At 59.9% G+C, this 54796-nt stretch carries 58 protein-coding genes and 1 rRNA gene (2 of these 59 cut by a window edge); 32 read left to right on the forward strand and 27 right to left on the reverse strand.

Annotated features, from left to right (window positions below; all coding sequences use genetic code 11):
* A 16S ribosomal RNA gene (locus PBDP_RS20425) occupies positions 1 to 692 on the reverse strand (it extends 845 nt beyond the left edge of the window).
* Between the two features lie 683 nt (positions 693 to 1375).
* Between PBDP_RS20425 and rhtA the strand changes: the two genes are divergently transcribed.
* Both rhtA and PBDP_RS20435 read left to right on the forward strand, forming a co-directional pair.
* Positions 1376 to 2266 (forward strand): threonine/homoserine exporter RhtA, encoded by an 891-nt coding sequence (gene rhtA, locus PBDP_RS20430; protein ID WP_109756516.1) that lies wholly within the window; start codon positions 1376 to 1378, stop codon positions 2264 to 2266.
* A gap of 168 nt (positions 2267 to 2434) precedes the next feature.
* Positions 2435 to 2716: a hypothetical protein gene (locus tag PBDP_RS20435; protein WP_109756515.1), complete on the forward strand. Its 282-nt coding sequence runs from the start codon at positions 2435 to 2437 to the stop codon at positions 2714 to 2716.
* A gap of 6 nt (positions 2717 to 2722) precedes the next feature.
* On the opposite strand, the gene PBDP_RS20440 is transcribed toward PBDP_RS20435, so the two are convergent.
* Entirely contained in the window at positions 2723 to 3292 is a 570-nt protein-coding gene (locus tag PBDP_RS20440) for a TetR/AcrR family transcriptional regulator (RefSeq protein ID WP_109756514.1), read from the reverse strand.
* Between the two features lie 90 nt (positions 3293 to 3382).
* Here PBDP_RS20440 and PBDP_RS20445 point away from each other — a divergent pair, with 90 nt between their 5' ends.
* Both PBDP_RS20445 and PBDP_RS20450 read left to right on the forward strand, forming a co-directional pair.
* Positions 3383 to 4111 (forward strand): SDR family oxidoreductase, encoded by a 729-nt coding sequence (locus tag PBDP_RS20445; protein ID WP_116833089.1) that lies wholly within the window; start codon positions 3383 to 3385, stop codon positions 4109 to 4111.
* Between the two features lie 35 nt (positions 4112 to 4146).
* The gene (locus tag PBDP_RS20450; protein WP_116833090.1) at positions 4147 to 4737 is read left to right on the forward strand and encodes a 2-hydroxychromene-2-carboxylate isomerase; all 591 of its coding nucleotides are present in this window, start codon (positions 4147 to 4149) and stop codon (positions 4735 to 4737) included.
* 9 nt (positions 4738 to 4746) lie between these two features.
* Here the strand turns inward: PBDP_RS20450 and PBDP_RS20455 are convergent, their stop codons facing one another.
* The 5 genes from PBDP_RS20455 to PBDP_RS20475 form a co-directional block, all read right to left on the reverse strand.
* Positions 4747 to 6555 (reverse strand): aminopeptidase P family protein, encoded by a 1809-nt coding sequence (locus PBDP_RS20455; RefSeq protein ID WP_116833091.1) that lies wholly within the window; start codon positions 6553 to 6555, stop codon positions 4747 to 4749.
* 45 nt (positions 6556 to 6600) lie between these two features.
* On the reverse strand, positions 6601 to 7767 hold the full coding sequence (locus tag PBDP_RS20460; RefSeq protein WP_212801245.1) for a cysteine desulfurase family protein: 1167 nt from the start codon (positions 7765 to 7767) through the stop codon (positions 6601 to 6603).
* A gap of 159 nt (positions 7768 to 7926) precedes the next feature.
* Complete coding sequence (locus PBDP_RS20465) at positions 7927 to 8541, reverse strand: LysE family translocator (RefSeq protein ID WP_014337373.1); 615 nt, start codon at positions 8539 to 8541, stop codon at positions 7927 to 7929.
* 101 nt (positions 8542 to 8642) lie between these two features.
* Positions 8643 to 8909 (reverse strand): hypothetical protein, encoded by a 267-nt coding sequence (locus tag PBDP_RS20470; RefSeq protein WP_053123631.1) that lies wholly within the window; start codon positions 8907 to 8909, stop codon positions 8643 to 8645.
* Between the two features lie 116 nt (positions 8910 to 9025).
* On the reverse strand, positions 9026 to 9391 hold the full coding sequence (locus PBDP_RS20475; RefSeq protein WP_109756508.1) for an antibiotic biosynthesis monooxygenase: 366 nt from the start codon (positions 9389 to 9391) through the stop codon (positions 9026 to 9028).
* Positions 9392 to 9487: 96 nt separating this feature from the next.
* Between PBDP_RS20475 and soxR the strand changes: the two genes are divergently transcribed.
* The 10 genes from soxR to PBDP_RS20525 all read left to right on the forward strand — a co-directional run bounded on the left by soxR (position 9488) and on the right by PBDP_RS20525 (position 16876).
* Positions 9488 to 9940: a redox-sensitive transcriptional activator SoxR gene (soxR, locus tag PBDP_RS20480; RefSeq protein WP_109756507.1), complete on the forward strand. Its 453-nt coding sequence runs from the start codon at positions 9488 to 9490 to the stop codon at positions 9938 to 9940.
* A 103-nt stretch (positions 9941 to 10043) separates the two neighbouring features.
* On the forward strand, positions 10044 to 10502 hold the full coding sequence (locus PBDP_RS20485; protein WP_109756506.1) for a VOC family protein: 459 nt from the start codon (positions 10044 to 10046) through the stop codon (positions 10500 to 10502).
* A 218-nt stretch (positions 10503 to 10720) separates the two neighbouring features.
* Complete coding sequence (locus PBDP_RS20490; protein ID WP_109756505.1) at positions 10721 to 11935, forward strand: PepSY-associated TM helix domain-containing protein; 1215 nt, start codon at positions 10721 to 10723, stop codon at positions 11933 to 11935.
* A complete protein-coding gene (locus PBDP_RS20495; protein WP_370873827.1) occupies positions 11914 to 12474 on the forward strand; it encodes a PA2404 family protein in 561 nt (186 codons plus the stop codon). The genes PBDP_RS20490 and PBDP_RS20495 overlap by 22 nt, the downstream gene beginning before the upstream one ends.
* Positions 12471 to 12797 (forward strand): hypothetical protein, encoded by a 327-nt coding sequence (locus PBDP_RS20500; RefSeq protein WP_109756503.1) that lies wholly within the window; start codon positions 12471 to 12473, stop codon positions 12795 to 12797. The genes PBDP_RS20495 and PBDP_RS20500 overlap by 4 nt, the downstream gene beginning before the upstream one ends.
* Positions 12794 to 13369, forward strand: a complete 576-nt coding sequence (locus tag PBDP_RS20505; protein ID WP_212801246.1) for a DUF6162 family protein — start codon at positions 12794 to 12796, stop codon at positions 13367 to 13369. Before PBDP_RS20500 ends, PBDP_RS20505 begins: the two co-directional genes overlap by 4 nt.
* 35 nt (positions 13370 to 13404) lie before the next feature.
* Complete coding sequence (locus PBDP_RS20510) at positions 13405 to 14334, forward strand: metal ABC transporter substrate-binding protein (protein WP_212801247.1); 930 nt, start codon at positions 13405 to 13407, stop codon at positions 14332 to 14334.
* Entirely contained in the window at positions 14331 to 15083 is a 753-nt protein-coding gene (locus tag PBDP_RS20515) for a metal ABC transporter ATP-binding protein (RefSeq protein ID WP_163857576.1), read from the forward strand. Before PBDP_RS20510 ends, PBDP_RS20515 begins: the two co-directional genes overlap by 4 nt.
* On the forward strand, positions 15083 to 15982 hold the full coding sequence (locus PBDP_RS20520; protein WP_163857573.1) for a metal ABC transporter permease: 900 nt from the start codon (positions 15083 to 15085) through the stop codon (positions 15980 to 15982). Before PBDP_RS20515 ends, PBDP_RS20520 begins: the two co-directional genes overlap by 1 nt.
* Positions 15983 to 16876 (forward strand): metal ABC transporter solute-binding protein, Zn/Mn family, encoded by an 894-nt coding sequence (locus PBDP_RS20525; RefSeq protein WP_212801248.1) that lies wholly within the window; start codon positions 15983 to 15985, stop codon positions 16874 to 16876.
* Positions 16877 to 17131: 255 nt separating this feature from the next.
* On the opposite strand, the gene prpF is transcribed toward PBDP_RS20525, so the two are convergent.
* From prpF to PBDP_RS20550, 5 genes are all read right to left on the reverse strand, one after another.
* Positions 17132 to 18325 carry a 2-methylaconitate cis-trans isomerase PrpF gene (gene prpF, locus PBDP_RS20530; protein ID WP_212801249.1) on the reverse strand — a complete coding sequence of 398 codons (1194 nt, stop codon included), beginning with the start codon at positions 18323 to 18325 and terminating at the stop codon, positions 17132 to 17134.
* A gap of 42 nt (positions 18326 to 18367) precedes the next feature.
* A complete protein-coding gene (acnD, locus tag PBDP_RS20535) occupies positions 18368 to 20959 on the reverse strand; it encodes a Fe/S-dependent 2-methylisocitrate dehydratase AcnD (protein ID WP_116833098.1) in 2592 nt (863 codons plus the stop codon).
* Positions 20960 to 21156: 197 nt separating this feature from the next.
* A complete protein-coding gene (prpC, locus tag PBDP_RS20540; protein WP_109756494.1) occupies positions 21157 to 22284 on the reverse strand; it encodes a bifunctional 2-methylcitrate synthase/citrate synthase in 1128 nt (375 codons plus the stop codon).
* Between the two features lie 42 nt (positions 22285 to 22326).
* Positions 22327 to 23217: a methylisocitrate lyase gene (gene prpB / locus PBDP_RS20545; protein ID WP_109756493.1), complete on the reverse strand. Its 891-nt coding sequence runs from the start codon at positions 23215 to 23217 to the stop codon at positions 22327 to 22329.
* A complete protein-coding gene (locus PBDP_RS20550) occupies positions 23214 to 23927 on the reverse strand; it encodes a GntR family transcriptional regulator (protein WP_003204063.1) in 714 nt (237 codons plus the stop codon). The genes prpB and PBDP_RS20550 overlap by 4 nt, the downstream gene beginning before the upstream one ends.
* 282 nt (positions 23928 to 24209) lie before the next feature.
* Here PBDP_RS20550 and rloA point away from each other — a divergent pair, with 282 nt between their 5' ends.
* The 4 genes from rloA to pabB all read left to right on the forward strand — a co-directional run bounded on the left by rloA (position 24210) and on the right by pabB (position 28775).
* Positions 24210 to 24746 carry a retropepsin-like aspartic peptidase RloA gene (gene rloA, locus PBDP_RS20555; RefSeq protein ID WP_003179569.1) on the forward strand — a complete coding sequence of 179 codons (537 nt, stop codon included), beginning with the start codon at positions 24210 to 24212 and terminating at the stop codon, positions 24744 to 24746.
* Between the two features lie 5 nt (positions 24747 to 24751).
* A complete protein-coding gene (gene rloB, locus PBDP_RS20560; protein ID WP_109756492.1) occupies positions 24752 to 26284 on the forward strand; it encodes an osmotic stress tolerance membrane protein RloB in 1533 nt (510 codons plus the stop codon).
* On the forward strand, positions 26284 to 27270 hold the full coding sequence (locus PBDP_RS20565) for an alpha-L-glutamate ligase-like protein (RefSeq protein ID WP_109756491.1): 987 nt from the start codon (positions 26284 to 26286) through the stop codon (positions 27268 to 27270). Before rloB ends, PBDP_RS20565 begins: the two co-directional genes overlap by 1 nt.
* A gap of 161 nt (positions 27271 to 27431) precedes the next feature.
* Positions 27432 to 28775 (forward strand): aminodeoxychorismate synthase component I, encoded by a 1344-nt coding sequence (gene pabB / locus PBDP_RS20570; RefSeq protein WP_109756490.1) that lies wholly within the window; start codon positions 27432 to 27434, stop codon positions 28773 to 28775.
* A gap of 258 nt (positions 28776 to 29033) precedes the next feature.
* Here pabB and thrH read toward each other — a convergent pair whose 3' ends face one another.
* Positions 29034 to 29651: a bifunctional phosphoserine phosphatase/homoserine phosphotransferase ThrH gene (gene thrH, locus PBDP_RS20575; RefSeq protein WP_163857562.1), complete on the reverse strand. Its 618-nt coding sequence runs from the start codon at positions 29649 to 29651 to the stop codon at positions 29034 to 29036.
* Between the two features lie 174 nt (positions 29652 to 29825).
* Between thrH and PBDP_RS20580 the strand changes: the two genes are divergently transcribed.
* From PBDP_RS20580 to PBDP_RS20590, 3 genes are all read left to right on the forward strand, one after another.
* Complete coding sequence (locus PBDP_RS20580; RefSeq protein WP_013693959.1) at positions 29826 to 30569, forward strand: phosphoadenylyl-sulfate reductase; 744 nt, start codon at positions 29826 to 29828, stop codon at positions 30567 to 30569.
* Between the two features lie 448 nt (positions 30570 to 31017).
* Positions 31018 to 32547 carry an NCS1 family nucleobase:cation symporter-1 gene (locus tag PBDP_RS20585; RefSeq protein ID WP_109756518.1) on the forward strand — a complete coding sequence of 510 codons (1530 nt, stop codon included), beginning with the start codon at positions 31018 to 31020 and terminating at the stop codon, positions 32545 to 32547.
* Between the two features lie 61 nt (positions 32548 to 32608).
* Positions 32609 to 33337, forward strand: coding sequence for an aspartate/glutamate racemase family protein (locus PBDP_RS20590; protein ID WP_212801250.1), 729 nt, complete (start codon positions 32609 to 32611; stop codon positions 33335 to 33337).
* Positions 33338 to 33483: 146 nt separating this feature from the next.
* Here PBDP_RS20590 and PBDP_RS20595 read toward each other — a convergent pair whose 3' ends face one another.
* Positions 33484 to 34407: a LysR family transcriptional regulator gene (locus PBDP_RS20595; protein ID WP_109756487.1), complete on the reverse strand. Its 924-nt coding sequence runs from the start codon at positions 34405 to 34407 to the stop codon at positions 33484 to 33486.
* Positions 34408 to 34532: 125 nt separating this feature from the next.
* Here PBDP_RS20595 and PBDP_RS20600 point away from each other — a divergent pair, with 125 nt between their 5' ends.
* The gene (locus tag PBDP_RS20600) at positions 34533 to 35279 is read left to right on the forward strand and encodes a 3-oxoacyl-ACP reductase family protein (RefSeq protein ID WP_109756486.1); all 747 of its coding nucleotides are present in this window, start codon (positions 34533 to 34535) and stop codon (positions 35277 to 35279) included.
* Positions 35280 to 35343: 64 nt separating this feature from the next.
* On the opposite strand, the gene PBDP_RS20605 is transcribed toward PBDP_RS20600, so the two are convergent.
* The 7 genes from PBDP_RS20605 to PBDP_RS20635 form a co-directional block, all read right to left on the reverse strand.
* Positions 35344 to 36039, reverse strand: coding sequence for an HAD-IA family hydrolase (locus PBDP_RS20605; RefSeq protein WP_163857556.1), 696 nt, complete (start codon positions 36037 to 36039; stop codon positions 35344 to 35346).
* Positions 36040 to 36310: 271 nt separating this feature from the next.
* A complete protein-coding gene (locus tag PBDP_RS20610) occupies positions 36311 to 36685 on the reverse strand; it encodes a hypothetical protein (RefSeq protein WP_212801251.1) in 375 nt (124 codons plus the stop codon).
* A gap of 88 nt (positions 36686 to 36773) precedes the next feature.
* A complete protein-coding gene (locus PBDP_RS20615; RefSeq protein ID WP_212802526.1) occupies positions 36774 to 36974 on the reverse strand; it encodes a hypothetical protein in 201 nt (66 codons plus the stop codon).
* A gap of 79 nt (positions 36975 to 37053) precedes the next feature.
* Positions 37054 to 37227 (reverse strand): hypothetical protein, encoded by a 174-nt coding sequence (locus PBDP_RS20620; RefSeq protein ID WP_162893857.1) that lies wholly within the window; start codon positions 37225 to 37227, stop codon positions 37054 to 37056.
* Positions 37228 to 37934: 707 nt separating this feature from the next.
* Positions 37935 to 38351: a glycine zipper domain-containing protein gene (locus PBDP_RS20625; protein ID WP_072406201.1), complete on the reverse strand. Its 417-nt coding sequence runs from the start codon at positions 38349 to 38351 to the stop codon at positions 37935 to 37937.
* Between the two features lie 346 nt (positions 38352 to 38697).
* Entirely contained in the window at positions 38698 to 38883 is a 186-nt protein-coding gene (locus PBDP_RS20630; protein ID WP_212801252.1) for a hypothetical protein, read from the reverse strand.
* A 157-nt stretch (positions 38884 to 39040) separates the two neighbouring features.
* A complete protein-coding gene (locus tag PBDP_RS20635; RefSeq protein ID WP_212801253.1) occupies positions 39041 to 41230 on the reverse strand; it encodes a response regulator in 2190 nt (729 codons plus the stop codon).
* A 551-nt stretch (positions 41231 to 41781) separates the two neighbouring features.
* Between PBDP_RS20635 and PBDP_RS20640 the strand changes: the two genes are divergently transcribed.
* The 3 genes from PBDP_RS20640 to PBDP_RS20650 all read left to right on the forward strand — a co-directional run bounded on the left by PBDP_RS20640 (position 41782) and on the right by PBDP_RS20650 (position 43334).
* Entirely contained in the window at positions 41782 to 42060 is a 279-nt protein-coding gene (locus PBDP_RS20640) for a short-chain dehydrogenase (protein WP_212801254.1), read from the forward strand.
* Between the two features lie 276 nt (positions 42061 to 42336).
* Positions 42337 to 42597: a hypothetical protein gene (locus PBDP_RS20645; RefSeq protein ID WP_116833106.1), complete on the forward strand. Its 261-nt coding sequence runs from the start codon at positions 42337 to 42339 to the stop codon at positions 42595 to 42597.
* Positions 42594 to 43334 (forward strand): Fic/DOC family protein, encoded by a 741-nt coding sequence (locus PBDP_RS20650; RefSeq protein WP_212801255.1) that lies wholly within the window; start codon positions 42594 to 42596, stop codon positions 43332 to 43334. Before PBDP_RS20645 ends, PBDP_RS20650 begins: the two co-directional genes overlap by 4 nt.
* Before the next feature lie 292 nt (positions 43335 to 43626).
* Here the strand turns inward: PBDP_RS20650 and PBDP_RS20655 are convergent, their stop codons facing one another.
* Positions 43627 to 44250, reverse strand: coding sequence for a hypothetical protein (locus PBDP_RS20655; RefSeq protein ID WP_212801256.1), 624 nt, complete (start codon positions 44248 to 44250; stop codon positions 43627 to 43629).
* Between the two features lie 143 nt (positions 44251 to 44393).
* Here PBDP_RS20655 and PBDP_RS20660 point away from each other — a divergent pair, with 143 nt between their 5' ends.
* From PBDP_RS20660 to PBDP_RS20675, 4 genes are all read left to right on the forward strand, one after another.
* The gene (locus PBDP_RS20660; protein WP_109756476.1) at positions 44394 to 45071 is read left to right on the forward strand and encodes a phytanoyl-CoA dioxygenase family protein; all 678 of its coding nucleotides are present in this window, start codon (positions 44394 to 44396) and stop codon (positions 45069 to 45071) included.
* A gap of 97 nt (positions 45072 to 45168) precedes the next feature.
* A complete protein-coding gene (locus PBDP_RS20665; protein WP_212802527.1) occupies positions 45169 to 46224 on the forward strand; it encodes an alpha/beta hydrolase family protein in 1056 nt (351 codons plus the stop codon).
* 88 nt (positions 46225 to 46312) lie between these two features.
* A complete protein-coding gene (locus tag PBDP_RS20670; protein WP_109756474.1) occupies positions 46313 to 46702 on the forward strand; it encodes a hypothetical protein in 390 nt (129 codons plus the stop codon).
* A gap of 20 nt (positions 46703 to 46722) precedes the next feature.
* Positions 46723 to 47409 carry an HD domain-containing protein gene (locus PBDP_RS20675; protein WP_109756473.1) on the forward strand — a complete coding sequence of 229 codons (687 nt, stop codon included), beginning with the start codon at positions 46723 to 46725 and terminating at the stop codon, positions 47407 to 47409.
* A gap of 132 nt (positions 47410 to 47541) precedes the next feature.
* Here the strand turns inward: PBDP_RS20675 and PBDP_RS20680 are convergent, their stop codons facing one another.
* The 3 genes from PBDP_RS20680 to PBDP_RS20690 all read right to left on the reverse strand — a co-directional run bounded on the left by PBDP_RS20680 (position 47542) and on the right by PBDP_RS20690 (position 50426).
* Positions 47542 to 47811, reverse strand: coding sequence for a hypothetical protein (locus tag PBDP_RS20680; RefSeq protein WP_146206893.1), 270 nt, complete (start codon positions 47809 to 47811; stop codon positions 47542 to 47544).
* A gap of 228 nt (positions 47812 to 48039) precedes the next feature.
* Entirely contained in the window at positions 48040 to 49272 is a 1233-nt protein-coding gene (locus PBDP_RS20685) for an NADH:flavin oxidoreductase/NADH oxidase family protein (protein ID WP_109756471.1), read from the reverse strand.
* Positions 49273 to 49346: 74 nt separating this feature from the next.
* Positions 49347 to 50426, reverse strand: a complete 1080-nt coding sequence (locus PBDP_RS20690; RefSeq protein WP_109756470.1) for a saccharopine dehydrogenase family protein — start codon at positions 50424 to 50426, stop codon at positions 49347 to 49349.
* 194 nt (positions 50427 to 50620) lie between these two features.
* Here PBDP_RS20690 and PBDP_RS20695 point away from each other — a divergent pair, with 194 nt between their 5' ends.
* Positions 50621 to 51424, forward strand: a complete 804-nt coding sequence (locus tag PBDP_RS20695; protein WP_109756469.1) for a type 1 glutamine amidotransferase domain-containing protein — start codon at positions 50621 to 50623, stop codon at positions 51422 to 51424.
* 115 nt (positions 51425 to 51539) lie between these two features.
* Positions 51540 to 52466 carry an acetoacetate decarboxylase (ADC) gene (locus tag PBDP_RS20700; RefSeq protein ID WP_109756517.1) on the forward strand — a complete coding sequence of 309 codons (927 nt, stop codon included), beginning with the start codon at positions 51540 to 51542 and terminating at the stop codon, positions 52464 to 52466.
* A 15-nt stretch (positions 52467 to 52481) separates the two neighbouring features.
* Here the strand turns inward: PBDP_RS20700 and PBDP_RS20705 are convergent, their stop codons facing one another.
* Positions 52482 to 52961: a MerR family transcriptional regulator gene (locus PBDP_RS20705; protein ID WP_071495498.1), complete on the reverse strand. Its 480-nt coding sequence runs from the start codon at positions 52959 to 52961 to the stop codon at positions 52482 to 52484.
* Between the two features lie 227 nt (positions 52962 to 53188).
* Here PBDP_RS20705 and PBDP_RS20710 point away from each other — a divergent pair, with 227 nt between their 5' ends.
* The gene (locus tag PBDP_RS20710; RefSeq protein WP_109756468.1) at positions 53189 to 54019 is read left to right on the forward strand and encodes an alpha/beta fold hydrolase; all 831 of its coding nucleotides are present in this window, start codon (positions 53189 to 53191) and stop codon (positions 54017 to 54019) included.
* A 197-nt stretch (positions 54020 to 54216) separates the two neighbouring features.
* Here the strand turns inward: PBDP_RS20710 and PBDP_RS20715 are convergent, their stop codons facing one another.
* Positions 54217 to 54796: the 3' portion of an SMI1/KNR4 family protein gene (locus PBDP_RS20715; RefSeq protein WP_212801257.1), read on the reverse strand. It continues 44 nt past the right edge of the window; 580 of the gene's 624 nt are visible here — the last part of the coding sequence; the start codon falls outside the window, past its right edge; its stop codon occupies positions 54217 to 54219.

Genomic DNA, 54796 nt, shown 5'->3' on the forward strand with positions numbered 1-54796 from the left:
CATTTCACCGCTACACAGGAAATTCCACCACCCTCTACCATACTCTAGCTCGACAGTTTTGAATGCAGTTCCCAGGTTGAGCCCGGGGCTTTCACATCCAACTTAACGAACCACCTACGCGCGCTTTACGCCCAGTAATTCCGATTAACGCTTGCACCCTCTGTATTACCGCGGCTGCTGGCACAGAGTTAGCCGGTGCTTATTCTGTCGGTAACGTCAAAACACTAACGTATTAGGTTAATGCCCTTCCTCCCAACTTAAAGTGCTTTACAATCCGAAGACCTTCTTCACACACGCGGCATGGCTGGATCAGGCTTTCGCCCATTGTCCAATATTCCCCACTGCTGCCTCCCGTAGGAGTCTGGACCGTGTCTCAGTTCCAGTGTGACTGATCATCCTCTCAGACCAGTTACGGATCGTCGCCTTGGTGAGCCATTACCTCACCAACTAGCTAATCCGACCTAGGCTCATCTGATAGCGCAAGGCCCGAAGGTCCCCTGCTTTCTCCCGTAGGACGTATGCGGTATTAGCGTCCGTTTCCGAGCGTTATCCCCCACTACCAGGCAGATTCCTAGGCATTACTCACCCGTCCGCCGCTCTCAAGAGGTGCAAGCACCTCTCTACCGCTCGACTTGCATGTGTTAGGCCTGCCGCCAGCGTTCAATCTGAGCCATGATCAAACTCTTCAGTTCAAACATCTTTGGGTTTTGAGAAAACCCTAAACTTGGCTCAGCAATCGTTGGTTACATCTTTGATTTCTCGCGGAGTAACTTGTGATGCTGATAATCTGTTGACTAGCAGTCTGACTCCACAAGCACCCACACGAATTGCTTGATTCAGTTGTTAAAGAGCGGTTGGTTAAGAGCTTTCGTCTCAACCGAGGCGCGCATTCTACAGCGCCCGATGTATCTGTCAAGCGGTTATTTTCAGAAGTTTTCAAAGTTTCGCTTGAGAAACATCAACAACTTCAACCACTTGCGCTTCCGATCTCTCGTTAGCGGGAGGCGAATTCTACAGCGTTACTCGCTGCTGTCAACACCTCTTTTTCACCGCTTTCGACCGAGAAGATCGAACCGCTGAAAAGGCCAAACCCACACTGCCTTATCAGCCACTTCCTGGCTTCGATGAACTGAAGCCCGACCCCTTCGAAACCTACTTAACTCATTGAATCTCAAGGAGTTTTCCGTTTCGACTGCGCCGGAAGTGGGGCGAATTATAGACGTCCAGAATTTGCCGTCAACCTCTAATTTGATTTTTCTATCTGTAATCCGAGAAGGCACTTAAATCTACCCAGGTATATAGACGGAATCACTTCATATGCGCAATATACTGCTCAACAAAGCCTCCCGCCTTTATTCCTGGACGACACCCCGTAATGACACCCCCTCCACATCGTAGCCTGGCCTCCACCCTCTATCCGGTTGCCCTGCTATTAATAGCCATGGCCTCTATTCAATCGGGAGCCTCCCTCGCCAAAAGCATGTTCCCGGTGGTAGGCGCACAAGGCACTACGACACTGCGGCTCATTTTTGCCAGTCTCATCATGCTGTTATTGCTACGCCCCTGGCGTGCCAAGCTCACCGCCCAATCCCTGCGTACCGTGATCGTCTATGGGATGGCATTGGGCGGCATGAATTTTCTCTTCTATATGTCGGTTCGCACCGTTCCACTGGGCATTGCAGTGGCACTGGAATTCACCGGCCCACTGGCAGTTGCCATTTACGCCTCGCGCCGGGCAATCGACTTCCTCTGGATTGCCCTGGCAGTGGCTGGCTTACTGCTGCTCATACCGACCGGGGCGACCACTGCCGGTATTGACCTGCTTGGGGCCGGCTACGCACTAGGCGCAGGTTTCTGCTGGGCGCTGTACATTCTGTTCGGCCAGAAGGCCGGCGCGGACAATGGTGTGCAGACCGCCGCATTGGGCGTGATGATCGCCGCTCTGTTCGTCGCACCTATCGGCATTGTGCATGCGGGCGCCGCACTGCTCACACCGAGCCTGATTCCAATCGCCATCGGTGTCGCCATCCTGTCCACCGCCCTACCCTATACCCTGGAAATGATCGCCCTGACCCGAATGCCAGCCCGCACTTTCGGCACTCTGATGAGCATCGAACCGGCAATCGCGGCCTTGTCAGGGCTTGTCTTTCTCCAGGAATACTTGTCCCTGGCCCAGTGGACAGCCATTACCTGCATCATCCTGGCATCGGTCGGCGCAACGCTGACCATGGCCAACACCGCGAAACCTGTCGTCGCGGCAGATTGAAGCAGGATTTCAGGAAGGTCTGGTATTTGCCGTGCATTTAGGCCATGTTTAGGCCAGTAACCTAATGCCAGACATGGATTTTTTCATACAGGAAGTCATGAACGCGTCAAGCAAGAGCGAACATGATCGTACGTGGACACAAGATCCACGAAGATCATAAGGACGGGAATGAAACGAATTTTGATACTGATCGCCGTACTTGCAGTAGCGGGCTGTGCGGCAACGTCGAAAACTGAAGTCAAGCGCGGCAAGAAGAGTCTGCACATCAACTGCTCCGGCTTGTCCTCATCCTGGGAGCAGTGCGCCGCCAGCGCCGCCAACTCATGCGCTCCCAAGGGTTACAAAGTCATTGCCAAATCCGGCGACGCCGTCGAGGAGCCCGGGGATTATCCTTTCGGGCTCAACCCCGCTGGCTATACCAGCCGCAGCATGATCGTCATTTGTAAGTAGGCCACATCAGTCGAGCCCTTGTTCGGCCATTCGGCGACGGATTTCCTCATGGCTGGACTTGAGGACATCACGCTGGACCTGCGGCGTGACCAGCATCCGCGCAACAACCAACGCTCCCACACATTGAGACAGGATGGCCCAAGCCAGGCTGTCGCTCCCCAATATCCGCGCCCAGCTTTCGTGCAAACGACAAATCCATGTTTGCGCCGCCTCCCTCACCTGGACATCCGATCGTGCAATCTCAGCACCCAGCACCGGCAATGCACACCCGGCTTCGGGCTGCTCAACGTGGCTCATGCTCAAGTACTGCTTGAGACAGCGCTCCAGCTTCGTCGAGTCCATGGCACCGTCTCCGCTCAGGCGATCCAGGCTTTGGGCCAACTCCCGCTCAACGATGGCCTTGAAAAGCTCATCCTTGGATGAAAAATGGCTATAGAACGCACCGCCGCTCAACCCGATCGCTTTCATCAGGCCATCAACACCGACCGTGGAAAAACCCGATTTCTTGGCGGAAATGGCACTGCTGGCGAGTAGTTTCTCGCGGGTTTCCATTTTGTGATTGGCTGAATATCGCATGGTCCTGCCCCTGAATTACTCACCTTGACGCTTGCCGGATCTTAGCATAACGTCCGTTTAGTTAACGATCGTTTACCAATGAGGCAGACCATGAATAACAAGAAGGTCGTACTGGTTGTTGGCGCGGGCGATTCCACCGGCGGAGCGATTGCCAAGCGTTTTGCGCAGGAAGGTTTTGTTGCCTGTGTTACCCGTCGCAGCGCCGACAAACTCCAGCCACTGGTGGATGGAATCCGCGCTCAAGGTGGGGAAGCCCACGGGTTTGCCTGTGATGCGCGCAAAGAGGACGACGTGATTGCGCTCATCGAGCAAATCGAGGATCAGATCGGTCCGATCGAAGCCTTCGTGTTCAACATCGGCGCCAACGTTCCGTGCAGCATTCTCGAAGAAACCGCGCGCAAGTATTTCAAGATTTGGGAGATGGCCTGTTTCTCAGGCTTCCTCAATGCGCGGGAAGTGGCCAAGCGCATGGTCACCCGCCAGCGCGGGACAATCCTGTTTACCGGGGCAACGGCGGGATTGCGTGGCGCGTCGGGGTTCGCCGCATTCGCAGGCGCCAAGCACGGCATCCGGGCATTGGCCCAGAGCATGGCCCGTGAACTGGGGCCGCTGAATATTCATGTGGCTCACGTAGTGGTGGACGGTGCCATCGACACCGACTTCATCCGCGATAACTTCCCGGAAAAATATGCCACCAAGGATCAGGACGGCATCCTGAACCCTGAACACATCGCCGACAATTATTGGTACCTGCACAGCCAACCCCGCGACGCCTGGACCTTCGAATTGGACCTGCGCCCTTGGAGCGAACGCTGGTAAACCCGCCCCTTTAAAACAACAAGAGAGCAGATACCATGAGCAAATCGGTGGAGTTTTACTTCGATCTCGGCAGCCCGACCACGTACCTGGCCTACACCCAGTTGCCGACGCTGTGCGCACAGACCAACAGCCAGTTGATCTATCGTCCGATGTTACTGGGCGGCGTCTTCAAGGCGACCGGCAATGCCTCGCCGGCAACAGTGCCGGCCAAGAACCCTTATCTGTTCAAGGATCTGAATCGCTTCGCCAAGCGCTACGGCGTCGCCTTCCAGTTCAATCCACATTTCCCGATCAATACGTTGCTGCTGATGCGCGCGGTGACCGGCATGCAACTGCGCCATCCCGAACGCTTCGAGGCTTTCGTCGATTGCCTGTTCCGCGCCTTTTGGGTGGACGGCCGCAACCTCAATGACCCGGCGACTGTCGCAGCGGTCCTGAACGAAGGCGGTTTCGACGCCGACCATGTGCTGGCCCTGACGAACGACGAGCAGGTCAAGCAAACACTCAAGAGCGCCACCGAAGCAGCCATCGGACGAGGCGTGTTCGGCGCCCCGAGCATGTTTGTCGGCGACGAGCTGTTCTTCGGCCAGGATCGGCTGGACTTCGTCCGTGAAGCCCTCGCCTGATCCTCTACCTCAAATCGCCATCGTCCGGGTGTTGAGCCACTGCAGTGCGTCGCCGTCCAGCAACGGGCTCAATCGACGCTGAACTTCGGCGTGGTAGGCGTTGAACCAGTCTTTTTCGTCCTGGGTCAGCAGCGAAGGTTCCAGGCAGCGGGTGTCGATCGGGCACAGGGTCAGGGTTTCGAACTCAAGGAATTCGCCAAACTCACTGCTCCCGGCTTCACGGTTCAACACCAGGTTCTCGATACGCACACCCCAGCGACCGGGACGATAAGTGCCCGGTTCGATGGAGGTGATCATGCCTGCCTGCATCGCCGTTTGCGGCGCGGCAGCGGCTTGATAGGCAATCACCTGCGGGCCTTCGTGAACATTGAGGAAATAGCCGACGCCATGGCCAGTGCCGTGGCCGTAATCCACTTGCTCCGCCCAGATCGGCGCCCGGGCGATGGCATCCAGCAAGGGCGAAAGAATGCCCCGCGGAAATTTGGCCCGGGACAGGGCAATCACACCCTTGAGCACGCGGGTGCAGTCACGTTTCTGCTCGGCAGTGGGTGTTCCGACCGGCACCATGCGGGTGATGTCTGTGGTGCCCCCCAGGTACTGGCCCCCGGAATCGATCAGCAACAGGCCATCACCTTCGATGACCGCATGGGCTTCTTCCGTGGCATGGTAATGAGGCATCGCGCCGTTGGCGTTAAAGGCCGCGATGGTATTGAAGCTCAGGGAGACGAAGTCCGGCCGGCGCATGCGAGCGGCGGTCAGGTGCTCATCGATGGTCAGTTCGGTGATGCGTTCGTGTCCCCAGGCGCTCTCCAGCCAGGAGAAGAACTCACAGAGCGCCGCGCCGTCCTGTTCCATGGCCCGGCGGATGTGCTCGGCGTCGGCCAAACTTTTGCGCGACTTGGCCAGCGTCGTTGGATTGAGGCCCTCGACCAGCTTCACGCCGCTGCCCAGGTTATCCAGCAAGCCGACCGTCACCCGCGCCGGGTCGATCTGCAGGCTCGCGCCGTCCGGCACTTCGCGCAACGCGGCGGCGGCCTCACTGTAATCGCGCAGGGTCACGCCGTCCTGCTCCAGAACGGCACGCAGCGGTGCGTCAACCTTGTCCAGGGCCACGAACAACGTGGCTTGTTGCTGGCTGATCAAGGCAAAGGAAACGAACACGGGGTTGAACGACACATCCGCACCGCGCAGGTTGAACAACCAGGCGATGTCATCCAGCGTGGCGATGAAATGCCAGTCGGCACCGCGCTCCTGGAGGGATTCGCGCAACTTGGCGAGTTTTTCGACGCGGCTGACGGTCGCCTGGGGTGGCAAATGGGCGTAGACCGGCTGGTCCGGCAAGCTTGGGCGGTCGGTCCAGACGTCCTTGAGCAGGTCGATGTCGGTGCGTAACCGCGCGCCGCGTTCGGCGAGCTTGCCGCCCAGGGTGCGGGCCGATGCCACCGCCATGACCGCACCGTCGACCGCAACCACCCCGCCTTCAGGCGTTTGTTCGGCCAGCCAGTCCAAGGGGCCGGGCTGGCCTGGAATCAGCTTGACCAGCTCGATACCACTGCCCTCCAGCTCCTTGGTGGCCTGCTCCCAATAACGGCTGTCGGCCCAGACGCCAGCGAAACTGCCGGTCACGATCAAGGTACCCACCGAACCCTGGAACCCCGACAACCATTGCCGCCCCTGCCAATAACCCGGCAGGTATTCAGACAGGTGCGGGTCGGCCGATGGCACCAGCAACGCGTGAATACCCTCTCGGCTCATCAGTTGGCGGATTCGGGCCAGGCGCTGGGGAACCAGTCCATGGGGCAAAGGCTCGGTGCTCATTGTTTCTCCTGCTCGTTGATATTGTTGTTCGATGCCGAATTCGGCTTATGGGGTCGTGGCCCAGAACGCCGGCGCAGTCGCGCACGCCGCCTTGATCAGCCGCACGGCCTCGTCGATATCCTGCTCGGTGGTAAAGCGCCCCAGGCTCAAGCGAATGGTACGCCCGGCCGCACGGGCATCGTGCCCCAGCGCCAGCAGCACGTGGGACGGAGTGTTCTGCGCCGAATTGCAGGCCGAGGTCGCGGAAAACGCAATCGACGCGCCCAATGTCGCCGGATTGAACTCACCTTCGTTGAACGTCAGGCTCAGCGTGTGAGGAATCCGGCGGCTCGCACTGCCGTTCATCCGCACACCGGGCAACGCCAGCAGCGGCTCGAGCAAACGATTGCGCAAGCGGGCGATTTTAGCGAGTTCTTCGTCGAATGCCGCGGCGGCCAGTTCGAATGCAGCACCCATGGCTGCAATCTGGTGGGTCGCCAGGGTTCCGGAGCGCAATCCGCCTTCATGTCCACCGCCATGAATCTGCGCCGACAGCCGTGGCCGGGCACGGTCGCCGACGTAGAGCGCACCGATGCCCTTGGGGCCGTAGATTTTATGCGCGGAAAAAGACATCAGGTCCACCGGCCAGCGAGACAGGTCGATCTGCACCTTGCCGGCGCCTTGGGCCGCGTCTACATGGAACAATGCACCGTGTTCGCGAACGATCTCGCCAATGGCGATGACATCGTTGACGGTACCCAACTCATTGTTCACCAGCATCAGCGACACCAGGAACGTGTCTTCGCGCAACGCCTCACGAACCGCTTGCGGACTGATCAGGCCCTCGGCGTCCGGTGCGAGCCAGGTTACGGCGACGCCACTTTCCTCGAGCTGGCGTGCTGTATCGAGAATCGCCTTGTGTTCGATCCGGCTGGTGATGACATGGCCGGCAGAACCTGCGCGCGCCTGGGCCACCCCCTTGAGGGCCAGGTTGTTGGATTCCGTGGCGCCGGAAGTCCAGACGATCTGTTCGGGCTCAGCCCCCACCAATTGCGCCACCTGCCGCCGCGCACGCTCCACCGAGCGCCGGGCCTCCTGGCCGAAGGCATGGGAACTGGACGCCGGGTTGCCAAAGTTGCCGTCAAAGCCCAGGCACTCGACCATGACCCGGATGACCCGCTCATCCACCGGCGTGGTGGCGGCGTAGTCGAAATACAAAGGACGTTTATTCATAGGAAACTCGCAGAGCCTGCTCCGGGATCAGGCGCCCTCGTTGGGTTCGAGACTAGCAATACCTGATCAAAGACCTTAAAGAAGTCGGACTTCGTTTAAAAGTGCGTAGGAACGCTCCTGAACAGCGAGCTTAGCAGGCATCGCGTCGAAGCTCAGCCCTCAACTGATGCTTTCGAGCAACAACGGATACAGCGAGGCGACCAACAACAGCGCCATGCCCCAATTGAACAGGCGCAGCCAGCGGCGATCACGCAACAGGTTGCGCAATAGGCTGCCACACACCACCCACAGGCTCACGCTGGGTAGGTTGATCAGGGCAAACACCGCTGCAATCACCAACACATTGAAGAAGTACCCCTGGAGTGGCGTGTAGGTACTGATGGCACCAATGGCCATGATCCAGGCCTTGGGGTTGACCCACTGGAACGCCGCCGCGCCCCAATAGCTGATCGGCGTATTGTCCCCCGGCTGACTTTCCGAAACCGGGCCGGAATGGGCTATTTTCCACGCCAGGTACAACAGGTAAGCCGCACCGATGTAGCGCAGCGCGGTATAGAGCAGTGGATAAGTCTGGAACACCGCGCCCAGGCCGAGGCCCACCGCCAGCACCAGGGAAAAGAACCCGCAGGTGATACCGAGCATATGCGGAATGGTGCGGTTGAAACCGAAATTGACACCCGAAGCCAACAACATGGTGTTGTTAGGGCCTGGCGTGATCGAGGTCACCAGGGCAAACAGGGCGAAGCCCAGCAACAGGTCAAGCGAAAGGGTCATGTCAGGACAATCCATCGGGCGGTGAGTCAGGTGATGACCCTACCCCACGTCCTGACCCAAACCCACGGACAGTTGGGCAAAACTTTGAGCGGTACAGTCCCTCAGCTCGACCGGCCAGGCTGTTGCACGACCTGCTCGGCACTCATCTGGCCCTGATCGTCGAACCCCACGTTTTTCTGCGACGAGCCAAGCAGCTCGGCTTTTTTCGCGTGGTATTCCTCGAACGAAAGGCCGCGGCGATTCAAGGCTTCAAGGGCCAGCTCGCGAGTCTCATCGGCGGTGTAGGGGCGCAGCTCCGGGGAAGAGCTGGCGCAGCCGCCCAAGAGGGTGGCGGTCAAGAGCAACAAAACGGCAAAGGTACGGTTCATGGCGAGTGTCCGGTGTTCTGGAGTTGGGCGATGAACAAAGGCTACCCGCCGGCCCCGCGCGGCAGAAATCAACCCTCTCGATAGTGGGTATTGCCTGCCTGGATCAGCCGTTGCGCTTAATCGACCAACTGGCAATGCAGCGCGTTGTCCAGGCTGCGCTCGATGTTGCGCAACACCTGGAACGACCCGAATGTCACGGCTTTGGCTCGGTGAGCCTGGATCAGCCGCCAGAAATCCTGCTCGCCACTTTCGAAACTTCGAAGCGCTGCCTCGCCGGCCTCGCGGGTTTGCCACTGCAAATAATTGAGCACGCGCCGACCGTCGTCGCTGGCCTGGATACTGGCACTCAGGAACCCTTGGTGGTCCCGGGCCAGGCGCTCGGTCTGCTCCGACAAGGCGGCTACCAACGCCTGCTGCCATTGAGGTTCGATGTCGAATTCCATCAGCTGGGTAAAACTGCGATTGTTCCTTGGCGATTGCATGAAAGGTCCCCTATGCAGGTAAGCCGGATCTTGCGATCCGAAAGCCTGCAGGGTAAAACCTCTAGTTAACTTTAGGTCAAGCAGTGAATTGAAACGATGACGCAGATCGATATCCACAAGGAACTCACCGTCGGCCAAGTGGCCGCCCGCAGCGGCGTGGCGGTCACGGCCCTGCACTTCTACGAATCCAAGGGGCTGATCAAAAGCACGCGCAACCCGGGCAACCAACGTCGCTACCCACGGGCGGTATTGCGTCGCGTGGCGCTGATCAAGGTCGCCCAGCGCCTGGGCATTCCCTTGGCGGAAATCGGCGAGGCGTTGAACAACCTGCCCGACAACCGCGCCCCAACGGCCGCCGACTGGCAGACCTTGTCGGTGCAATGGAGCCGAGACCTGGACGAGCGCATCAACCAACTGATGGCGCTGCGTGATCGACTCAACGGCTGCATCGGCTGCGGATGCCTGTCGATGGAAGCGTGTCCGCTGCGCAATCAGGGCGACGTATTGGGCCAACACGGGCCAGGGGCGCATCTGCTGGAACAGCCGTGAAGCGTTCGTCGGCCCCCGCCCCCAGCCAGGGTCGCTGGCCTATAGTGGAGGGGCGCAAATCGACGAAGACTCTCTTCGCCTCCATAACAAAAGGAGAAACGTCATGGGCGTCAATGCCATTCCCGAAGGTTTCCATAACATCACGCCCTACCTGGGCATTCAAAAAGCTGCCGAAGCCATCGACTTCTACAAAAAGGCCTTCAATGCCACCGAGGTCATGCGCCTGGCCATGCCCGACGGGGGCATCGGGCACGCCGAGCTGCGGATCAACGGCTATCCGATCATGCTCGGCACGCCTTGCGATCAAGGCCCTCTGAGTAATCCGGACCAATCGCCATCGGTCGGCCTGCATCTCTACGTCGAGGACGTGGACAGCGCGTTTGCCCAGGCCATTGCCGCCGGTGGCACGGTGATTTCCGAGGTCAAGGACCAGTTCTACGGAGATCGCACCGGCACCCTGAAGGATCCCTATGGGCATCTGTGGTTCCTCGCGACGCACAAAGAGGACCTGAGCCAGGAACAGATCGAGCAACGGGCCAGGGAAATGTTTCAACAAGGCTGACCGTTCCTGTGGCCAGGGGCTTACTCCCTGGCCACAAAAGACACTGACACTAAACGCGAAACATTTTCTTTCATCTTCCCCTTCAGGATTGCGATCGCTCGTTCGTCTTAATTAGATGCAGCAGGCCGCGTCGGCAAAAGCCACGGTCCGCTTTTTTCGGTTCATGGTGTTGCGAAGCCCGTAATACGGAACCTTTCATCGAATCAAGACGTTCAATCATGTCGAAGAAATCCCGCTCCAAACTCTGGTTTCTGGTCCATAGCTGGCTGGCATTGCCCATCTGGTTCTTCGTGCTCATCGTCTGCGTCACCGGCACCCTGGCGGTGGTCAGCCAGGAGATCGTCTGGCTGGCCAACCCCGACATGCGGGCCAGCAAGCCCTCGGACGAAGCCCCGCTGCTCAGCTATGACCAGGTGATCGCCGCGATCAAGCAGGCCCAGCCGCAAACCCAGGTGCAAAGCATCATCCGCCCGGACGAGTCGCATTTTGCCCTGGAAGTCGGCGTGACCTACCCCGACGGACGCCCCGACACGGTCTACGTCAACCCGTACAGCGGCGTCATCCAGGGCTCGGCGCCGACATTCAACTTCCAGGCCTTCACCCGCGCCCTGCATGGCTGGTGGCTGGTGCCGTTCACCAACGGCTACAGTTGGGGCTGGTACCTGGTGTCGTTCCTGGGCCTGCCCTTGCTCGCGTCCCTGGTGACCGGGCTGGTGGTCTACAAGCGTTTCTGGAAAGGCTTCCTCCGTCCGACCTTGCGGATCCGTCATGGTGCACGGATTTTCTGGGGGGATTTCCACCGGCTCAGCGGTATCTGGTCAATCTGGTTCATCGCGGTCATCTCTGTCACCGGCACCTGGTTCCTGATCCAGGCCTTGCTGGGCGACAACCAGATCTCCATCTCCAGCGAACCGGTCATCCCGGTGGTGGCCCGTGAAAACGTGCCGTTGTCCGTCGATGGCCAGGCGCCGCCGCAGTTGAACCTGGACCGGGCCATCGAAATCGCCCAGCAACGCATCCCGGGACTGGAAGCGAGTTTCATCAGCCTGCCGGGCAATGCCTACAGCCATCTGGAAATCGGCGGCCGCGGTTGGTATCCATTGATGTTCCAGACCGCCACCATCAACCCCTACAACGGCGACGTGGCCGCCTCACGGTTGCTGTCGGACCGCACGACCCTGGAGTTTGTCACCGAATCCATGCGGCCCTTGCACACCGGGGACTTCGGCGGCCTCTGGATCAAGCTCATCTGGTTTTTCTTCGGTTTGCTCCTGAGCATGATGGTCCTCAGCGGGCTGCTGATCTGGACCAAACGCACGGCCCTGGCCACCGCCAATGCCTTCAAGCGTAGCCAGAAACCCAACCGGGGCGCCCGAATCGCCCAGGCACTGCAACCGTCCGTCCACCGCGAATCGTCGGAGGGCAGCCTGTGAACCCGTCCAATACCGTTTCATCGCCGTCGCGCCTGAGCCTGTTCTGGCATAAATGGCGCTTCCACCTCAACGTGTTGTTGCTGCTGATCCCCCTGGGGTTCATGCCCAAATACCTCTCCGAAGCGGCACTGTTCCGCGGTGATGCCGGGCTTGGCGAGCGGGACGTCGGCGAAGTCCAGGTCGGTCCCTGGAGCCTGCGCCTGGCGGAGTTTCGCAACGAAGCCCCACGCGTCCAAGGGCCTGCCGGGCCGATGAAGCACTTCAACGCCGCCCTGTGCCAAAGCTGTATCGGCCAGGTCAAGGCCACTTACCTGCGCATTGGCAAGCCCCGGAGCCTGCGGGCCGCCGGGGTGATTTTCTTCGGTTCGCCCTACCGCATGGGCGCCTTGTTGCCGGTCCCGCCAAAGACCCAGCCCGATGCCGAACTGTGGATAACCCTCGAGGGTTGGGACGGTTCGATGCATCAGGCCTCCATTCCCCTGAACCAGGCCTCCCCGGCCACCGTCGCCTGGCTGAAGCACCAAGGAGCCAAACCATGACCCTCCGCGCCTTATCCAAGGGCCTGGCGCTGCTGTTCTGCGCAGGCGCAAGCACCAGCGTCCTGGCCCACAACCCGATGTGCGAATGCAAGGCCATCGACGCCGAGCAGATCCAATGCACCGGTGGCTTTTCCGACGGCAGCGGCGCGCCCGGAGTGACGCTGGACGTGATCGGTTACGACGAGACCATCCTCGTCCCGGGCAAGCTCGGGGCCGACTCGAAGCTGACCTTCAAGAAACCCAACGCTGAATTCTACGTGCTCTTCGACGCCGGCCCCGGCCACGTGGTGGAAATCGACCAAGCCGACATCGAGGCCCCATGAACAACGCCACGACTCAAGTCATCCGCCCCGCCGGCGCGGGGCATGAAACCCTGTACGTGTTGCTGTTGTGCCTGGTCATCGTGCTGGTGGCCGGGGCCGTGGTGGCCTGGCATGGCAAAGCCGAAGACACCCCTCACCTGGCCTCGAACCAGCTCGACGCCCGCCGCGACCTCAGCGCCGCCGAACAAGGTATCTATGCCGACCTGCGGGTGACCCTGGATGAAATCCGCTTGTTGCGCGAAGACCAACACACCCTGCCCGCCCCCCAGGCCCTCGCTGAAGAAGGCTTCGCACCGTTCGCCCAGGACGCCAGTTCCGTCAGCCGCGGTGGCCACGCCTGGCAACAGCTGGAAGACCGGGCCTACATCGGCGCCAGCGCCAATCCGTCCGTGGCTGGTTCGTTTCTGATGCGCATCGGCGACACGTCCGACGCCGCCCCGGACATCTGGCTCAACCGCGGCACCGGCCTCGCGACGCCCATCGCGCTGGACGATGTGGCGTTGTCCGCCGCCGGCTGGCAACAGATCGTCGCGCAATTCGATGCCGGCGTAACCCGCCAGCACCGGCACTGACCCCACGCCCTCATTCGAGAGAAGACCGTTTGCCCATGCCTATTGCATCCCAACGCCGACCCTTGCTGCGCTTGCTGTTGATCGGCTTGCTGGCCTGCCTGTTCACCTCGCCGGTGAGCGCCGAAACAGCCAAGCGCCTGCGCATTGGCATCACCTTGCACCCGTATTACAGCTACGTGGCCAACATCGTCGGCGACAAGGCCGAAGTCGTGCCGCTGATCCCGGCCGGTTTCAACCCCCACGCCTATGAACCACGGGCCGAAGACATCAAGCGCATCGGCGGCCTCGACGTGATCGTGCTCAACGGCGTGGGTCACGACGATTTCGCCGACCGCATGATCGCCGCCAGCGAAACCCCGGACGTGAAGGTGATCGAGGCCAACGAAAACGTGCCCCTGCTCGCCGCCACCGGCACGGCGGCCCGAGGCGCGGGCAAGGTCGTGAACCCGCACACCTTCCTGTCCATCAGCGCCTCCATCGCCCAGGTCAATAACATCGCCCGGGAGTTGGGCAAGCTCGACCCGGACAACGCCAAGGCCTACACCCAGAATGCCCGCGCCTACGGCAAGCGGCTGCGCCAGATGCGCGCAGCCGCCCTGGCAAAGCTGACCCAGGCGCCCAACGCCGAGTTGCGGGTCGCCACGGTGCATGCCGCCTACGACTACCTGTTGCGCGAATTCGGCCTGGAAGTGACCGCCGTGGTCGAGCCGGCCCACGGCATCGAACCGAGTCCCAGCCAATTAAAGAAAACCATCGACCAACTGCGCGAGCTGGACGTGAAAGTGATCTTCTCGGAGATGGATTTCCCGTCCACCTACGTCGACACCATCCAGCGTGAATCAGGCGTGAAACTGTACCCGCTCTCGCATATTTCCTACGGCGACTACAGTGCCGAGAAGTACGAAAAGGAAATGGCCGGCAACCTCGACACCGTGGTCCGGGCGATCCAGGAGTCCGGCGCATGACCGTCCCGGAAACCCTCACCCTGAATCACGTCGGCCCCTCCATTGAGTTCGCCGATGTCAGTCTGAACCTGGGCCGTACCACCATTCTCGACAGCGTGGCATTCCAGGTGAAGCCCGGCAGCATCCATGCCTTGGTGGGCCCTAATGGCGGCGGCAAGAGTTCGCTGATCAAGACCTTGCTGGGGCAGATGCCGCACCAGGGACGCTTGAGCCTGCAATGGCCGGGCGAACCTGGAGTGATCGGCTACGTGCCCCAGGCGCTGGAGTTCGACCGAGGTCTGCCCATGACCGTGGACGATTTCATGGCGGCGATGTGTCAGCGACGACCGGCCTTCCTCGGCCTGAGCAAGCATTACGCCGACGCCATCGGCCAGGCTTTGGAACGGGTGGGCATGCAGGATAAACGCAAGCGGCGCATGGGCGCGCTGTCCGGCGGCGAGCGCCAGCGCGTGTTGCTGGCCCAGGGATTGATTCCTGCCCCGCAGTTGCTGGTGCTGGATGAACCGATGTCGGCCCTGGACGAGGCTGGCATCCAAGTGTTCGAACGGTTGCTGCAGGACTGGCGTCAAGCCGGGATCACCGTGCTGTGGATCGAACACGACCTGGAAGCCGTCGGGCGCCTGGCCGACCGTGTCACTGGCTTGAATCGTCGGGTGCTGTTCGACGGCCCGCCACGCCAGACCCTGACCCCGGAGCGCTTGCTGACGCTGTTTTCCACCCATCCACGCACGAACGGGAGCGCCGCCTGATGAGTTACGAAGCCTTTCGTTTGATGGTCCAGGGCTGGGCTTCGGCCGGTTACCTGCCCGAAGCACTGGCCTACGGGTTCGTGGTCAATGCGTTGCTGGCCGGGCTGTTGATCGGCCCGGTGCTGGGCGGCCTCGGCACGCTGGTGGTGGTCAAGCGCTTCGCGTTTTTCTCCGAGGCGGTGGGCCATGCGGCGCTGACCGGCGTGGCGGTCGGCATCTTGCTCGGCGAACCCTACACCGGGCCTTATGGCAGCCTGTTCGGTTATTGCCTGCTGTTCGGCATCCTCCTCAATTACCTGCGCAACCGCACTGGCCTGGCGCCGGACACGCTGATCGGCGTCTTCCTCTCGGTGTCCCTGGCCCTGGGCGCGAGCCTGCTGCTGATCCTGGCGGGCAAGATCAACGTGCACATCCTGGAGAACGTACTGTTTGGTTCGGTACTGACGGTCAATGGCAATGACCTGCTGGTGCTGGCGGTGGTCGGCTCATTGGTGATGGCCCTGGCCTTGCCGCTCTATAACCGCATCATGCTCGCCAGCTTCAACCCGCAACTGGCGGCGGTACGCGGGGTGGCGGTCAAGACCCTGGACTACTTGTTCGTGGTCCTGGTGACGCTGATCACCGTGGCGGCGGTGAAAGTCATCGGCGCCATCCTGGTGGGCGCGTTGCTGGTGATTCCGGCAGCCGCGGCGCGCCTGCTCAGCCAATCGCTGAAAGGCTTTTTCTGGTGTTCAGTGCTGATCGCCACCGTCAGCACCTTGTGCGGGATTCTCGCGCCAATTGTGTTCGACCTGCCGATCCCGTCCGGTGCCGCGATCATCCTGGTGGCCGGCATCGCCTTCGCCCTGTCCGCCGTCGCCCGTGGCGTCGTCCCCAGCCTCAAAGGGAATCTTGGATAAATGGTTTTTTCATTGCGACAACTGACCCTGGCCGTAGCGCTGTGCAGCGTGGCCGTCACCTCGTCATTTGCCGGCGAAAAAGTGCGTCTGCTGGCATCGCTGCCGGTCACCTACGGATTGAGCGAAGCCTTACTCAAGGGCACCGACGTCAGCCTGGAGCGAGCCGCCCCCGCCAATCTGCCCGGCACCCGCCAGAGCGCCTATTTCAGCGGTCGTGGTGCACCGGCCCTGAGCAAACTGGCCGGCGAGGCCGACGGGGTGATCGGCCTGCGCTCGCTATGGCCGGACGATCCGCTGTACCCCATGGCCCGCCGCAGCAATATTCGCATCGTCGAAGTCGACGCCGCCCGCCCGGTGGACGGCGCCCTGCCCGGGATTGCCGTGCAACCGGGCATGGCCGACGGCCTGGCGAGCCAGCCGTGGATGGCCAGCCATAACCTGGGACGCATGGCCGACGTGATCGCCGCCGACCTGGTGCGCCTGGCTCCAGCGGCCAAACCGAAAATCGATGCCAACCTGGCGGCCCTCAAGCAACGCCTGCTCAAACTCAGCGCCGACAGCGAAAAGCGGCTCGCCAGTGCCGACAACTTGAGCGTGGTCAGCCTGAGCGAACATTTCGGCTACCTGATCAGTGGACTCAATCTCGACGGGATCAGCACCGACGCCCGGCCCGACGCCGACTGGACAGCCGAAGCCCTCAAGCAATTGACCGCCATGTTGAAAGACAACGACGTGGCGCTGGTACTGCATCATCGCCAGCCTTCGGATGCCGTGAAGGCAGCCATTACCGAGAGTGGCAGCCGCTTGCTGGTGCTGAGCACCGACGCCGCTGACCCCGTGGCAGAGCTGGAAAATAATGTGGGATTGGTTGTCGCGGCACTGACAGGGGGCTGACTGCTGGAGTGCGATCCACTGTGGGAGCGGGCTTGCTCGCGAAAGCGGTGTGTCAGGCGACATCAATGCTGACTGTGCCGGCCTCATCGCGAGCAGGCTCGCTCCCACAAGGGATTTGCGGTGGACCCAGAACTCAAACCCATCTCAGATTAATTTGTGGAGCCGAGCTTGCTCGCGATTGCGGTGGATCAGCTTGCATCAATGTTGAGTGTTTGACCGCTTTCGCGAGCAAGCCCGCTCCCACAGGTTTTTATGTCAGTTCAGGACATCCCCTGGCACCCGCACAAACCCTTCCATCAACACCCGTGCGCTGCGGCTCATGATGGCTTTGTTCACGGTCCATTCGCCATTTACCTGGCTGGCCTCGGCACCGACGCGCAAGGTGCCGGACGGGTGACCGAAACGTACGGCGTTGCGTTCGATACCGCCAGCCGCCAGGTTCACCAAGGTGCCGGAAATCGCTGCAGCCGTGCCGATGGCGACCGCCGCGGTGCCCATCATGGCGTGGTGCAGTTTGCCCATCGACAGGGCACGTACCAACAAGTCGACATCCCCAGCCGCCACGGCTTTTCCGCTGGATGAAATGTAATCCGCCGGCGGTGCGACAAACGCCACTTTCGGCGTGTGCTGACGCTGGGCGGCTTCGTCCAGGTGTTTGATCAAGCCCATGCGCAAGGCGCCGTGGGCACGGATGGTTTCGAACATCGCCAGCGCCTTCGGATCGCCGTTGATCGCGCCCTGCAACTCAGTGCCGGTGTAACCGACGTCCCGGGCATTGATGAAAATAGTCGGGATCCCGGCGTTGATCAGGGTCGCCTTGAAGGTGCCGATGCCAGGCACCTCAAGGTCGTCCACCAGGTTGCCGGTGGGGAACATCGAGCCACCCCCGTCCTCCTCCTCGGCCGCCGGGTCCAGGAATTCCAATTGCACTTCAGCCGCCGGAAAGGTCACGCCGTCGAGTTCGAAGTCACCGGTTTCCTGCACCGCGCCGTCGGTGATCGGCACATGGGCAATGATGGTCTTGCTGATGTTGGCTTGCCAGATCCGCACCACGGCCACGCCGTTTCTCGGGATGCGAGCGGTGTCCACCAAACCACTGCTGATAGCGAACGAACCGACCGCCGCCGAGAGGTTGCCGCAGTTGCCGCTCCAGTCCACGAACGGCTTGTCGATGGACACCTGACCGAACAGGTAATCGACATCGTGATCGGCCCGAGTGCTCTTGGACAGGATCACCGTCTTGCTGGTGCTGGACGTCGCGCCGCCCATGCCATCGATCTGCTTCTCGTACGGGTCGGGGCTGCCGATCACCCGCAGCAACAGGGCATCCCGGGCCGGGCCGGGGACGCGGGCCGCTTCGGGCAGGTCCTGCAAGCTGAAGAACACGCCTTTACTGGTGCCGCCACGCATGTAGGTAGCGGGTATTCTGATTTGCGCTGCGTGAGCCATGATGCTCCTCAAGCGGACACGCAAGGTGTCCGCAGCTGTGATTTAGACGGCAACCGCCGATTCAAGGAAGTCCTGGGCAAAGCGTTGCAGCACGCCACCGGCTTCGTAGATCGACACTTCTTCAGCAGTGTCGAGGCGGCAGGTCACCGGCACCTCGACACGCTCGCCGTTCTTGCGAGTGATGACCAGGGTCAGCGTCGCCCGCGGAGTGCGCTCGCCGATCACGTCATAGACTTCACTGCCGTCGATGCCCAAGGTCTTGCGGTTGGTGCCAGGCTTGAACTCCAGCGGCAACACGCCCATGCCCACCAGGTTGGTGCGATGGATACGCTCGAAGCCTTCGGCGGCAATCGCCTCGACACCCGCCAGGCGCACGCCCTTGGCCGCCCAGTCCCGGGATGAACCCTGGCCATAGTCGGCACCGGCAATGATGATCAGCGGTTGCTTGCGCTCCATGTAGGTCTCGATGGCTTCCCACATGCGCATGACCTTGCCTTCGGGCTCGACCCGGGCCAGGGAGCCCTGCTTGACCTTGCCGTTTTCCTGGACCATTTCGTTGAACAGTTTCGGGTTGGCGAAGGTCGCGCGTTGCGCGGTCAGGTGGTCGCCGCGGTGGGTCGCGTAGGAGTTGAAGTCCTCCTCCGGCAGGCCCATTTTCGCCAGGTATTCGCCGGCGGCGCTGTCCAGCATGATGGCGTTGGACGGCGACAGGTGATCAGTGGTGATGTTGTCCGGCAGCACCGCCAGCGGACGCATGCCCTTGAGCGGCCGCGCGCCGGCCAGCGCCCCTTCCCAGTAGGGAGGGCGACGGATGTAGGTGCTTTGTGGACGCCAGTCGTACAGCGGCGTGACTTTCGGCCCGGTGTCCTCCTGGATGGCGAACATCGGGATGTACACCTGGCGGAACTGCTCCGGTTTCACCGAAGCCTTGACCACCGCGTCGATTTCTTCGTCGCTCGGCCAGATGTCCTTGAGGCGGATTTCCCGACCGTCCACCACGCCCAGTACATCTTTCTCGATGTCGAAGCGGATGGTCCCGGCGATCGCGTAGGCGACCACCAGTGGCGGCGAGGCAAGGAACGCCTGCTTGGCATACGGATGGATACGTCCGTCGAAGTTGCGGTTGCCCGACAACACGGCGGTGGCGTACAGGTCGCGGTCGATGATTTCCTGTTGGATCACCGGGTCCAGCGCACCGGACATGCCGTTGCAAGTGGTGCAAGCGAACGCCACCACGCCGAAGCCCAGCTTTTCGAGCTCGGACGTCAAGCCCGCTTCATCCAGGTACAGCGCCACGGTTTTCGAACCCGGCGCCAGGGACGACTTGACCCACGGCTTGCGGGCCAGCCCCAGGCGATTGGCGTTGCGCGCCAGCAGGCCGGCAGCGATCACGTTGCGCGGGTTACTGGTGTTGGTGCAACTGGTGATGGCCGCGATGATCACGGCGCCGTCGGGCATTTGCCCGGGCACATCGTCCCACTGGCCGGAGATACCTTTGGCGGCCAGATCCGACACCGCGACGCGGGCGTGAGGGTTGCTCGGGCCTGCCATGTTGCGCACCACCGAGGACAAATCGAAGGTCAAGCCACGCTCGTATTGCGCGCCCTTGAGCGTGTCGGCCCACAGGCCTGTCTGCTTGGCGTAGGTCTCGACCAGTTGCACCTGCTGGTCTTCGCGACCGGTGAGCTTCAGGTAATCGATGGTTTGCTGATCGATGTAGAACATCGCCGCCGTGGCGCCGTATTCCGGGGCCATGTTGGAGATAGTCGCGCGATCGCCCAAGGTCAGGGCACTGGCACCTTCGCCGAAAAATTCCAGCCAGGCACCGACGACTTTTTGCTTGCGCAGGAATTCGGTCAGTGCCAGCACCATGTCCGTGGCGGTGATGCCCGGCTGCAGTTTGCCAGTCAGCTCGACGCCGATGATTTCCGGCAGGCGCATCCACGAAGCGCGACCGAGCATGACGCTTTCGGCTTCCAGGCCGCCGACGCCGATGGCGATCACGCCCAAAGCATCGACGTGGGGCGTGTGGCTGTCGGTGCCCACGCAGGTATCGGGAAATGCCACGCCGTCACGCTGTTGGATCACCGGGGACATTTTTTCCAGGTTGATCTGGTGCATGATCCCGTTGCCCGGCGGAATCACGTCGACGTTCTTGAAGGCTTTCTTGGTCCAGTTGATGAAGTGAAAGCGGTCTTCGTTGCGCCGGTCTTCGATGGCGCGGTTCTTGGCGAAGGCCTGGGGATCGAAACCAGCGCTTTCCACCGCCAGGGAGTGGTCGACGATCAGTTGGGTCGGCACCACCGGGTTGACCTGTGCCGGGTCGCCGCCCTGCAAAGCGATGGCGTCGCGCAGGCCCGCCAGGTCCACCAGCGCGGTCTGGCCGAGGATGTCATGGCACACCACCCGCGCCGGGAACCAGGGGAAGTCCAGGTCGCGCTTGCGCTCGATCAGTTGCAACAGCGATTCACGCAGCGTGGCCGGGTCGCAGCGACGCACCAGGTTTTCCGCCAGCACGCGAGAGGTGTATGGCAGGCTATCGTAGGCGCCGGGCCGAATGGCCTCCACGGCCCCGCGAACGTCGAAATAATCCAGCGAAGTGCCGGGTAGCGGTTTGCGAAATTCTGTGTTCATCGTCAGGACTCGGGTCACGGTGGTTTCAGAAGGGTTGGCGCAGCGACTGAAGTAACCTGTTCTCTTGTGGGAGCGAGCCTGCTCGCGATTGCGGTGTGTCGGTCAACATTTATGCTGCTGACCCGACGCCATCGCGAGCAGGCTCGCTCCCACAGGTTTTTGGGTTTGTCCGGTACCTGCGGCTAGAACCCTCCAGCTCAGCGTCGTTCGATTGGCACGAACTTGCGCTGTTCGACGCCGGTGTATTCGGCGCTCGGTCGGATGATGCGGTTGTTGGCGCGTTGTTCGAATACGTGGGCGGCCCAGCCGGTCAGGCGCGAGCAGACGAAGATCGGCGTGAACAGCTTGGTCGGGATGCCCATGAAGTGGTACGCCGAGGCATGGTAGAAATCGGCGTTGGGGAACAGCTTCTTCTGCTCCCACATGGTCTTGTCGATAGCCTCGGAGACCGGGAACAGCACCGTGTCGCCCACTTCGTCGGCGAGTTTCTTCGACCAACCCTTGATCACCTCGTTGCGCGGGTCGTTGTCCTTATAGATCGCGTGGCCGAAGCCCATGATCTTGTCCTTGCGCGCGAGCATGCCGAGGGTGCCTTCGATGGCTTCCTGCGGCGAGCTGAAACGCTCGATCATTTCCATTGCCGCTTCGTTGGCGCCGCCGTGCAGCGGACCGCGCAGCGAACCGATGGCGGCGGTGATGCAGGAAAACAGGTCCGACAGAGTGGAGGCGCAGACCCGGGCAGTGAAGGTCGAGGCGTTGAACTCGTGCTCGGCGTAGAGGATCAGCGAGACGTTCATCACCTTGACGTGCAACTCGCTCGGCTGCTTGCCATGCAGCAGGTGCAGGAAATGGCCGCCGATGGAAGTTTCGTCGGTCACGCATTCGATGCGCTGGCCTTGGTGGCTGAAGCGATACCAGTAGCACATGATCGCCGGGAACGCGGCCAGCAAGCGATCGGTCTTGTCGTGTTGCTCGGAAAAGTCCTTCTCAGGTTCCAGGTTGCCCAAAAACGAGCAGCCGGTGCGCATCACGTCCATCGGGTGGGCGTCGGCGGGAATGCGCTCCAACACTTCTTTCAGGGCTTGGGGCAAGTCCCGCAGTTGGCTCAATTTGCGCGTATAGGCATCCAGTTGGGCCTGGGTCGGCAGCTCACCGTACAACAGCAGGTAGGCGACTTCTTCAAACTGCGCGTCCGCCGCCAGGTCGCGAACGTCGTAGCCGCGATAGGTCAGGCCCGCGCCCGATTGGCCCACGGTGGACAATGCGGTTTGCCCGGCCACCTGGCCACGGAGCCCGGCGCCACTGAGTACTTTTGCTTCGGCCATTTGCTGTCTCCATTTTCTTGAATTTATTGGGGGAGTCGCGCCTTACTTCTTCGCCGCGAACAACGCATCGAGCTTCTGCTCGAAGGTGTGGTAGTCGATGCGATCATAAAGCTCCATGCGCGTTTGCATGGTGTCGATGACATTCTGTTGCGTGCCGTCGCGGCGGATCGCGGTGTAGACGTTCTCGGCTGCCTTGTTCATGGCGCGGAACGCCGACAGCGGGTACAGCACCAGGGACACATCGGCACCGGCCAGCTGTTCGGTGGTGTACAGCGGAGTCGCGCCGAATTCAGTGATGTTGGCCAGGATCGGCGCTTTCACGCGGCTGGCGAACAGCTTGTACATATCAAGCTCGGTGATGGCTTCGGGGAAAATCATGTCGGCACCGGCCTCGATGCACGCGGCGGCGCGGTCCAGGGCCGACTCCAAGCCTTCCACGGCCAGGGCGTCGGTACGCGCCATGATTACAAAACTGTCATCGGTGCGGGCATCGACGGCGGCCTTGATGCGGTCGACCATCTCCTGCTGCGAGACGATTTCCTTGTTCGGACGATGGCCGCAACGCTTGGCGCCGACCTGGTCTTCGATATGGATGGCCGCCGCGCCGAACTTGATCATCGATTTGACCGTACGGGCCACGTTGAACGCCGAGGAACCGAAACCGGTGTCCACGTCCACCAGCAACGGCAGGTCGCAGACGTCGGTGATACGGCGCACATCGGTCAGCACGTCATCCAGGCCGGTGATGCCCAGGTCCGGCACGCCGAGGGAACCGGCCGCCACGCCGCCACCCGACAGGTAGATCGCCTTGAAACCGGCGCGTTTGGCCAGCAGCGCGTGGTTGGCGTTGATCGTGCCCACCACTTGCAGCGGATGCTCATTAGCGACCGCATCGCGGAAACGCTGGCCTGGCGTGCTCTTGCTGGAACTCATGACTCACCTCGTTCAGTGGCGGCGCTGTCCTGGAAATGACGCGCGATATTGCGTTTGGAGGCGCCGATGTGCCGGCGCATCAATAATTCAGCCAGTTCGCCGTCACGGTCGGCGATGGCATCGAGAATCCGATGGTGCTCGGCAAAGGCCTGGCGTGGACGGTTGGGCGTGGTGGAAAACTGGATGCGGTACATACGCACCAGTTGGTACAGCTCACCGCACAGCATTTGCGTCAGGGTGCGGTTGCCGCTGCCCTGGATGATCCGGTAATGAAAGTCGAAATCGCCTTCCTGCTGGTAATAGCCGACACCGGCCTGGAACGCCGCATCGCGCTCGTGGGTCTCCAGGACCCGGCGCAGTTCGTCGATTTCTTCCAACGTCATGCGCTCAGCCGCCAAACGGCAGGCCATGCCTTCGAGGGACTCACGGATTTCATAGAGTTCCAGCAGCTCGGCGTGGCTCAAGGACACCACCCGGGCGCCGACGTGAGGCACGCGCACCAGCAGGCGCTGGCCCTCCAGGCGATGGATCGCCTCGCGCAGCGGACCGCGGCTGATGCCGTAGGTACGCGCCAGCTCGGGCTCGGAGATCTTGCTGCCGGGGGCGATCTCGCCTTTGACGATGGCGGCCTGGATACGCCGGAAGACGTTCTCGGACAGGGTCTCCGAGTCGTCCTGGGCCATCACCGGGGTTTCGAGCTGATCGAGCATATTGTCGACACCTTGAAAATCAATAAGGCAAAAACTATCCAATAGCAGCGTAAACGTCAAAACAAAAATCAACATTGTCGACAATCGTCTAATAAGCGCCCTGGCGATAACCCTTCTGCATGAAGACTCGTAGCGTCCGGCCAGCGGTGGCGTCAGAAAACCACCGTGCTAGAATGCCGCCGCTATTCGCCGCTCTCTTTTATATAGGGAAGGCTATTGAAGGAGCTTGTGCAGTAATGCCAGGGCCTGAACCGATAAACGGAACGCTGCGCACCAGGATCTATGACACTCAAGCCCTTATCTGCCGCTCTTTATTTCATGTGCCTGCCGGGGCTTGCCGCGGCGGGTGAAAAAACCGTGTACGGCCTCAACGAATACGCCGCCCTGCAAGGCATCGACCTGGAGGTCGCCGCCAAGCTCGACACCGGCGCCAAGACCGCCTCCCTCAGCGCCCGTGATATCAAGCGCTTCAAGCGCAATGGCGAATCCTGGGTGCGCTTTTACCTGGCCATCGACGCGGCCCACTCGCACCCCATCGAACGTCCGTTGGCCCGCGTCAGCAAGATCAAGCGTCGCGCCGGCGACTACGACCCGGAAGAAGGCAAGAAGTACACGGCCCGTCCAGTCATCGAACTGGACATCTGCATGGGCTCGGCCCTGCGCAGCATCGAAGTGAACCTGACCGACCGTAGCGCCTTCCAATACCCGTTGCTGATCGGTTCCGAGGCGCTCAAGCGCTTCGATGCGCTGGTCGACCCCAGTCTTAAATACGCTGCCGGCAAACCCGCCTGCGCCAATGCCGCTCAAACCGCAGAGTAATTCCAATGCGCTCCCTTACCCTCCATCTGAAAATGCTGATCGCCATCCTGGTGGTGCTGGGCCTGTCGGTGACGGCCTATCAGATTTTCGTGCTCGGCATCCCGGTCACCGAAGACGCCACCGACGACTTGTGGAACATCGACGCCAAGGTCGAGTTCGTGCCCAACGCCAAGGATCCGGTCAAGATCCAGATGTTCGTGCCGCCCCTGAGCCGCGACTACGTCAGCCTCAACGAGAGTTTCATCTCCAATAATTACGGTGTGGCGGTGAACCGGGTCGACGGTAACCGCAAGGTGACGTGGTCGGCCCGTCGGGCCAAGGGCAACCAGACCCTTTATTACCGTTTGGTGCTGACCAAGCGCTACAGCGCCGAGAAAACCAAGGTCAAGGGCCCGACCTTCCGCGACAGCATCGCCGTCGAAGGCCCGGAAAAACTGGCCGCCGAAGCCCTGCTCGCACCGATCCGCCAACATTCGGCCGACGTCGAGACGTTCATCAGCGAAGCGATCAAGCGGGTCAACAACCTCAACGACGACAACGTCAAGCTGCTGCTGGCCGGCGATCCGTCTTCGGCCAACAAGGCCCGTATCGTTGAATTGGTGCTGTCCATCGCCCACGTGCCGGTGGAAAAGGTCCATACCATTCGCCTGGTGGCCGACCAGCCGCAGGCACCGGAACTGTGGCTGCGCAGTTTCAACGGCACCGACTGGCTGTATTTCAACCCGGACTCCGGCGAACAGGGCCTGCCCACCGACCGCCTGTTGTGGTGGACCGGCGATGAAAACCTGATCACCGTCGATGGCGGCAAGAAAGCCACCGTCACCTTCAGCATGAACAACAGCGAAATGAACGCCATTCGCCTGGCCAAGCTGACGGACGAGAACACCGACGCCAACTTTCTCGAATACTCGCTGTACGGTCTGCCGCTGCAAACCCAGCAGACGTTCATGATCATGGTGATGATCCCGATCGGCGTGCTGGTGATTCTGATATTGCGCAACCTGATCGGCCTGCAAACCCTGGGCACCTTTACTCCGGTACTGATCGCCCTGGCCTTCCGCGAAACTCAACTGGGCTTCGGGATCATCCTGTTCACGGTGATCACCACCCTGGGCCTGTCGCTGCGTTCGTACCTGGAGCACCTCAAGCTGCAAATGCTGCCAAGGCTCTCGGTGGTGCTGACGTTCGTGGTGGTGCTGATCGCCGCCATCAGCCTGTTCAGTCATAAGCTGGGCCTGGAGCGCGGCCTGTCGGTGGCGCTGTTCCCTATGGTGATCCTGACCATGACCATCGAGCGCCTGTCCATCACCTGGGAAGAGCGCGGCGCCGGCCACGCGATGAAAGTCGCCATCGGCACCTTGTTCGCCGCGTCCCTGGCGCACCTGATCATGAGCGTGCCGGAGCTGGTGTACTTCGTGTTCACCTTCCCGGCGGTCCTGTTGATCCTGGTGGGCTTCATGCTGGCCATGGGGCGTTATCGCGGCTACCGCCTGACCGAGCTGGTCCGGTTCAAGGCCTTCCTCAAGGCAGACTCCTGATGTTCGGTTTCTGGAAGACCTGGAAGGCCCTGGAAGCCCGGGGCATCATGGGCATCAACCGGCGTAATGCCGACTACGTGCTCAAGTACAACAAGCGCAGCCTGTACCCCATCGTCGATGACAAGATCATCACCAAGGAACGGGCCATCGCCGCCGGCATTCATGTGCCGGAGCTGTACGGGGTGATCTCCACCGAGAAGGAAATCGACAAGCTCGACGAGATCATCGGCGGGCGCACCGACTTCGTCATCAAGCCGGCCCAGGGCGCTGGTGGCGACGGCATCATCGTCATCGCCGACCGCTTCGAAGGCCGCTATCGCACGGTGTCCGGCAAGATCATCAGCCATGAGGAAATCGAGCACCATGTCTCCAGTATCCTCACCGGCCTGTACTCCTTGGGCGGGCACCGAGACCGGGCGCTGATCGAGTACCGCGTGACGCCGGACCAGATCTTCAAGAGCATCAGCTACGAAGGCGTGCCGGACATCCGCATCATCGTGCTGATGGGCTATCCGGTGATGGCCATGCTGCGCTTGCCGACCCGTCAGTCCGGCGGCAAGGCCAACCTGCACCAAGGCGCCATCGGCGTGGGCGTCGACCTCGCCACCGGCCTGACCCTGCGCGGTACCTGGCTGAACAACATCATCACCAAACACCCCGACACCACCAACGCGGTGGACGGCGTGCAACTGCCCTACTGGGACGGTTTCATGAAACTGGCCGCCGGTTGCTATGAACTGTGCGGGCTGGGCTACATCGGCGTGGACATGGTGCTGGACCAGGAAAAAGGTCCGTTGATCCTGGAACTGAACGCTCGCCCCGGCCTGAACATCCAGATCGCCAACGACTGCGGCCTGACTCTGCGCACCCATGCGGTGGAAGCGCACCTGGAAGAACTCAAGGCCCGGGGTGTCGAGGAAACCGTGGAAGAACGCGTAGCGTTCGCCCAGGCATTGTTTGGGCATATTCCGCCGATTGAGGGTTGAAGTCTCCTGTGGCAAGGGGATAAGTCCCCTTGCCACAGGGTGTTCACACTCCAATACTTTTGATGGCCCCATACTTACCCATCTCCGACATCCCTCTAGGAGCAAATCCTACAGAGGGATTACAATCGCCACCCCGCCTGAACGGCCGACCCGCCCCGCCCATGCCAACCTGCTCCGTACACCCGCTGCCCTACCGCGCCAACCCCGCCGAGTATTTCGCGGCGATCCGTCACGCTCCTGGCAGCGTCATGCTCGACAGCGGCCGGCCGAGTGCCGAGCGCGGACGTTACGACCTGCTCAGTGCCTGGCCGCTGGAGCAACTGGCAGTGTTGCCCGACGAGAGCGGTAGCGATTTCCTGCAACGCCTGCGCATTCAGCTGACGCAACTGGGCGACGCGGTACTACCGACCACGGTGCAATTGCCCTTCGCCGGCGGCCTGATCGGCTACTTGAGCTACGACTTCGGCCGACACCTCGAAGCCCTGCCGTCCCACGCCAAGGACGACCTGCAACTGCCCGATGCGCGTTTCGGTGTGTACGACTGGGCGCTGGTCAGCGATCACCAGGCCGGTACCAGCCAATTGGTCTTCCACCCCCATTGTGGCGAAGGCGAGCGTCAGCGCCTGATCGCGCTGTTCAGCCAGCCGACAACGGCGTGCGCTGACGTCTTCAATCTTCAAGGCCCGATGACGCCCGACCTCAGCGCCGAGGCCTATCGACAGGCGTTCGAACGGATCCAGGCGTATATCCAGGCCGGCGACTGCTACCAGGTCAACTTTGCCCAGCGCTTTCGCGCGCCCTGCCAGGGTGATGCCTGGGCCGCCTACCAGGCGCTGCGCGCAGCTTGCCCGACGCCGTTTTCCGGCTTCCAGAGCCTACCCGATGGCGGCGCGGTGCTGAGCCTGTCCCCCGAACGCTTCGTCAAGATCAGCGAAGGCCAGGTGGAAACCCGACCGATCAAAGGCACCCGGCCCCGCGGCACAACGCCCGCGGAAGACGCGGCCCACGCCGCCGAGCTGCTGGCCAGCCCCAAGGACCGGGCGGAAAACCTGATGATCGTCGACCTGCTGCGCAACGACCTGGGCCGCACCTGCCGCATCGGCTCGGTGCGGGTGCCGGAGTTATTCAGCCTGGAAAGCTACCCGAACGTGCATCACCTGGTCAGCAGCGTGACCGGCGAACTGGCTGTGGATAAGGACGCCCTGGACCTGATCGCCGGCAGCTTCCCCGGTGGCTCGATCACCGGCGCGCCGAAAATCCGTGCCATGCAGATCATCGACGAGCTCGAACCGACCCGTCGCGGACTGTATTGCGGCTCGTTGCTGTACCTGGACGTACGCGGGGAAATGGACAGCTCCATCGCTATCCGCAGTTTGCTGGTCAAGGATGGACAGGTGTGTTGCTGGGGCGGTGGCGGGATTGTCGCAGACTCGGATTGGCAGGCCGAATATCAGGAGTCGATTACCAAGGTTCGGGTGTTGCTTGAGACCTTGCAGAACCTCTAAAAGCATCGCGGGCAAGCCTTGCTCCCACAGGGGGTATAGCGCCAGTCTGTGGGAGCAAGGCTTGCCCGCGATGACAGTGTGTCAGTCGACATCAATGCCGGCTGGACCACCGCCTTCGCGAGCAAGCCCGCTCCCACAGGGGGTATAGCGCCAGTCTGTGGGAGCAAGGCTTGCCCGCGATGACAGTGTGTCAGTCGACATCAATGCCGGCTGGACCACCGCCTTCGCGAGCAAGCCCGCTCCCACAGGGGATTGGGTTTACAGACTGAGGCTGCGGTTCGAAGCCTTGAGGAATTCCTGCTTCAACTCGGCAAACGTGTGCACCGCCGGGAACTGCGGGAACTCACGGATCACATTCTCTGGCGCATGGAACAGAATCCCGGCGTCGGCTTCGCCCAGCATCGTGGTGTCGTTGTAGGAATCCCCCGCTGCGATCACTCGGTAATACAGGCTCTTGAAGGCCAGGACCGACTGGCGCTTGGGATCTTTCTGACGCAGTTGATAACCGGTCACCCGCCCACTGTCATCGGTAATCAGCCGATGGCAGAGCAATGTCGGGAAGCCCAACTGGCGCATCAACGGCTGGGAAAATTCGTAGAACGTGTCGGAAAGAATCACCACCTGAAAGCGTTCGCGCAGCCAGTCGACGAATTCGATGGCGCCGTCCAGCGGCTTGAGGGTGGCGATGACTTCCTGGATGTCGGAGAGCTTGAGGCCGTGCTCATCGAGGATACGCAAGCGTTGCTTCATCAGCACGTCATAGTCGGGAATGTCCCGAGTGGTCGCCCTGAGGGACTCAATACCGGTTTTTTCGGCGAAGGCGATCCAGATCTCCGGGACCAGCACACCTTCCAGGTCGAGACAGGCAATTTCCACAAGACACTCCCACTTTTTTTGATGTTTATCGGTTGAGCGAACAAAAGGCCTGCCGACTCTAGCCATTCGCCGAAGTCCGCGCAACGCAGAGGAACGCGCCAGCCCCGACAGCTTTTGTTACCATCAGCCCCATATAGAGCGCCCAGCGCCACCGACCTGTAGGAAACCGCCCTGATGAGCCCATCGTTTGATGTCGTGGAACTCGCCACGACCTATGCCAACAAGTCCCCGCAGGACATCCTCAAGCTGGCCTTCGCCGAATTCGGCGACGAGCTGTGGATATCTTTCAGCGGCGCCGAAGACGTGGTGCTGGTGGACATGGCCTGGAAACTGAACAAGAACGTCAAGGTGTTCAGCCTCGACACCGGCCGCCTGCACCCGGAAACCTATCGTTTCATCGATCAGGTACGCGAGCACTACAAGATCGACATCGAACTGGTCTCGCCGGACTACACGAAACTTGAACCCTTCGTGAAGGAAAAAGGCCTGTTCAGCTTCTACAAGGATGGTCATGGCGAGTGCTGCGGCATCCGCAAGATCGAACCGTTGCGACGCAAACTGACCGATGTCCGTGCCTGGGCCACCGGCCAGCGCCGCGACCAGAGCCCCGGCACCCGCAGCCAGGTGGCGGTGTTGGAAATCGACACGGCGTTCTCCACCCCCGAGCGCACCCTCTACAAGTTCAACCCGCTGTCGCAGATGACCAGCGAAGAAGTCTGGGGCTACATCCGCATGCTGGAGCTGCCTTACAACAGCCTGCATGAACGCGGCTTCATCAGCATCGGCTGCGAGCCCTGCACCCGCCCGGTGCTGCCAAACCAGCACGAGCGCGAAGGCCGCTGGTGGTGGGAAGAAGCCACGCAGAAAGAATGCGGGCTGCATGCCGGGAACATCATCGCCAAATCCAAGACCGTCTGAGCCTCTCACCCTGTACACAAAAATGTCACTACAAGTGGCATTTTTGTGTGCACTTATATCGTTTATGCCCCGAAAGGTTACACACACCTTCCCGCCTCGCCTGCCCATCCAACCCTACTGGCGTTCGCCAAAAAATAAATACCTGTTTAAACGGTCAGTTTTAAATCACGGTATTTCAGTTAGTTATTCAGACTCAATAACAAAACGAAATTAGCGCTACGGACGATAGATCCGTAAGTGGCATAAATTTGGCTTTAGTCGACAAGTGTTTTGTATACAACATTTATAAAACATACACACACTTTAGATCCGCAAGCCTGAAGCGCCCTATCCCGTACAGGCTGCAGATGCCCCGTAACCAATGATGCTCACCCGCCGCGACGAAGATTTGTCGAGCCTCAAGCTCATGCACAGTCATCGCGGCGCCGAGAATCAGGAGCCTGCCGGAATGCGTACAAGTCTCTCCAATAACATCGCGCTGGATCTGCCCTCCTCCACCACTGCCCTCGATGACCACACCGCAGCGCCCCTGGCCCTGAGCCCGCGGCTGCACAACAAAGACCTGGCGCCGACCAAGGCCGAAGGTCGGCGCTGGGGTCGCTACAGCATCTTTGCCCTCTGGACCAACGACGTGCACAACATCGCCAACTATTCCTTCGCCATTGGCCTCTATGCCCTGGGCCTGGGCGGCTGGCAAATCTTGCTGTCGCTGGGAATAGGCGCGGCACTGGTGTATGGCTTCATGAACCTGTCCGGCTACATGGGGCAGAAAACCGGGGTGCCGTTTCCGGTGATCAGCCGGATCAGTTTCGGTATCCACGGCGCGCAGATCCCGGCGTTGATCAGGGCTGTGATTGCGATTGCCTGGTTCGGCATCCAGACCTACCTGGCGTCAGTGGTTTTCCGCGTCTTGCTGGTGGCGATCCATCCCGGTTTCGCCGACTACGACCACGACTCGATCCTCGGCCTGTCGAGCCTGGGCTGGGTGTGTTTCGTGGCGATCTGGTTCGTGCAACTGGTGATCCTGGCCTACGGCATGGAAACGGTTCGTCGTTACGAAGGCTTTGCCGGCCCGGTGATCCTGGTGACCGTCGCGGCCCTGGCCGGCTGGATGTACACCCAGGCCGGCGCCACCATTGCCTGGTCGATCCGCGAACCGCTGACCGGTGGCGAAATGTGGCGCAATATCTTTGCCGGCGGCGCGCTGTGGCTGTCGATCTACGGTACGTTGATCCTCAATTTCTGCGACTTCGCCCGCTCCTCGCCATGCCGTCGGACCATCGTCGTCGGAAATTTCTGGGGCCTGCCGGTAAATATCCTGGTGTTCGCCGGGATCACCATCCTGCTCTGCGGTGCGCAATTCCAGATCAATGGGCAGATCATCGAAAGCCCGACCCAGGTGATCGCTTCGATCCCCAATACCTTCTTCCTTGTGTTGGGCTGCCTGGCCTTCCTGATCGTCACCGTGGCAGTGAACATCATGGCCAACTTCGTCGCCCCGGCCTTCGTGCTCAGCAACCTGGCGCCCAAGTACCTGAACTTCCGCCGCGCCGGGCTGATCAGCGCCGCCATTGCCGTGCTGATCCTGCCGTGGAACCTCTACAACAGCCCACTGGTGATCGTGTATTTCCTGTCCGGCCTCGGCGCCCTGCTCGGGCCGCTGTACGGGGTGATCATGGTCGACTACTGGCTGCTGCGAAAAGGCCGCATCAACGTGCCGCAACTGTATAGCGAAGACCCCAACGGTGCGTACTTCTACAGCAATGGGGTCAACCTGCGTGCGGTGGCGGCGTTCATTCCGGCCGCGCTGATCGCGATTGTCCTGGCCCTGGTGCCAGGTTTTGACGCCGTTTCACCGTTTTCCTGGCTGATTGGCGCTTCGATTGCAGGGTTGCTGTACCTGATCATCGCCAAACGCCAACCGTATTACGAAGATGTCAGCGGCGAAGCCATCGCGGTGGATAACGTCAGTCATTAATTGGCCCCAGCGGCTCGCCAGGTTCGGGTCGCTTATTTTTCTACATCAAGGAGGACAGCTCATGCGAATTCTCGTGGTCAACGTCAACACCACCGAATCCATCACCCAAGCCATCGCCCGGCAGGCTCAGGCCGTCGCCGCGCCGGGCACCGAGATCGTCGGGCTCACGCCGTACTTCGGTGCCGATTCCATCGAGGGCAATTTTGAAAGTTACCTGGCGGCCATCGCGGTGATGGACCGGGTGATGTCCTACGACCAGCCGTTCGACGCGGTGATCCAGGCCGGTTATGGCGAACATGGTCGTGAAGGCTTGCAGGAACTGCTCAACATGCCGGTGGTGGACATCACCGATGCCGGCGCCAGCACCGCGATGTTCCTCGGTCATGCCTATTCGGTGGTCACGACCCTGGACCGCACCGTGCCGCTGATCGAGGATCGGCTCAAGCTTTCCGGCCTGTTCGACCGCTGCGCCTCGGTACGGGCCAGCGGCCTGGCGGTGCTGGAACTGGAGCAAGACCCGCAGCGGGCGGTCGAAGCCATCGTGCAGCAGGCCGAACTGGCGGTCAGCCAGGACAAGGCCGAGGTGATCTGCCTGGGCTGCGGCGGCATGGCCGGGCTCGACGAGCAGATCCGCCGGCGCACCGGGGTGCCGGTGGTCGATGGGGTGACCGCGGCGGTGACCATTGCCGAATCGCTGGTGCGGCTGGGGTTGTCGACGTCGAAAGTGCGCACCTATGCGACACCTCGGCCCAAGACCATCATTGGCTGGCCGGGGCGATTTGGGCGGTGAGTTCATAGCCTTGGGCCGAGGCGCCCCGAATCGCGAGCAAGCTCGCTCCCACAGGTGATGGGTGGTGATCAGAAGTCTGTGAACACATCCAACTCTGTCGGAGCGAGCCTGCTCGCGATTGGGGCCAACTCGGTCCCAAGCCCAGCTCAGACCGCACTGAACCGCTGCGCCAGCCCCTGCGCGGCAAACTGCTCGATGATGAAATCCACGAACGCCCGGGTCTTGCCCGGCAAGAGTTTGTGCTCGGCGTAGTAGATGGAGATGTTGCCATCATCGACATACCAGTCCGGCAGCACTCGCTGCAACGCGCCGGACTCCAGGAAGGGAACGGCGATCGGCATGCTCACCAGGCCGATGCCCAAGCCTTGGGCGGCCGCCGCGCAGTCGGCTTCCGAATCGCTCATGGTCATGCGCGTCTTGAGCGTCAGTGGCCTGTGTTCTCGACTGCGGCTGGTCAGTTGCCAGGAACGGACGCGCCCGGTCTGGGGCGAACGAATCAGGATGCCTTGGTGTTGTGACAGATCTTCCGGTTCTGTCACGGCGGCATGGCTTTGCAGATAGTCCGTGGATGCAACCAGCACCCGATGGGCCACCGTCAACTTGCGCGCCACCACGCCCTGGGGCAGTTCGAAACCGCCGCCGATGGCGGCATCGAAGCCCTGGCCGATCAGGTCCACCTGGCGGTTATCGAAATGCCAGTCCGGGTTGATCGCCGGGTAGCGCCGCAGAAACTCTCCCAGCAAGGGCACGACATACAATCGACCGAACGCCGTGCCCATGCTCACCTTCAGCGTCCCCGCCGGTTGCCCTCCGGCGCTGGCCAGGTTGGCGACGGCGTTCTGGATGGTGTTGAAGCTGCTGCCGACTTCCCTCAGGAACAACTGACCGGCTTCGGTCAGCCTCAGGCTGCGGGTGCTGCGCTGGAACAGGCGTACGCCCATGCGCGCCTCCAGCTTGGCAACGCTTTTACCCACCGCTGCGGGGGTCACGCTCAAGCGTCGCGCCGCTTCGGCAAAGCTGCCGACTTCCGCGCTACGCACAAAGCATTCGATACTGTTAAAGGTCTCCATGCGCCACACTCTAAACTTTTGGTTTAGACAGACTATAGCAATGTAGGTCTACACAGCCCACGACGCCTTCTTGATACTCGCTCCATCACCGCGGCATCTCGCCCCGGCACTTTTTGGAGAACATCATGAGTAACCAAGCACTGAACGGCAAAGTCGCCTTGATCCAAGGCGGTTCTCGCGGCATCGGCGCCGCCATCGTCAAACGCCTTGCAGCAGAAGGCGCCGCCGTGGCCTTCACCTACGTCAGCTCTGGCGCCAAGTCTGAAGAACTGCAGAACAGCATCACCGCAGCCGGCGGCAAGGCCCTGGCGATCAAGGCCGACAGCGCCGACGCCGAGGCCGTCCGTAACGCCGTCGCCGCCACCGTCGAGGCTTTTGGCCGGTTGGACATCCTGGTCAACAATGCGGGCGTGCTAGCCATGGCGCCGCTGGATGAATTCAAACTCGAAGATTTCGACCAGACCCTGGCCGTCAACGTGCGCAGCGTGTTCGTCGCCACCCAAGCGGCAGCGCGGCACATGGGCGAAGGTGGCCGGGTCATCAACATCGGCAGCACCAACGCCGACCGCATGCCCTTCGCCGGCGGCGCTACGTACGCCATGAGCAAATCCGCGCTGGTGGGCCTGACCAAAGGCCTGGCCCGTGACCTCGGCCCGCGCGGCATCACCGTCAACAACGTGCAGCCCGGCCCGGTGGACACTGACATGAACCCGGCCGACAGCGACTTCGCCTCCAGCCTGATGTCGCTGATGGCCATCGGGCGCTATGGCAACGTCGATGAAATCGCCAGCTTCGTCGCTTACCTGGCAGGGCCGGAAGCCGGCTACATCACCGGTGCCAGCCTGACCATCGACGGTGGTTTCGGCGCCTGATCCGGGCTAACCATGTGGCGAGGGAGCTTGCTCCCGCTGGGCTGCGCAGCAGCCCTTTCCTATCTCAGGCCCACTCCAATTCCGGCAAACCGCAAAGGCTTGGCTGGAACATCTTCAAGGAGCGGATGATCCCATCGGCGTGGGCATATTTTTCGTCCGCCATGGCCGAATCCGGAATGGCAATGGCGGTCATCCCGGCGGCTTTCGCGGCCGTCACACCGAACGGCGAATCCTCGAACACCAGGCAGTCGCGCGGCGCTACACCCAGGCGTCGGGCAGCGGTGAGGAAGATATCCGGCGCCGGTTTCGCCGCACCGACCTCAGGGTCGTCCGCCGTCACAATGCAGTCGAACAGCGCGAACCAGTCCCGGTGCAGCGTGGTTTTCAGCGCGAACGTAGGACTCGACGAACTGGTACCCACCGCAATCGGAATGTTGTGGGCTTTGAGATGGCGCACCAGTTCCTCGGCGCCGGGCATTCCCAGAGCGTGAGGAAAACGCTCGCGCATCAAGGGCTCGCGGATGACCAAAAACTCATGGGGAGTGATCGGCAACTCCAGCGCCTGGACGACGTAATTGGCCAGGTCCGTGGCCCCGCGGCCGATGATGTTCTGCTTGACGCTCCAATCGAAGGTGCGCCCATAGCGTTCGGCGATGATGGAGGTGACCTCGGTGTAGATACCCTCGGTGTCCAGCAACAGCCCATCCATGTCGAAAATCACAGCCTTGATCGGGCCAAACTCTTTCAGCGGTGCATTCATCGCATCTGATCCGTTATCAACACAACATTCCAGGGATGGCTCAGGTGCGGCCAGGGCAGCGTGTTCGCCTTAAAGGATTCAGCAGGATAACGAAGGGTGCTTGGAACCGGCAATGGGAAATCGGTGAATGGGGTCCGTGGCGAGGGAGCTTGCTCCCGCTCGGCTGCGTAGCGGCCGTTGGATCTTGGGGTCGCTTCGCAACCCAGCGCGAGCAAGCTCCCTCGCCACAAAAACGGATGGGTGTTGGATGACGGCGCAGCGGTTATTGACCCTAGCTACCGGAGCCGCCCGATCCCGAGCCACTGCCGCCCGAGCTGCCACCGCTGTCGATGGTGCCGGTTCCGCCGTTGGTCCCGCCGCCGGCGTCGGCACCGCCCATCGTACTGCCGCCACTCATCGAACCGCTGCCCGTGCCGGGGCTGGTGCTGCTGCCGCTGGCATCGCCGCCGTTGCCGCCCCCCACGGAGCCCGGAGGCAAGGCGTTGCCACTGGCACCGGATTCGGAGCCGGCTTCCATTTCCGAGGAAGGCGGCATCCCGCCCTTGTCCACGGGCGGCGTACTGCTCGAAGATTGTGCGAAAGCGGCCAATGAACTGACGGAAAGAATCCCGGCGAGTGTCAGCGCTGTCATGTTGGACTTCATCATGGTGAGTCTCCTTTTCAAGGTCCTTACCTGATGTCTGGCAGGCGTGGCGGGCCGATGGTGCCACTGGATCGACAGGCGGAACTGACAATCAGCTCGGCGTGCCGGAGGCATCGTCACCGGCGATGTCCGGATCATCCGGGGTCGCCTCGACGTCCTCATCCTCGCTGGGCACCTGCTCCACTCCCGAATCGTCATCCGGTGGACGCTGGTCGCGGCTCAGCGGGTTAGTGGGCGATGGCAGTGGGTATTCAGGGGTTTCTTCGTCATCGGGGACGGGGGGAATCGGCAGTCATACAACCTCCTGGCAGGTGCACGCACCTGTCCTGCGGCTAAAACTTAAAGAACGCGGGCGATCCGTTTGAGCGCCTTCACTTGTAGGATTCGTCCTCAAGTTCAGCGTCTTCATCGTCTAGCAAGGGCACTTGGGCGTCGTCCATCAAGGAACCGGGGTCTTCATTGCCCGGGTCGTTGGGGCCCGGATCATTGATGAAGGGAACGCCCGTCGGGCCTTTTTCTTCCTTGCCTTCGGTTTCCGGCGTCATGGCACACCTCGCGATTGCTGATGGATGTATGAATTTGAGGTGGGGGGGCGGCAATCGTTCCGGGGGATTTGATCTGTCGTTTTTTGGGGGTGTTTTAGGGGGGTGTATATCCGTTTCTTCGGTAACGGCTGCTTATGGTTCCGCCCTGACGGCGGGTCACTTTCGAAAAGCCCGGAAGCCGGCCCAGTCGAGAGTAACCAAAGCGCTTATGCCCCACCACGAGGCGGCCTGAGAGCCGACCTGGCTCTTGCGGGGGGTGTACACCCATCAGATCTTGTTTGAGCTGGACCTGTGGGAGCAAAGCTTGCTCGCGAGGCGGTTTTATAGCCGACCTGCTCTTGCGGGTGTACCCAATCCAACTGTGGGAGCGAGCCTGCTCGCGAAGGCGGCGGTACATTCAACATTGATGCAAGCAGACCCACCGCTATCGCGAGCAAGCTCAGCTCCCACAGGGATCGGCGGCGGACACTGATTTTATAAACGATCAAAAAACTGAGTGGGAGCGAGCCTGCTCGCGATGACAGTGGTGCTGTTGCACAGCGGCTGGAGCTGTCTGTTGCCCTTGCTTTGGGCTCATGATTTCGACGCTCCGTCAGTCAAAAGAAGCCCCACAAAAAACGGCGCTTCCCATTTCTGAAAGAAGCGCCGTTTTTTCTAGATGAACAGCATTACGACACAAGGCCGGGGCTTTTCATCCAAGCATCCGCTTAACGATGATTTCTCTTGTGCTTATGCTTGTGCTTCTTGCCACCGGAGTGACCGTCGTTGTCATTGGACAGGTTGCTGCCCAACGCGCCGCCGGCCGCGCCGCCGACGCCAGCACCGATGGTGGAGCCGGTGGAGCCGCCCAGGCGGTTACCGACGATCGAGCCACCGGCCGAGCCCAGGCCACCGCCGATGGCGGCTTCGGTGCGGCTGCCCTTACGCGCGCCCACGGCGCTGCCGGCTGCGCCGCCGACGCCCGCGCCAATCGCGGCACCGGTGCTGCCGCCCATCTGCTGGCCGACTACGTTGCCTAACACACCGCCCAGACCACCGCCGACCGCGGCGGTACCGTCGCCGGCAGCCATCGCGCCCTGGGCAACCACTAACCCCAGTACCAAGGTGGACAAAGTCAAACGCATGATAGAAACCTCAAGAATGCCGCATCGGGGAGAAATGGCCGGTGCACGCGGGCGCGAGTTTACGCCAAACAGCGTCAGCCATGACGGTTGGACAACGAAACGGCGATTTATTTTATGACAGGCAAAAAAAAGCCCGCTGGGGAAACGGGCAGGTACTGCTTTCTAACGGATGAGCTCAGAGTACGTACCTGCTTGTGAAAGAAACGTGAAAGGAAACGCTACTTGAGAAAAGATTCTGATCGGAACGCCGAGCGTCCCTGGCGGCATTCCCACGCGGGAACCTGGGAACGAAAAAAAGGGCTGCCATGCAGCCCGGTGGGAGCAAGCTCCCCTACCACGATCCCCGTCACTTCTTGACCGGAACCCTGGGCAGGAACTTGGCCTTCTCCCCTCGTTGTACTTTAGCCACCTTCGTCCTGATGGACTTGATCGGCTCGTCACCAAAGTCCGCATGATAGGTCGACTGACCACACTGCAACCCTTCATTGATCGGATACGCGGTGGTGTTCTCCTCGCTGTACGGTGTTCCCATTGCCTTTCCCCTTTTCATCGAGGCCCATATCGGCAACAACCGGTTGCCTGAAAATATCGACCTTCACGATAGTGAGACTAGTCGGTCATCAACAGACTGTTGATTCAACAAAGCCCTGGGCCGACGAATGGAACTCACTGTTTCAAAACGGAAACACTCATTCAGCCCCCAATATCGTCCGGTTTAAAACCCGGGAAACCTGATCGGCCGAATAGGGTTTGGCGAGGAACTCAAAGCCCTCATGCCCACTGTGGGCCAACTCTTCGCTATAACCGGAAGTGAGTACCACGGGCAGATCCGGACGACGCTGGCGCAGCTCCCTGGCCAGGGCAATACCGCTGATGCCCGGCATCACCACGTCAGAAAATATCGCGTCGAATGCCATCGCATCCGGACCGACCATCTCCAGCGCTTCTTCGGCGTTGGTCGCCCAGGCGGTCTCGTAGCCCAGGTCCTGGAGGATCTGGTTGGCAAAACGCCCTACCTCCAGGTTGTCTTCCACAATCAGCACCCGACGCTTGCCCTTTTCCAGCACCACGTGCGTGGGTTCGTCCCTGACAGGCTCGTGGTGGGTTTCGGGGGCGACCTCTGGAAGGTACAACGTGAACACCGTCCCTTCCCCCACCACGGTGCAAACATCGACGTTGCCACCGGACTGCTTGGCAAAGCCGAACACCTGGGACAAGCCCAACCCCGTGCCCTTGCCCACTTCCTTGGTGGTGAAGAAAGGTTCGAAGATGTGCTCGAGCACTTGCGGGTCAATACCGGTGCCGGTGTCAGCCAAGGCGATGGCGGCAAAGGATTGCCCGGCCCCGGCATGACCCCGGATCGGCGGCATGCCACCGCCGCAATTGACCCGAAGCGACAACGTGCCCTGACCATTCATCGCATCCCGGGCGTTGAGGGCCATGTTGATCAACGCCGTCTCGAACTGGCTCAGATCCGCGCGGATGTAACAGGGCCGGTCGCACAACTCGACGTTGACCTGGATCCGTGCCCCGGTGACCGTTTGCAGCATGTCTCCCAGGCTCTGCACTTGCTTGCCCACATCGATGACTTGCGGCTTCAACGGCTGGCGCCGGGCAAATGCAAGCAACTGGCTGGTCAATTTGGAGGCGCGCTCCACCGTTTCGGACACCGCGGTCATGTAGCGCTGTCGGCGCTCTTGCGACAGGTTGGGCATGCGCAGGAAGTCCACCGAAGAGCGAATGATGGTCAGAAGGTTGTTGAAGTCGTGGGCCACGCCACCGGTGAGCTGGCCGATGGCTTCGAGTTTTTGCGACTGGCGCAGCGCCGCTTCGGTCTGTTTCAAGCGCGTGGTGCGCTCCTCGACCCGCTCTTCCAGCGTCGCGTTCAATTCGGCCAGGGCCGCCAGGCCTTCGCGCACCGCAGCATCGGCACGGGCGCGCTCGATGTGGGCCCAGGACCGCTCCGTGACTTCCATCAGCAGCGCCAGGTCGTTGGATGACCAGACCCGCGGCGTTTTATCGTGGATGGCCATCAGCGCGGTCAATCGCCCGCCCTTGATCAACGGCACGCAGATGGTGGCCGCGATGCCAATGGCCTGGAACGTCGCCGCCTCCTCCGGCGCCAGCTCCTTGAGGTTATCGTTGATCACCAGCGGTTTGCCGGCCCTCAGCTTGGCGACGGCCAGACGACCGAAATCAGCCAGCCGATAATGCCCGAGAATATGGGGTGAACCGGCCCTGGCCCAATCGCCACGAATGGTGAAACCGTCCTCGTCTTCATCCATGTCCGCGTAGGCACAATTGGACAGGTTCAGGTGCGCCGCCAGAATCCGCGTGGTGATCGCCATGATGGTCTGCGGGTCGGTGGCGTTCGCCACGGCGGTGCCGATGGCATCGAGCACGGCCAGGCGCTGGGTCATGAACACCGTCGAGGTGGTCTCGGTGACCGTATCCAACATGCCCACCACCGCGCCGAATTGGTCGCGGATGGGGCTGTAGCAGAACGTGAAATAAGCCTGCTCAGGACCGCCACCGCGCTCGATGACCAGGGGGAAGTTCTCTATATAAGTCGCTTGCCCCTCAAAGGCCGCGCGCGCAATCGGCTCGATATCGCTCCAGACTTCCCGCCACACCTCATCAAACCGCCGGCCCAGCGCCTCGGGCTTGTTGCCGAGGATCGGCAGGAACGCATCGTTGTACAACGTGATCAGGTCCGGCCCCCATACGATGGCCTGGGGAAAATGCGAGGCGAGGCTCAGCGCCACGGTGGTCTTCAACACATCGGGCCACTGCGAAGGTGGCCCGAGTGGCGTGCCTTCCCACGGATGGCGGCGAATCCGTTCGGCCATTTCTCCATAGCTCTGGAGCCAATCTGTCATTGCGTTCGATCCTTCTGAGACGCCAATACCAACGAGGGGGAAAAGCTTGTGACCCCAGGCAGGGCCGTATTATCCCGCGACGGGTGGGAATGCGCGATTGGATTGTGGGATGTGTCGGGGGCAAATGGGGGGTTAAGGGCAGAAATGGGAGGTTGGGTTACAGAAATATCCTACATATCGTTGGGAATGGGCCTGATGTAGGTGAGGAACCTGCAAAGTTGTAAGACATGCAGCTTGAATACTTACGACGTTGGCAACGTCCTACATATGATTGGGAATCCCCTTCGCTATCAATCCCTTGCGTATTTTTTGCGGTGGCGACTATAGTCTGGCGTCGCCCAGATGGCGGCCGGGTTTGGCGACTCGCAGTGGGATGCAAAGCGCTTGCGTTGTTGCAGGCGTTCTTGCATCTGTAAAGTTGTCGTTATGGCAGCTGTACGCGGGAGACCTTCGGGTCTGCCGGCTTCCACTCCGGTTCGCCAACCTGCGTACAGTTGCCACCTTCGTTTGGCGACGATTAGGTGGTGAAACTTTTCCAGTGGAGCTTACTTATGAATCAATACATGGGCCTTACCAGCAACGCCGACGACCAACCCCTCTACGTCGATACCGCCGCCCCGCTACACATCCTGCTCGACTCAGCCGCCTACCGAATCCGTGCCGCCACCCAGTTCCTGGAAAACTTGGCAATGCGCGATGAACTGACCATCGACCCCGCGACCTTGCAAGATTTGGCACAACTTTGCTGCATCCCGCTGCGTGACGGGTGCGACGTGATGGATGTGATTGCACGACGATTGGATGCGGCACCGGCAGGTTCCACTCTATAAGCCTGCCAACCGACAACCCGTGGCGAGGGAGCTTGCTCCCGCTGGGCTGCGCAGCGGCCCCTTTTGTGAGCGCTGCGCACTCAAGCGGGAGCAAGCTCCCTCGCCACTGACTCATCGTTTTTTTAAGCACACAGAATTACGACCGCACCACGACATTTTTTGAAACGCCAGAGCCATTGATCTATACAGCACACCACGGAGATGTTTTACCCATAGCCCGTGGAGACAGAAAAACAGCCCCATGCTATGGTTTGGTCGTGAGTAGAGGACTTTCCAATGACCCAAACAGCTACTGCTAGCGTCGCGACTCAGGTCCGAAAGCTTGCTAAAGCCCACAATGTCACTGCTGAACTTGACGGTATGAGTCGCATGGCTGCGACCATCACTCGTCTGGCTGGGGATGTCGTCGAGCTGGATGGCATCGAACAGTTGCTTGTCAATCTCAAGAGAAAAGGTGTTCTGAGTAAGTCGGAGATCCTGACGCTCCAAGGCGAGTACCTTCAGGAGAAAAGACGCGCCAAGAAACGTAGCGCATGAGTTTTGATCCGTTCGGTGATTTCGAAACCGCCGGGTATCTTCAAAACTCATTACGACTTAAAGATCCTATAGAAGTAAAAGAATCTGAGCATCTTTCCTTCGAGGCAAGTATCGAAGATGCTCTTGCTTGTCTGGCTAAAAGGAGACCCATTACCTTCCAGACAGTGCTCGAAGTTCACAAAATTTTATTTTCGGGCTTTTATCCTTGGGCAGGGAAAGATCGAAACGAGCTCGTACCTCACCTAGCCGTCTTCAAAGGTTCCCATAACAATCCCCGCAGTACAGCTTTCGAGCGCCCGGAACTCATCAAGAGGTCTGTCGACTATGCACTTAAACTGGCGGCCGATAAGAAACACTTCAAAGAGCATCCTGGCGAGGTGATGGGTCAACTGGCTTTCGCGCACCCCTTTCTTGACGGCAATGGACGTACGATTCTATTAGTCTTCATGGAACTCTGCTATCGAGCCAAGTTTGCTATCGATTGGTCAAAAACAAACAAAGACGATTACCTACGAGCACTCAGCGATGAGATCCGCGAGCCTGGCCAAGGGCATCTCGACAACTACCTGAAACCATTCAGAGTAGCCATATCCAGCCGTGGCGAGTGGCCGGAAACCATCAGTGGCATCCGAGGCCTAGATGGCCTGGACAAAGAAGACATCACGTACGAGAGCCTGGACAACCCAGAAGTCCAGCAAATTTATAAGACACACAGGGTAAAGCCTCTCGACCCTTAGCCTTCTACGTGCCGGAGATACGAAATGCTAGAGGTAAAACCTTCCGCGATATTGCAGGCGGACAGCTTCTGGATTGCAATCTGGCGAAATGGAGCCTTGAGTATCCAGGAAGCCGAAAGGCGGGCGCTGGGCTCGCAACGTTTAAAAGAGGCTTACTCGTCGATACCCTTCTACGCCAGGAAAGCGGCTCGAGATCCACAATTTTGGAGCAAGTTTTACGCGAGCCGCGTGAATTCGTAGAGCGCTCAAGCGGGAGCAAGCTCCCTCGCCACGAGTGCATCGTCTACCTGAACTACTCAACAACCCCGTTATAAACAACCATCGCACTCCCCTCCTTCTTGACCACGAGCTTATTCCCCTGCGCCATGGCCTCGACCAATTCAGAACACCCCTCCACTTCACGCTTCCCATCAACGCGCTCGGCCTGGGTGTCGAAACTGAATACATAGGTCGACGCCGGGCACGCGTTGCCCCCCTCTCCCGTGGAAACAACCAGCACATACTTGCTCGGGCCAAACGTGTAAGCCTTTTCAATCGTCACATAACCGGTGTATTCGACTTGCTCGACGATTGATTCCATAACGTTCATCACGCCAGCCCTGGATCGATAATTCAGCGCGGTCGTCATCGCCTGGGTCTGGGTTGTGAACGGTCCGGCACGCTCGGCGTTGACGGGCAATGGTTCATAAGCAACGCCCGGGGGTGCGGGAGGTGCCGGTTGAGGCTTGGTGGCGGGCTTTGCAACGAGGCTTTGCTGGGGTTCTGGAAGATCGCATAGGCCGTTTTTACAAATGAAATCCCCTTGGCAGTCGATGTCTTCCGAGCACTGGTTCGTTTCTTCGAAGGTGCTCTGGTCGGCCTTGGCGTAGCCGACGACGGCCAGCGCCAGGAGAGTGCAGGCAAACAAACGCTTCATCGATGAAGTCCTTTTCTTGGATGGTGGCCGATGATAACTGCAAACCTCCCGGGTTTGCTCCGGTCAATTTCCAGTGTCCGGTAGCCCTCTGTTGGTTTGAATACTAGCCTTGCAAACGTCCCCACAAGGAAGTCGAGACCTCCATGGCTGATCGCGAACAACTCCATCGAGACGGCTACGTCCTGCTCCGCCAAGCGATCCCGAACGAATGGCTGGCTGACTTGCGTAACGTGTTCGATGCAGGCGTGCGACCGTCGGACCAATGGCCTGTGCCCCGTGGCATGGACTGGCGCTATTCAATGCTGGACGATGATTCGAAGATTCAGGCGGTGTGTCGTCTGCCCCAGCTACTGGCGGTGGCAGGCGAGTTGATCGGCGAACGGTTCTTCCTCTCCCAAGTGGAAGGACGCGAGCCCCTGGTCGGTTGCGGCCACCAACAATTGCACCGCGACTTGTCGGCCCAGCGGCCAGGCGACATCGCTATCGCCCTGGCCTTCTTCGACGATTACGGCCCCCAGAACGGCGCGACACGGATCGTCCCCGGCAGCCATCGCCCGAAGCCGGGAGCACCACCCTTGGACTTCAATGACGAGTCCCGCTCTGTACAGTTGTCAGGCTGCGCCGGTGACATCCTGGTGTTCGATGTCGATCTGGTGCACGCAGGTAGCCTGAACATGATCGGCACACACCGTCGATCAATTCTGATCAGCTATTGCTCGGAGTCGTTATACGCATCACACCTGGAAACCGCGGCGCTACGAAATATTCGTATGGACACCCGCGATCGATTCGCCCCTGCGGACTTTGCTTTCAGAAACTAGGATTTTTGCTCGATGAAAGTGATGCGCAGCGCTTCGAATCTGAGCTTTAATGCCGGCGCTCATCGCCCCCTTTCGTCTAATCAAGGAAGAAACGACATTGAAAACAGCTTTCGGCACCCTGTTGTTGGCCTGCCTGACGACTACCACATTGGCTGACGAGAACCCCGTCGGTTTCCAATCCTCCACCCTCCCGGATCCGCACAATGGTCGCGCACTGGAGATGGTCGTTTGGTACCCCAGCGCAACGACCGCAACCCCGCAACTGATCGCCGATAACGCGGTATTTGTCGGTGCATCTGCCGTACGTAACGCGCCGCCCACTGCCGGCGAGCATCCATTGGTAGTGCTCTCCCACGGCTACAGGGGCAACTGGAGCAACCAGATCTGGCTCGCCAGCGCGTTGGCCCAGAAGGGTTACATCGTCGCCGCCATCAACCACCCCGGCAGCACCACCCACGACCGCAGCCCTCAAGCAGCGGCACAGCTTTGGCAACGGCCGGTTGATCTGCGTCGGGCCATTGATGCGGTCACGACTCAACCGGAAAAATTTGGCCGGGTCGCCAATGGCCGAATTGCAGCCGTGGGCCACTCACTCGGCGGCTGGACCGCCCTGGAGATCGCTGGCGCTCGCTTCGATCCCGAGCGCTTCGCCCAGGACTGCAAAGCCCATTCGCAGTTAGCCAGTTGCACCGTCTACCAGCAGATGAATCCCGCCAGCACCGCTGAAGCAAAAGCCGAACTGGCCGCCGATTGGCGGGATAAACGCGTCACTGCGGTGGTGACATTGGACCTGGGCCTGTCACGGGGCCTGACAGATGAAAGCTTGGCCGCGCTGCCTGTCCCTGCACTGGTGATCGCTGCCGGCGTACCGTCGCGTGAACTCCCCGCCGAGTTGGAGTCTGCCAACCTAGCCAAGCGTCTGCCCCAGGCGTCAAGCCGTTACGTTGAGATCAAAGACGCGAGCCATTTCAGTTTCATGTCGATGTGTAAGCCGGGTGCGCAGGAGATGCTTGAAGAGGACGTGCCAGGGGATGGAATCATTTGTCGGGATGGCGATGGCGGTCGTGCTCGGGGGGTGATTCAGCAGCAGGTTGCATCATTGATCGCAGAGTTTTTGGCGCAGCCATCTGCGCACAAAGAAGGCAGTTTGTGAACTGCCCCATCCTCGTCAAAAATAGGTCTCTTTCCCAACAGTTTCCGACTTAACTATCCTACGCCTCCCCCCTAACGGACTCGCCAAGATGTATCTGCGTTCAAGCTTATTGTGCCTGTGCTTTTTCAGCGGCCTTAGCCAAGCCGCTGTTAACTGTTCTGCCCTGGCGGAAAAGCTCTCCGGGACGGTTCCCGAATTCCATCCATCGGTGCAAGGCAAGGTCATAGGTAGCGGACGCCTGCATTTCCACGAAGCGCCAGATGAAGCCTGTGCCAACAAGAAGATTTTCGTAATACCCGGCGACGCCCTCACCATTTACTCCAGCCTTGAAGACGAATCGTGGCTGGAAGTGAACTTCATCGCCAAAAGCGGCGACGACTATACCGGTTGGGTAAAGGCTGATCGGGTCGAGATTGGCGTACCTTACGGAGCGCCACCGGAGGATGCCGACGACGCGCCGGCGGATGACGCCCAATAATTCATATGGGGAAAAATACGATGATGGGGTCGCCAGAAGGGAGCGGTCTATTCCCGGCCAGCACGCCCGATGACCTGGACGTGGCTGATGACACGGGCTTCGCCGCCTGGGCTCGCGTCTGGGCGGAGCTTGGCGTCGGATGCGCGTCACGAGAGACGTACGAAGAACTCATTCGACACTACTGCGAGCCGCATCGCGCTTACCACAACCTCCAGCATCTGAAGGAATGCCTTCAGGTGCGCCGATTCGTCAACGCGGCCTGCCAGGCCCCCGCCGAAGTCGACCTCGCGCTATGGTTCCATGATGCGATCTACGACCCCCTTCGCAGCGACAACGAACTGCGCAGTGCGCAATGGTTGGATGACGTGGCACGCGCTAACGGCCTGGGCGATGAAACGCGACGCAGGCTTTACGATCTGGTGATGGTGACGCGACACGACTGCGCCCCGGCGTCGGCAGACGAAGCGGTACTGGTGGACACGGATCTGGCGATCCTTGGGGCATCCTTCGAGCGGTTCGAGGAATACGACCAGCAAATTCGCCGCGAGTATCAGTTTGTGCCGCTGCCTGTGTACCGCCAAAAACGGCGTCAGGTCCTTGAAGGCTTTCTGGCACGTGGGCGCATTTATACGACCGCGTCGTACTTCGACGCATTCGAGCAGCAGGCACGTGCGAATCTTGCACGCGCCATTGACCGCCTTGACTGAGGACTGGACTCAAATGTTCAACTTCGCCGGTGCTCGACCACAGTGACCGATATCATTCGTGAAATCGGAATCCATCCACCCAGTCAGTCAGCCTTCAAATCGTCCCCCTTTCGATAACTCGTCGGGGTTAACTTACTCCCCTGACTGCACACGCTTCATAGCTTCGAGCAACTGACCCTCGAAATACTCGCTCCCATCTCGCTCCTGCTCTTTTATGCGACGCTTTGCTTCGATAAGCATCGGCATGGCAGCGATGTTCTGATTCAAAAAAGTGGCAACCATCAGGTCGTTCAAATTTGCTAAAGGGGTATCCCAGGCCTCCCTGCAACGGTGCATCAGTCCTGTAGGTGAATCCCCACACCACGGACCTAAAAAATTTGAGACTGTAAGATTTGAACGCATGAACCGACCTCTGAAAGAAATCGAAGGGTTAGTCATTTCGCACGACTAGGAGATAGCCTAAAAAACGAGATCGGATGAGCACTTTGGCCGTTTGCTGCCTGTCGTGAAGGGCGACTACCGGGCAGAAGCGGATGTCCGTGAGCGGCTGCTTTCGGCCAATAGCGGACGCTCCTGTTAGTAATGACCGATACTACAAAACTTAGCTCTTCAAATAAAAAAAGTATCGGCTCACATCAAACGGTTTTCCACCCACCGTCGATATTGACGAGTGCGAAATGCCATACCGAGCTGTTGCAGGATAAGTGCACGCAGCGGTGAAACTTTCGGATCGGGCTTTTTCGCGCGACTCAGCTTGCGTAACTGAAACTTCACTACTGCCATGTTTGCCAAGGATGCGATGGCTTTATTTTTCCAGGTAATCGGCGGCAATTGCGGAGCATTGTCTTTGCCCAGCAGCCAGTCCCGAGGCAAGTTGGGATCGATGGCTAACGCTGTTCCGATCCCAACCATATTGACGCCGCTCTGCACGACGTTTTCCGCCACCGCGCGGCGACGTATACCACCAGTGACCATCACCGGCATTCTGGCAACTGTTTGGATATCACGGGCGAACTCGACGAAGTAGGCTTCGCGAGCCAGCGTGCGACCGTCGCGCGCCTCACCCTGCATAGCGGGCGCTTCATAACTGCCTCCGGATAATTCCACCAAATCCACACCAAGGCCATTGAGCAGCTCAACGACCTTCTTCGCATCATCGGCGGTAAACCCTCCCCGCTGGAAATCGGCGGAGTTGAGCTTGACTGCCACTGCGAAATCCGCAGAAACCACAGCCCTGACCGCCTTGACGATTTCGAGTAACAGGCGCGCCCGATTTTCTAGGGAACCGCCCCATTCGTCCGTCCTTTGGTTGGTCAACGGCGAAAGGAACTGGCTCAACAAATAGCCATGGGCAGCGTGGATTTCCACGCCGGTGAATCCGGCTTGTTCGCCGAGGCGCGCGGTGTTCGCAAAGCGTTGGATAACTTCCTTAATCACGCCGGAGGTCATCGCGTGAGGCGTGGCGAAACGCTTGGACAGTTTGCCCAAATCCAGCGGCACGGCCGACGGTGCCCATGTTTTTTGCCCAAGATTGGACTGCATCTGCCGCCCTGGGTGGTTGATCTGCAACCAGAACTGCGCACCGCCGGATCGACCAATACGTGCCCAACGCTTGAACTTGGCCAGTTGCTGATCGTCCTGCAAAACTACGCCACCCGGTCCGGTCATGGCGCGGCCGTCGACCATCACGTTGCCGGTGATGATCAGGCCTGCACCACCATCGGCCCACGCTTGGTAGAGACGCATCAGTTCTTCGGAGGGTGCCTGATCGGCGTCCGCCATGTTCTCCTCCATGGCGGCTTTGGCGATTCGGTTCTTGATGGACGAACCGTTTGGAAGCATCAGGGTGTCGAACACATTCATGGGGCAGTCCTCAACTGGATATGAGACTACCTTAAGATTGAAGTCAACTTTAAGGTCAACATCTTTTTTCCGAATCAGTCGATGTTCATCGCGCCAGATCCTGGCAATTGCGTCACCAGATCAGCACCTAACAACAGTGCGGGCGTGTAAGCCCCGCCAGTCGGACGCATTTGCAACAGGTAATCAACCACCGCCAATGCAGCGCTGATCGTCAGGCTGTAGACGTTCGCGGTATGCAGGCGCGCGGTTCTGCACTCACCACGGGCGTTGCGAGCCTCGCCCCAAACATAGGTGCCTTGATCTGCGCGTTTTTCCTGATCTGGGCCGACCACGGTTTTTCCAATTCGTGCTTTGAGCAACCGCTGCACGAACGACAAACCCAGCAACGGACGAATCCAATTAGCAAACCGGGCGCCGCGGATCATGCCTGCGGAGCCAGGGATGAAAACTTCGATGTTGGCAATGCCGGTGGTGTGCCATGCAGTGGAAACGTCGCCCCATGGAATAGTCATTGCCAGCTTTTCTCCGGCACCAAAGTCGATGCGACGCACCCGGTAGGCCAGCGGCACCGAGGTGATTTTGCCGTCACGGCGAACCTTACCACCCTGCGCCATACCCTCAATTGAAGTCTTAGCAGTACCGGGCGAAAAACTTGAGCGCGAATCAAAACCCAATGCCAGATGCGTGGCATCCGGCATCGCATTTTTCAATGCAGCGGCTACACAGTCCGTAGGGACCACATCGAAACCGACGCCTGGGCAAATGACCACGCCCGCCGCCCGCGCACGTTCATTCAGGGATTGAGCGTGCTCGAATACGGCAATCTCGCCGGTGATATCCAAATAATGTGCATTGGCACGCAAGCATGCTTCCATCATCGGAACGGCGGTCGCTGAGAATGGCCCTGCGCAATGCAGAACCAAGCCATGGCCTTTGATCTGAGCAAGTAACCGTACTTCGTCTTCGAGTCCAAACACCCGAGCTTCAAGACCCAACTCCCGAGCCAGGGCTTCAACTTTGTCTCGGCTACGTCCCGCCAGCACAGGTTTAAGCCCACGTTTTACAGCATCACGAGCGATCAACTCGCCGGTGTAGCCGTTGGCTCCATAAATCATCCATTTCATCTGCGTATCAAAGTTGTCTTGCTGACTCATGCATGGCTCCCGAGTGGATTAGTGACGAGCGTTATTGCCTTGCTCATTCAGCATCAGACGCTAGCGTTAAAGTCAGGTTGAGGGTCAAGTTGAAGTGAGCAGCTACCAGTGGAAATTATTTGCAGAGGCGGGGTTGACCTTAAAGCGAGGTTTAAGGTGAGCATGCGCCGACCTGCTTGATTGATGGAACCCGGATGATGCTCAAGACCTTTATTTCCTATGCGTTGGTACTGATAGGTAGCGCTTTCATGACATTTGCAAATGCTGACACCGCCCCTTCCACAATGACTGCCAAGAATCGCCAAATTCTGGTGATTCTGACCAACCACTCCAGCTATCCCTCACGAACCGATACGACGGGGTTGTGGCTGACTGAGCTGACGCATTTCACCGACGTAGTGGAGGCAGCTGGCTACAGCACAGTTTTTGCCAGTCCCAAAGGCGGTGCGGTGCCTCTAGATGAGCGCAGCCTCGGTTGGCTGTACATGGACAAGGCCGCCCGAGAGCATTTGCAGTCCCCTGCCTTTCGCGCTCGCCTGCAAAACACACTGCCGATCGCCGATGTCGATCCGTCCCAGTTCAGCGTCATCTACTTCACCGGGGGCCATGGGGTGATGTGGGACTTCCCCAATAATCCCGACCTGCGGCGTGTCGCCGAAACTATCTACAACCAAGGTGGCATCGTCTCGGCCGTCTGCCATGGCGTTGCGGGTCTGTTGGATCTGAAGGATGAACAAGGCCAGTTGATCATCAAAGGGAAGAACATCACCGGTTTCTCTGATCGCGAAGAGCTGTTCTCCGGCATGAAAAGCCAGGTGCCCTTCTTCCTTGAGGACAAGTTGGTGAGCCAAGGTGCGCGGTACCGCAAGGGCTGGCTGCCATTCACGTCATTCGCCATCACTGATGGAAGGCTTGTCACCGGCCAAAACCCTCAATCGCCCAATGCCGTAGCTGAAGCCGTGATGGCGGTGCTCTCAGGCGACAACGTAGCTCGCTGAACCCTCAAGTAGTTCCCACCACCCGGAGAAAGACCGATTGAAACTCGCAAGCGCCGTATTAACAGGATTGCTGTTCAGCTCAATTGCCAACCATGCGTTGGCGGGGACGCCTGAAATGCTCAGCCCGACTGAAACCAACACAATCGATATCGCAGGCCACACAGTGCCGGTCGTCAAGGGCGGCTTGTACGACCGTTATCGCTCGAATCCTCCCTTGTCGGTGATTGCAGCAGAACTGCCGGGTGTTGATTTGAGCTGGTTCAAAGGACTGGAAAAGCACAAGGTAGACATTGGCTTCGAGTCATACTCTCCGAACTTTTATTACCAGAACAGTCGGGTAACGGCTGTCTACACGGCCGACCTGGACGCACTTCGGGCATTGATGCCGCCGGAAGTATTGGCAACCGTACACCCCCTGCAAATCTGGCCGGGTCGCGGCTTGATTGCGTTCACCGCGTACACCTATGAGCATTGTGATAACGACGCCTATAACGAAGTGGCCGTGTCGATCATCACCAACAAGCCAGGCAAAGCCAATCTGGGTCCGTTCACACTGATTGGCCAGTCGATGTCTGGCGACTTCTGGGGCTATGTGCTCAAGCTGCCGGTGAATACCGAGCTTGCACGGGTGCGCGGTGTCGTCGGTTACAACCTGCCTAAATGGCTGACCGGTATTGACCGCAAAGAAGATGCCCAATCTGTGGTCTATAACATCACCGACAGCCAGACCGGAAAAGTCGACGTGTCCTTCAAAGCGAAGAAACTCGACAACCTCTCTCGCGATGTCGATATCGTCACCAGCAGCTTCACCAATCTCGATCATCAGGGCCAACTGGCATACGGGTATGCGGTTTCCCGCCAGCTCAGTCACGGCTCCAGCCGCGACGCTGATTCGGCCACCCTCACGCTGGGCGACGGCAGTCTGTCGAATTACCTCCGTGCCCTGAAGCTGGGGAAAATGATGAAGTACGAATACGTGCCAGAGTTCCAGAGTGCGCTTTATGCGCCCAAGCCACTCGCCAGCCTGATTGGCGAGCGCTGAGACCTTTTGCGCCTGTCAGGCTCCGGAAGCCTGACGGGTGTGTTTTTTTGTAGAAGACGTTACCGCGGGCCTATCTGAAGCTTTGCCAACCCCCTCTTCACGCAGACGATTTATCAGCATTTGAGCATTATCCCCACACGCCATGCCCTCGGGTTTATCTTCGATGCCCTTGATGACGAGCAGAAGTTGAGCTTTGTTTTGCGCTAGCCGCTCCTGCAGAACGCTGATTTCTTCCACCTTTTGCTTGAGTCCAGTGAGCAACTCGTCGTGCCGCCAGCCACTGGCATTCATCGGCATCAGTTGCCGAATCTCCTCCAATGAGAAACCTGCCGCTTGTGCGCCGGTGATGAGTTCCAATACCCATTCGGTATCGGGCGCGTAGTCCCTGTAGCCATTGGCCTTGCGCTCAACGGAGCTGATCAAGCCACTGGCCTCATAGAAACGGATGCGTGACGGTGCCAGTCCGCTGATTTTCGCCAGTTCGCCTATTCTCATACCTCACCCTGAAAAATCTATTGACCTTAAAGTTGACTTTAAACCTAAAGTCATCGGGCGGCCAAGCGCAACGTGTGACTTGGTCGTCATGGCGTTCGTGAGTAAGCGCAGGCTAATCCAGCAACGCACTCTGAACTGCCTACCGGAAGGGCTGCATTCTGTTAACTCAAGGCCATGATCGGAACGCGATTCGATGAAGGCCTCCACTTCATTCAGGAGATACGAACATGGGGTATGTCACTACAAGAGATGGTGTTGAAATCTTCTACAAAGACTGGGGGCCACGCGATGCCCAGGTCATCTTTTTTCACCACGGATGGCCACTGAGCGCGGATGATTGGGACGCGCAAATGCTCTTTTTCCTGGGTGCAGGTTACCGGGTTGTAGCACACGATCGGCGCGGTCACGGGCGATCCAGCCAGGTCTGGGATGGACACGACATGGACCACTACGCCGACGACGTCGCGGCCGTAGTTGATCACCTGGGTGTACAAGGCGCAGTTCACGTCGGGCACTCCACCGGCGGCGGCGAAGTCGTTCACTATATCGCTCGCCATGGCGAAGACCGAGTCTCGAAAGCGGCCATCATCAGTGCCGTGCCACCGCTGATGGTCCAGACACCGAACAATCCTGGCGGCCTGCCGAAGTCAGTGTTCGACGACTTGCAGGCACAACTGAAAGCCAACCGGGCACAGTTTTACCACGACGTTCCTGCAGGGCCTTTCTACGGCTATAACCGCCCGGGTGCAAAGACCTCCGAGGGCATTGTCTTGAACTGGTGGCGACAAGGCATGATGGGATGTGCACAGGCACACTATGATGGGATCGTGGCGTTTTCTCAGACTGACTTCACCGAAGACTTGAAGAGCATCAAGATCCCCGTCCTGGTAATGCATGGTGATGATGACCAGATCGTGCCTTATGAAAATGCAGGGGTTTTGTCGGCCAAACTTCTGCAAAACAGTACGTTGAAAATCTACCCGGGCTTCCCTCATGGAATGCCGACAACCAACGCCGAGACGATTAACGCAGATCTGCTGGCGTTCGTGCGGAGCTAAAAAATGGGGCGGGTTAATCCCGCCCTTTTTCCCCTTGCGACTCCAAGATCAGATTTTGAATTTCGCAAAGTGCATAAGAAATGCGTTAACTGATTGTCCGCTTTTGGCCGAAAGCGATCACTCATGACCGCTCCTTTCGATTCAAAAGCAGCCCGCTGTATGTATGCATAAAAACGGATCCCTCCGCCTATTAGTTATTAAATCGTCCGATCCAAAACCCTCGCATTCCACAACGCCCGATACCGCTCCCGCCACCCCGGACTCCCCTTATCCAACCACTCCAACGTCGCCTCAATACTCTCAGGGCTGATGATGAAGTGGTTGATATGCTCCTCGATCCGCTCTTCCGATAGATGCAGCGAGTCCAGATAACCATTGAAAGAATCCGCCAACACCACATATTCATCGCCCTCCTGACGACGCCCAGTCCAGGCAGGTAAGCCCGCCACCATCGCCGCCACGTCCTGGCGCCCTTCCCGCAAATCCAGCAGCAGGATACTTGCGCCGCCATCGCGACCGATCGGCAACAATCCCGTTGCGGGGAAGCCTGGCTGTGCCCGCAGTTGCTCCAGTTCAAAGGGATTGGATTCATACTCTTGGTCCGGATCCAGCCCGTACAGCGAAAAACTGAGCAATTCCTCATCGCCATTGGCGAGCGTGGCCAGCACATCGTATTCCACGTAGGCGCCGTTGCAGGTCTTGAGGAACTGGCGATAGTCGTCCGGCAAGCGGGCGCCCAGGCTGGCTTCCAGTTGCGCGATAGCCTGGTCGGTGGCG

Source organism: Pseudomonas sp. St290 (assembly GCF_018325805.1).
Lineage (GTDB): Bacteria > Pseudomonadota > Gammaproteobacteria > Pseudomonadales > Pseudomonadaceae > Aquipseudomonas > Aquipseudomonas bijieensis.

What these genes read in the sequence shown, in the direction of transcription:
- rhtA (WP_109756516.1), top strand. Translation starts at nt 1,376, where the DNA reads ATGACACCCCCTCCACATCGTAGCCTGGCCTCCACCCTCTATCCGGTT.
- PBDP_RS20435 (WP_109756515.1), top strand. Translation starts at nt 2,435, where the DNA reads ATGAAACGAATTTTGATACTGATCGCCGTACTTGCAGTAGCGGGCTGT.
- PBDP_RS20440 (WP_109756514.1), bottom strand. Translation starts at nt 3,292, where the DNA reads ATGCGATATTCAGCCAATCACAAAATGGAAACCCGCGAGAAACTACTC.
- PBDP_RS20445 (WP_116833089.1), top strand. Translation starts at nt 3,383, where the DNA reads ATGAATAACAAGAAGGTCGTACTGGTTGTTGGCGCGGGCGATTCCACC.
- PBDP_RS20450 (WP_116833090.1), top strand. Translation starts at nt 4,147, where the DNA reads ATGAGCAAATCGGTGGAGTTTTACTTCGATCTCGGCAGCCCGACCACG.
- PBDP_RS20455 (WP_116833091.1), bottom strand. Translation starts at nt 6,555, where the DNA reads ATGAGCACCGAGCCTTTGCCCCATGGACTGGTTCCCCAGCGCCTGGCC.
- PBDP_RS20460 (WP_212801245.1), bottom strand. Translation starts at nt 7,767, where the DNA reads ATGAATAAACGTCCTTTGTATTTCGACTACGCCGCCACCACGCCGGTG.
- PBDP_RS20465 (WP_014337373.1), bottom strand. Translation starts at nt 8,541, where the DNA reads ATGACCCTTTCGCTTGACCTGTTGCTGGGCTTCGCCCTGTTTGCCCTG.
- PBDP_RS20470 (WP_053123631.1), bottom strand. Translation starts at nt 8,909, where the DNA reads ATGAACCGTACCTTTGCCGTTTTGTTGCTCTTGACCGCCACCCTCTTG.
- PBDP_RS20475 (WP_109756508.1), bottom strand. Translation starts at nt 9,391, where the DNA reads ATGCAATCGCCAAGGAACAATCGCAGTTTTACCCAGCTGATGGAATTC.
- soxR (WP_109756507.1), top strand. Translation starts at nt 9,488, where the DNA reads ATGACGCAGATCGATATCCACAAGGAACTCACCGTCGGCCAAGTGGCC.
- PBDP_RS20485 (WP_109756506.1), top strand. Translation starts at nt 10,044, where the DNA reads ATGGGCGTCAATGCCATTCCCGAAGGTTTCCATAACATCACGCCCTAC.
- PBDP_RS20490 (WP_109756505.1), top strand. Translation starts at nt 10,721, where the DNA reads ATGTCGAAGAAATCCCGCTCCAAACTCTGGTTTCTGGTCCATAGCTGG.
- PBDP_RS20500 (WP_109756503.1), top strand. Translation starts at nt 12,471, where the DNA reads ATGACCCTCCGCGCCTTATCCAAGGGCCTGGCGCTGCTGTTCTGCGCA.
- PBDP_RS20505 (WP_212801246.1), top strand. Translation starts at nt 12,794, where the DNA reads ATGAACAACGCCACGACTCAAGTCATCCGCCCCGCCGGCGCGGGGCAT.
- PBDP_RS20510 (WP_212801247.1), top strand. Translation starts at nt 13,405, where the DNA reads ATGCCTATTGCATCCCAACGCCGACCCTTGCTGCGCTTGCTGTTGATC.
- PBDP_RS20515 (WP_163857576.1), top strand. Translation starts at nt 14,331, where the DNA reads ATGACCGTCCCGGAAACCCTCACCCTGAATCACGTCGGCCCCTCCATT.
- PBDP_RS20520 (WP_163857573.1), top strand. Translation starts at nt 15,083, where the DNA reads ATGAGTTACGAAGCCTTTCGTTTGATGGTCCAGGGCTGGGCTTCGGCC.
- PBDP_RS20525 (WP_212801248.1), top strand. Translation starts at nt 15,983, where the DNA reads ATGGTTTTTTCATTGCGACAACTGACCCTGGCCGTAGCGCTGTGCAGC.
- prpF (WP_212801249.1), bottom strand. Translation starts at nt 18,325, where the DNA reads ATGGCTCACGCAGCGCAAATCAGAATACCCGCTACCTACATGCGTGGC.
- acnD (WP_116833098.1), bottom strand. Translation starts at nt 20,959, where the DNA reads ATGAACACAGAATTTCGCAAACCGCTACCCGGCACTTCGCTGGATTAT.
- prpC (WP_109756494.1), bottom strand. Translation starts at nt 22,284, where the DNA reads ATGGCCGAAGCAAAAGTACTCAGTGGCGCCGGGCTCCGTGGCCAGGTG.
- prpB (WP_109756493.1), bottom strand. Translation starts at nt 23,217, where the DNA reads ATGAGTTCCAGCAAGAGCACGCCAGGCCAGCGTTTCCGCGATGCGGTC.
- PBDP_RS20550 (WP_003204063.1), bottom strand. Translation starts at nt 23,927, where the DNA reads ATGCTCGATCAGCTCGAAACCCCGGTGATGGCCCAGGACGACTCGGAG.
- rloA (WP_003179569.1), top strand. Translation starts at nt 24,210, where the DNA reads ATGACACTCAAGCCCTTATCTGCCGCTCTTTATTTCATGTGCCTGCCG.
- rloB (WP_109756492.1), top strand. Translation starts at nt 24,752, where the DNA reads ATGCGCTCCCTTACCCTCCATCTGAAAATGCTGATCGCCATCCTGGTG.
- PBDP_RS20565 (WP_109756491.1), top strand. Translation starts at nt 26,284, where the DNA reads ATGTTCGGTTTCTGGAAGACCTGGAAGGCCCTGGAAGCCCGGGGCATC.
- pabB (WP_109756490.1), top strand. Translation starts at nt 27,432, where the DNA reads ATGCCAACCTGCTCCGTACACCCGCTGCCCTACCGCGCCAACCCCGCC.
- PBDP_RS20580 (WP_013693959.1), top strand. Translation starts at nt 29,826, where the DNA reads ATGAGCCCATCGTTTGATGTCGTGGAACTCGCCACGACCTATGCCAAC.
- PBDP_RS20585 (WP_109756518.1), top strand. Translation starts at nt 31,018, where the DNA reads ATGCGTACAAGTCTCTCCAATAACATCGCGCTGGATCTGCCCTCCTCC.
- PBDP_RS20590 (WP_212801250.1), top strand. Translation starts at nt 32,609, where the DNA reads ATGCGAATTCTCGTGGTCAACGTCAACACCACCGAATCCATCACCCAA.
- PBDP_RS20595 (WP_109756487.1), bottom strand. Translation starts at nt 34,407, where the DNA reads ATGGAGACCTTTAACAGTATCGAATGCTTTGTGCGTAGCGCGGAAGTC.
- PBDP_RS20600 (WP_109756486.1), top strand. Translation starts at nt 34,533, where the DNA reads ATGAGTAACCAAGCACTGAACGGCAAAGTCGCCTTGATCCAAGGCGGT.
- PBDP_RS20605 (WP_163857556.1), bottom strand. Translation starts at nt 36,039, where the DNA reads ATGAATGCACCGCTGAAAGAGTTTGGCCCGATCAAGGCTGTGATTTTC.
- PBDP_RS20610 (WP_212801251.1), bottom strand. Translation starts at nt 36,685, where the DNA reads ATGATGAAGTCCAACATGACAGCGCTGACACTCGCCGGGATTCTTTCC.
- PBDP_RS20620 (WP_162893857.1), bottom strand. Translation starts at nt 37,227, where the DNA reads ATGACGCCGGAAACCGAAGGCAAGGAAGAAAAAGGCCCGACGGGCGTT.
- PBDP_RS20625 (WP_072406201.1), bottom strand. Translation starts at nt 38,351, where the DNA reads ATGCGTTTGACTTTGTCCACCTTGGTACTGGGGTTAGTGGTTGCCCAG.
- PBDP_RS20630 (WP_212801252.1), bottom strand. Translation starts at nt 38,883, where the DNA reads ATGGGAACACCGTACAGCGAGGAGAACACCACCGCGTATCCGATCAAT.
- PBDP_RS20635 (WP_212801253.1), bottom strand. Translation starts at nt 41,230, where the DNA reads ATGACAGATTGGCTCCAGAGCTATGGAGAAATGGCCGAACGGATTCGC.
- PBDP_RS20640 (WP_212801254.1), top strand. Translation starts at nt 41,782, where the DNA reads ATGAATCAATACATGGGCCTTACCAGCAACGCCGACGACCAACCCCTC.
- PBDP_RS20645 (WP_116833106.1), top strand. Translation starts at nt 42,337, where the DNA reads ATGACCCAAACAGCTACTGCTAGCGTCGCGACTCAGGTCCGAAAGCTT.
- PBDP_RS20650 (WP_212801255.1), top strand. Translation starts at nt 42,594, where the DNA reads ATGAGTTTTGATCCGTTCGGTGATTTCGAAACCGCCGGGTATCTTCAA.
- PBDP_RS20655 (WP_212801256.1), bottom strand. Translation starts at nt 44,250, where the DNA reads ATGAAGCGTTTGTTTGCCTGCACTCTCCTGGCGCTGGCCGTCGTCGGC.
- PBDP_RS20660 (WP_109756476.1), top strand. Translation starts at nt 44,394, where the DNA reads ATGGCTGATCGCGAACAACTCCATCGAGACGGCTACGTCCTGCTCCGC.
- PBDP_RS20670 (WP_109756474.1), top strand. Translation starts at nt 46,313, where the DNA reads ATGTATCTGCGTTCAAGCTTATTGTGCCTGTGCTTTTTCAGCGGCCTT.
- PBDP_RS20675 (WP_109756473.1), top strand. Translation starts at nt 46,723, where the DNA reads ATGATGGGGTCGCCAGAAGGGAGCGGTCTATTCCCGGCCAGCACGCCC.
- PBDP_RS20680 (WP_146206893.1), bottom strand. Translation starts at nt 47,811, where the DNA reads ATGCGTTCAAATCTTACAGTCTCAAATTTTTTAGGTCCGTGGTGTGGG.
- PBDP_RS20685 (WP_109756471.1), bottom strand. Translation starts at nt 49,272, where the DNA reads ATGAATGTGTTCGACACCCTGATGCTTCCAAACGGTTCGTCCATCAAG.
- PBDP_RS20690 (WP_109756470.1), bottom strand. Translation starts at nt 50,426, where the DNA reads ATGAGTCAGCAAGACAACTTTGATACGCAGATGAAATGGATGATTTAT.
- PBDP_RS20695 (WP_109756469.1), top strand. Translation starts at nt 50,621, where the DNA reads ATGATGCTCAAGACCTTTATTTCCTATGCGTTGGTACTGATAGGTAGC.
- PBDP_RS20700 (WP_109756517.1), top strand. Translation starts at nt 51,540, where the DNA reads ATGCTCAGCCCGACTGAAACCAACACAATCGATATCGCAGGCCACACA.
- PBDP_RS20705 (WP_071495498.1), bottom strand. Translation starts at nt 52,961, where the DNA reads ATGAGAATAGGCGAACTGGCGAAAATCAGCGGACTGGCACCGTCACGC.
- PBDP_RS20710 (WP_109756468.1), top strand. Translation starts at nt 53,189, where the DNA reads ATGGGGTATGTCACTACAAGAGATGGTGTTGAAATCTTCTACAAAGAC.